The following is a 57671-nucleotide window of genomic DNA, read 5'->3' as shown; positions in this document are numbered from 1 at the left end:
TCCGCCGCGTCTCCGATTCGCTGCGCGCCCTCCCCGCCGCGCCGCGGCCTCCGGCCCTGGAGGCCCGCTCTTGAGCGGTTCGTGCCCGGCGTCTCGGGTGGGAGGTTCCTGTGAGGGGACGCCGGGGTTGCTAACGGGGCGCGGGTCGATATCGAATCCCATGCGACGCGTGGAGGTGCGGTGTGCTGCGGAATCAGGAACCCATGAGGGACGACCTGGGCGGTATCGGATACGGAGTGGTGCCGGAGACGCGGGGCCTGGTGGCGGCGGCGCGGCGTGCGCTGGCGGACCGGCCGCGGGTGCGGGCCCAGCTCGACGAGTGCGCGCGCCGGCTCGACGAGCCGCTGCGAGTGGCCTTGGCGGGCCAGCTCAAGGCCGGTAAATCGACACTCTTGAACGCCCTGGTCGGCCAGGACATCGCGCCGACGGATGCGACCGAGTGCACGCGCCTGGTGACCTGGTACCGCAATGGCGCCGCTCCGCGCGTGACGGCCCGCGCCGACGACGGCGCCCGCGCCGATGTGGTGGTGCGGCGCGGCCGCGGCACCGAGGGCCTGCCGGGCGCGCACGGGCTCACCTTCGATCTGTCGGCGTTGCGCTGGAATGCGCCGGAGCCGCGCGAAGTCGACCGGCTGGAGGTGGAGTGGCCGTCGGCGGAGCTCGCGCGCACCACGGTCATCGACACACCGGGTATCTCCTCGCTGTCGCGGGAGGTGTCGGCGCGGACCTCGAAACTGCTCACGCCGAGCACCTCCGGCACCGCGTTGCCGAGCGCCGATGCCGTCGTCTACCTGCTGCGCCGCCTGGACGCGGCGGATGTGGATTTCCTGGAGCACATCGGCGCGGGCGCGGGCGCCGGTGGCCCGCTGGGCGTGATCGGCGTGGTGTCGCGGGCCGATGAGATCGGGGCGGGCCGCATCGACGCCCTGCATTCGGCGCGGGATGTGGCCACGCGTTTCGCGGTGGAGCTGGAGCGAACGGGCTTGTGCCAGTCGGTGATTCCGGTGGCGGGCCTGCTGGCGTTCGCGGCGGCGACCTTGCGGCAGCGGGAGTTCGCGGCCTTCGAGGCACTGGCGGCGATACCGGTGGACGAGCTGGGCGCGGCATTGTTGTCGGCGGATCGTTTCGCCCGCCCGGAGTCGCCGCTGCCGGTCCCGCCGGAGTTGCGCGCGCATCTGGTGGCGCGCTTCGGATTGTTCGGAATTCGCTTGGCGGTCACGCTGATCCGGTTGGGTGTGCGTGACGCGCACACGCTGGCGGCCGAACTCACCGACCGCAGTGGCCTGGACGAACTGCGCACGGTCCTGGATGTGCAGTTCGCGCAGCGCGCGGAGGAATTGAAGGCGCATTCGGCGCTCACCGCCCTGGCCCGCATCCTGCGCGCGCATCCGGGAAGCGCGGCGGATGCGTTGTTCCCGCGGGTGCGGACGCTGCTCGCCGATGTGCACGGTTTCACCGAGCTACGGCTGCTGGGTCACCTGCGAGCCGACGAACTACCTTTGCCCGCAGATGATCTCGCCGAATTGCAGCGACTGATCGGTGGGGCGGGAGTGTCGCCGACCTTGCGCCTGGGCCTGCCGCCGCACACCGATCTGGCTACCCAGCGGGAGGCGGCTATGGCGGCGGTGCGCAAATGGCGTGCGCGGGCTCGTCATCCGCTGGCGGATCAAGCCATGACGAATGCGTGCCTGACGGCGGCGCGCAGTGCGGAGGGCCTGCTGGAGGTCCTGCACGAGCCGCCGACCACGCCCTTCCCGGCCTTGGATCCGGTGCGGCACAAATAATCTCGAGTCGCGGGCGAGACGTCGTAAGCGTGAGAAATGCGTCCTGGGACAGTGCTGTGTATCGCGTTCGAAACCGGCTGGTCGTTCGCACCGACCTGAGAGTGACTCACCAGCGCGCGCCCAGCGACCTCACAAGCAGCGCCAATAGCGTAGCCGTCATGACGAACTCAACCCCTGCCGAGCAGGAACCCGCACCGCGCCACTCCCGCCGGCGGCGCATCAATCTCGCCCTCGGAGCCGTGACCCTGGCGGTGGCCGGCGTCGTCGGATTGGCCGCGTGCAGCTCCAACAGCGGCACCAGCAGCGCCCCGGCCTCCTCCCAGTCGCAGTCCCAGACCCCGCAGCCGGGCAGTCCGGGCGGTCACCGTGGCCCGCGCGGCGGCGCCTTCGGCACCATCAAGACCGAGGGCAGCGGCAGCTGGCTGATCACCAAGCAGGACGGCAGTTCCGAGACCGTCACCATCAATGCCCAGACCCAGTTCGGCACCAAGGAGAAGCAGGAGACCGCGGCGCAGTTCGCCGTCGGCGACAAGATCCGCGTCGAAGGCCAGGAGGCCAACGGCACCATCACCGCCACCCGCATCGAGCACGCCCGGGAGCGCATGAACCCGTCGGGTAATCCGTCCGCGAACCCGTCCGGCGCGCCGGCCCCGAGCGCTACCCCCACGAACTGATTGCGCTATTCCCTGTCGCCGCAGCTTGCCTTGTCGCTCCCCCGGGGTGCCGTCCCCGGGGAGCCGTATTCGCCGGCGGTCAGCCGAGCGTGACGGCCGGACTCCGCGGATCGATCAGGACCTTCGCGTGATGTTCGGGTGAGCCGAGCGCCGTGAAGGCGGCGTCCACCCCGGCCAGGCCGATGGTGCCGGTGATGAGCGGGGACGGATCGACCTTGCCGTCCGCGATCATGTGCAGCGTGTCGCGGAATTCGCCCGGGTCGTAACCGAGCACGAACCGCAGGTCGATCTCCTTGTTGATGGCGGTGGCCGGATGAATGGTGTCGGGCTGCATGCACACGCCGACGACCACGACGCGCGACATCGGCGGCGCGGCGCTCAGGATCTGATCGAGAATGCCCGGGACGCCGACGCATTCGAAGACGACCGGCCCGGACGGCCCCTGATTCAGGGTGTGCGCGAGCCGGAAGATGTACCACCACGGCACATTCGGAATCCGGCGCAGCCGTTCCATGGCGTCGAAGCCCAGATTGAGAATGTCACTGGCGCCATTGATGCGCGACTTCTTCGGCGTTGCCTCCCACGGTGATTCGACCCCGGGATCGACGACCACATCGGCCCCGCACCGGGTGGCGAGTTCCCGTCGGCGCGGGGAGAAGTCGCTGGCCACCACGGTCCGCACCCCCGACGCCTTCAGCATGGAGATGACGGCGAGTCCGATGGGCCCGCAACCGATCACGAACGCCGTCTGATTCCGGCCGACCCGTCCCCGGCGCACCGCATGCCAGCCCACCGCCATGGGCTCGGTCAGCGCGGCGAGGTCCGGGGCCAGGCCGTTGGGCACCTCGAAGGTCATGGCCTCCTGCACCAATACCTGTTCGGCGTACCCGCCGGGCGCGGCCGCCGACAGCCCGGTGAGTTCGGGTACCCGCCCGTGCCGCAGGATCGGCAGCGCCACCACCGGGGTGCCCGGCTTCCAGCGGCGGCGCGTACCGGGCCCGTATTCGAGCGCCTCGCCGGTGAATTCGTGCCCGAGCACGATGTTCTGGTCGGAGCGCATGAAGTTGTCGTAGCCGGTGGCGGCGGCCAGGTCGGCGAGATCGTCGCCGTGCACCCGGGCGTGCAGGTCGGATCCGCAGATGCCGCAGCGGGTGACGTCCACCAGCAGCTGTCCCGGTCCGGGGGTGGGGATGGGCAGGTCCTCCACTCGGAATTCGCCCTTGGTGAGCACGACCGCGCGCATGATGACTCCTGTCGAAAGACGTTGACGAGGGCGATTCTTCTCGCAGTCAGACCTCCACGAGTTCGGTTTCCGACGTGTCGGTCTCGTGCTGCGCCGGCCGGACGTTCTTCGGCAGGGCCAGGAATCCGAGGCAGACCAGCGCCATCAGGCCGATGCCCCACTCCAGGGTGCGGTCGAAGGTGTGCGCGAAATTGACCGCGTTCGCGTCCTGGCCCGCGCGGGTCAGGGCGTGCGCGACGGCCTGGTTCGCGGGCGTGCTCGTCTTGCAGCTGGCGGGCACGGCGGACGGATCGATCTCCGCGGAACGGTCCCGCACGCAGGCGCGGAAGCTCGCGAGGATCTCGTCGGCGGCGGGTGCGGGCATCCCGGCGGCGGTCAGTTCGGTGCGGGTCTGCGCCGCGACGGCCTGCACGCCGCGCGCCGAATCATGGTCGAGCTGGGTGAAGAACAGGATGCCGACCAGGGCCACGCCCAGCGCCATCCCCAGCTGCTGGCCGGTATTGAGCAGTCCGGACGCCGCCCCGGCCTCGCGGTCCGGGATCTGGCCGAGCAGCATGTCGATGGTCGGCGCGACCACGATGCCGAAACCGATACCGGTCACGATCAACGGCAGCACCATCTGCCAAGAGGCGAAACCGGATTCGTAATGCGTGGCCATCCCGCCGTACACCGCGAACCCGAGCGCGGTGACGACACCACCCGCCAGCAGCACCCATTTGCCGAACCGCGGCGCCAGCACACTCACCGACGTGCCCGCCCCGATGCCCGCGCCGACCGCGAAGAACACCGAGGTCAGCCCGGCCCGCATGGGCGACCAGCCCAGCCCGGCCTGCATGAACAGCGTCCAGATGAGGAAGAACCCACCGAATCCGATCCAGAACAGCAGCCAGCTCGCCAGCCCGATCGTGAAGGGCCGCGACCGGAACAGATCCAGATCGATCAGCGGTGACCCGACGGTCCGCGCCCGCCACCGCTCATAGCCGACGAAGGCCGCGAACAGTCCCGCGGCGGCCGCCATCATCACGAAAGTCCATGCGGGCCAGCCCAATCGGCGGCCCTCGGTGAGCGGATACACCAGCAGCAGCACCGACGACACGGCCAGCGCCATGCCGGGGATGTCCAGTCGCGGGGCGTGCGGGGCGCGGGAATCCCGCATGACGAGCGCGGTCGCGATCAGCGCCAGCACCCCGACCGGCACGTTCACCAGGAAGATCGGCCGCCACTCCAGCCCGAACAGGTTCCCCTGCACCAGCAGCCCGCCCAGCGCGAGCCCGACCGCGGACGCGGAGCCGCCGACGCCGCTGTAGATGGCGATCGCCTTGGCGCGCTCCGACTTCGGGAAGGTGACGCGGATGATGGCGAGGATCTGCGGCACCATGAGCCCGGCCATCGCGCCCTGCGCGAAGCGGGAGCCGATCAGCACGGCGGGTGAGCCGGCCAGGCCGCAGACCAGTGAGGCGATGGTGAATCCGGTCATGCCGGTCAGGAACAGGCGTTTGCGGCCGAAGATGTCGCCGAGCCGGCCGCCGGTGATGAGGACCGCCGCGAAGGAGAGCACGTAGGCGGCGATGATCCATTCGATCTGGGAGTAGGCGGCGCCGAGGTCCTTCTGGATGCTCGGGACGGCCACATTGACGATGGTGACGTCGAGCAGGTCCATGAATCCGGCCGCGAGGACGACGGCGAAGGCTATCCAGCGGCGGGGGTCGAGGGGGATCGATTCGAGAGGTGCTGCGGTTTTCGTGTCCATGCTTCCAAACTATGCACCTGAAGTGATTATCACACAATAGGGCAATCACTTTGTGGGCGTTGATGCCGCCGGGGATGTACCCTGGGTGGGTGACCGACGCCGATTCCAACTACCCCCCGATGTTCGAGCGCGCCGCATTTCTCTTCGCGCAGTTGGGATCTCAGGCCGAATACCGATTCGTCGCGCTGCTCGCGCCCCTCGGCCTCAAACCCGGTCAGTACGGCGCCCTGCGCATCCTCGAAGCCAATGACGGCATGACACAGCAGCAGCTGTGCGACGCGCTCGGCATCCACCGCAACGTGATGGTCGGGCTCGTCGACGCGCTGGAACAACGCGGACTGGTGGAACGCCGCCGGCACCCGGTCGACCGGCGCGCGCACGCCGTGCACCTGCTGCCCGCCGCCCGTGACGTGATCGCCGAAGCGGACCGGCTCGCACTTGGACTCGACGGGGAAATGGTGGGCGCCCTCGACCCGGCCGAGCGGGCGACGCTCATCGGACTGCTGCAGCGGGTCGCCGTGCAGGCCGGGCTCACGCCCGGTATTCACCCCGGTCTGAAGTCCGAATCGGACTGCACCGCCTGATGTGACCCGGATCACCGAACCGGGATGTCACAGCCGCCCGCGGCGTGTGTCCAACCAGGTGTAGGCAACTCACCCGGAAGGACAATCCGATGGCCACCATCGATGTGCTCGACTCGTTCCTCAACTACACCGACACCGACACCGACACCGGCAGCGGCACGATCCCGGTCGTGTTCCTGCACGGCAACCCCACCTCCTCCTATATCTGGCGCAATGTGATCCCGCACGTGAGCGGCGAAACCCGCGCGCTGGCACCGGATCTCATCGGCATGGGCGCCTCCGGCAAGCCGGACAGCGACTACCGCTTCACCGACCACGCCCGCTACCTCGACGCCTGGTTCGACGCGCTGGGCCTGGACGAGGTCGTCCTGGTCGGGCACGACTGGGGTGGCGCGCTCGGAATGGACTGGGCCGCAAGGCATCCCGGCCGGGTGCGCGGCATCGCCGTGATGGAGACCTTCCTGCGGCCGATGCTCTGGTCGGAGATGCCGCCGCAGGGCGCGGAACTGTTCCGCCGCTTCCGGTCCCCCGAGGGCGAGGAGATGGTCCTCGAACGCAATATGTTCATCGAGTTCAACCTGCCCGCCTCCACCCGCAGCCTGTCCCTGTCGGCGCTCGAGGAGTACCGCAAGCCCTACCCCACCCCGGAATCCCGCAAGCCGATGCTGGTGTGGCCGCGCGAATTCCCCTTCGACGGCGAACCCGCCGACGTGGTCGCCGTCATCGAGAACTACGACCGCTGGATGGCGGAAACCCCCGAGGTGCCCAAGCTCGTCCTGGGCGTCGAGGCCGGCGTCGGCCTCGGCTCACCCGAGATGATCGAGTGGGCCGCGAAAACCTTCGCCGCCGCCGAAACCGTGAATATCGGCCCGGCCGGCCACCACTGCCCGGAAGACCAGCCCGACGCCATCGGCGCCGCCGTCGCCGACTGGATCCACCGCCACGCGCTGCTCTCCACCCCGGCGGTGGCCTGAAAACGCCGGGGCAGGCCCGATTGTGGGGCGCGGCGGGGGCACAGCCATTGGCCGCGCCCCCGCCGCCCGGGTGCGGCTCGTGCGCCTTCGCTCTGCGCGAATCGCGGCGCGGAGCTCGCCGGCACTGGTTGCGCCGCGCCGGATACGGACTCAAGCTGGCGGCATGGAGTACGAGCCGCATGAGCCCGAGGCGCACGGCAGCGACCTCGCCGCCGAGGAGGTATCCGCCGGGCGCGGCCCGGATGCCGCCGAGGTGGCGCTGGTCGCCCGCGCGGTCTCGGGGGATCGGGACGCGATCTCCGACGTGGTACGGGTGCTGCAGGATCCGATCTATCGGCTGGCGCTGCGCATGGTGTGGCGGCCCGCCGACGCCGAGGACGCCACGCAGGAGATCCTCCTGCGGGTGGCCGGCAATCTCGCGAGTTGGCGGGGTGAGGCGAAGCTGCTGACCTGGGCGTACCGGGTCGGGGTCAACTATCTGCTGAACCTGAAGCGGCAGTCGCCGCAGGAGGCGACGCAGGTCAGCCTCGACGAATTCGGGGAGAGCCTGAAAGACGGTCTGGCAGCGGAGGATTACCGGGGGCCGGAGGCGGAGCTGCTCACCCATGAGACGCGGCTGAACTGCACGCAGGCCATGTTGCAGTGTCTGGCGCGCGAGGAACGGGTGGCCTATGTGCTCTCCGAGGTCTTCGGATTGAGTTCCGCCGAGGCGGCGTGGATCGCGGACACCACGCCCGCGGCGCATCGGAAACGCTTGGAGCGGGCCAAGAAGCGGCTCGGGAACTTCCTCACGAAGGCCTGCGGGCTGGCGAATCCGCAGGCCTTCTGCCGTTGTTCGCGCCGGGTGGAGAAGGCGATCGACCTCGGCCGCGTGGACCCGCGCCGTCCGGCGTTCGCGTCGCATCCGGTGACGCCCGGTGGGCGTGATGTCGCCGAAGCGGAGCGGCAGATGATCCGGTTGCACGATGCGGCGGCGATCATCGGCGGACATCCGGATTACGCGGCGCCGCAGGCGAAGATCGATGCCATCGCGGGGATTCTGCATTCCGGCCGGTTCTCGCTGCTGGACTGAGCTACTCGCCCAATCGTTCTCGCGCGGCCGGGACCACCAGGCGGGCGAAGCGTTGCACCTGGTCCACGTCGAAACCGGGTGGCCAATAGATGAAGGTGTCGAAGCCGCGTTGCTGGGCCAGGTGGGCGATGATGTCCGCCCATTCGTCGGCGGAGCCGTGAATCGGGTTGGCGCCGCGGGGATCCGGTTGGAGGGGGCGGTCGCTGACCACGCCGGGGAGGGCGGCCAGGCGGGAGATGGCGCCGGGCTCGCGGCCGACGGCCCGGGCGGCGGTGTCGATGCGGGCATTGGCGGGTCCCCAGTGTTCCCAGGGCATCCAGTTGGGCAGGGGCGCGACCCAGCCGTCGGCGAAGGTGCCGATCAGGTCCATGGCGTGCGGTCCCATGCCGCCGACCCAGATGCCGATGGGGTGGGCGGGCGCGGGCCCGCCCTCGATGCCCTGCACGGTGTATTCGGTGCCGAGCACGGAAACCAGTCGCCCGGGCCGCCATTCGGCGCGGATGATCTCGATGCCCTCGGCCAGGGCGAGCAGTGCGGCGCGGCCCTTGCGGAGCGGGCCGCCCATGCCGATCACGCCGCTCTCGAAAGCGCCCGCGCCCAGGCCGAGTTCGAAGCGGCCGCCGCTGAGCAGATCGAGGGTGGCCGCGTGTTTGGCGATCATGGCCGGGGTGCGCAGTGGCAGATTGGCCACGCCGGGGTAGACGCTGACGCGAGTGGTGGCCGCCAGGCAGGCGCCGAGCACCGCGAAGGCGTCGCCGAATTCGGCGTTGTACGGATGGTCCTGGATGCCGACCAGGTCCAGTCCTTCGTCGTCGGCGGCCTTGGCCATGTCGAGGACGACCGGCAACGCCGACGCGACCGGCGGGATCGAGATGCCGAACCGGGCTGCCAACATCCCTCCTCAGCTGCGACGACGTTGGGATGATCTTCACGGCCCGAGCCCAGCAAGCCCGGCATTTCGGACTCGCCGGGCCATCCGGGGCGTGTCCGGAAAAATTTCCCCGCCGCGGGGAATAGGTGATCCACCTGGTCGGTTGGAGCTGATCAGACAATGTTGAGTGTCTTGGACTCAAGTTCGAGTTGCACGCCGACCGATTCGGGTGCAGGATTGAGCGGACCACACTCAGTGTTGCTGAGAAATGTGCACTCTCCCGGCTTCAAGGGTTCGGGGGCGTATGCCCCGAGAGTCTCCCGAGAGGTGGGTTGAGTGCGTAGGTACGTCAAACCAGGAGGAAACACCATGGCTCGTGCGGTCGGTATCGACCTCGGGACCACGAACTCGGTCATCGCTGTTCTCGAAGGCGGTGAGCCGGTCGTCGTCGCCAACTCGGAGGGATCGCGCACCACTCCGTCGATCGTCGCGTTCGCGAAGAACGGCGAGGTTCTCGTGGGTCAGCCCGCGAAGAACCAGGCAGTCACGAACGTCGATCGCACCATCCGGTCCGTCAAGCGCCACATGGGCGAGGACTGGACCGTGGAGATCGACGGCAAGAAGTACACCCCGCAGGAGATCTCCGCGCGCACGCTGATGAAGCTGAAGCGCGATGCCGAGGCCTACCTGGGTGAAGAGATCACCGACGCCGTGATCACCGTCCCCGCCTACTTCGAGGACGCGCAGCGCCAGGCCACCAAGGAGGCCGGCCAGATCGCGGGCCTGAACGTGCTCCGCATCGTCAACGAGCCCACCGCGGCCGCGCTGGCGTACGGCCTGGACAAGGGCGACAAGGAACAGACCATCCTGGTCTTCGACCTCGGTGGCGGTACCTTCGACGTCTCGCTGCTGGAGATCGGCGAGGGCGTCGTCGAGGTCCGTGCCACCTCCGGTGACAACCACCTCGGTGGCGACGACTGGGACGAGCGCGTCGTCGGCTGGCTGGTCGACAAGTTCAAGGGCACCTCGGGCATCGACCTGACCAAGGACAAGATGGCCATGCAGCGGCTGCGTGAGGCTGCCGAGAAGGCCAAGATCGAACTGTCGTCCTCGCAGTCGACCTCGATCAACCTGCCCTACATCACCGTCGACGCGGACAAGAACCCGCTGTTCCTCGACGAGCAGCTGACCCGCGCCGAGTTCCAGAAGATCACCTCGGATCTGCTGGACCGCACCCGCAAGCCGTTCCAGTCGGTCATCAAGGATGCCGGCATCTCGGTCGGCGACATCGATCACGTTGTGCTCGTTGGTGGTTCGACCCGTATGCCCGCCGTGTCCGACCTGGTCAAGGAACTGACCGGCGGCAAGGAGCCCAACAAGGGCGTGAACCCGGACGAGGTCGTCGCCATCGGCGCCGCCCTGCAGGCCGGTGTGCTCAAGGGTGAGGTCAAGGACGTCCTGCTGCTCGATGTCACCCCGCTGTCGCTGGGTATCGAGACCAAGGGCGGCGTGATGACCAAGCTCATCGAGCGCAACACCACCATCCCGACCAAGCGGTCCGAGACCTTCACCACGGCCGACGACAACCAGCCGTCCGTGCAGATCCAGGTCTTCCAGGGTGAGCGCGAAATCGCCTCGCACAACAAGCTGCTCGGTTCCTTCGAGCTGACCGGCATCCCGCCGGCCCCGCGCGGCGTGCCGCAGATCGAGGTCACCTTCGACATCGATGCCAACGGCATCGTGCACGTGACCGCGAAGGACAAGGGCACCGGCAAGGAGAACACGATCAAGATCCAGGACGGCTCCGGCCTGTCCAAGGACGAGATCGACCGCATGGTGAAGGACGCCGAGGCGCACGCCGCCGAGGACAAGGCGCGGCGCGAGGAAGCGGAGACCCGCAACCAGGCCGAGTCGCTGGTGCACCAGACCGAGAAGTTCATCAAGGACAACGAGGACAAGGTCCCCGCGGACGTCAAGACCAAGGTCGAGGCGGCCATCACCGAGGCGAACGAGGCGCTCGAGGGCACCGATATCGCGGTCATCAAGGCCGCGGTGGAGAAGCTCGCCACCGAGTCGCAGGCGCTGGGTCAGGCCATCTACGATGCCTCGGCCGCGGACCAGGCCGCTCAGGGCAACGGTTCCGGACCGGCGGGCGACCCGCAGTCCGATGACACCGTGGTCGACGCCGAGGTCGTCGAGGAGCCGGAGAAGAAGTGACGAATCCGAACCAGGAACAGGAACCGGTCACCATCGACGCGGTCACTGGCGAGGTTCGGGAGGGGGCCGCGGCGGAGGACTTCGCCGCGGCCTCGGCCGCGAACGGTGGTGAGGCGAGCGAGGATTCGCTCGCGGACGCCATCAGTGCCGAACTCGCCGAGCGCACCGCCGACCTGCAGCGCCTGACCGCCGAATACGCGAACTACCGTCGCCGCGTCGAACGCGACCGCAAGGCCGCCATCGACACCGCCAAGTCGGCGGTGGTGGGCGAATTGCTGGGTGTGCTGGACGATCTCGATCGGGCCCGCGCACACGGCGATCTGGAAGGACCGCTGAAGGCGGTCGCCGACAAGCTCGCCCTCGCCCTGCAGAAGCAGGGGCTGGAGGAATTCGGTTCGGAGGGTGAGTCTTTCGACCCGACCCTGCACGAGGCCGTGCAGCACGAAGGCTCCGGGCACAATCCGGTGCTGGGCATGGTCATGCGCAAGGGCTACCGCTTCGGCGACCGCGTCCTGCGCCACGCGCTGGTGGGGGTCACCGATGGGGTTGCGGATCCGGCGCAGCCGGGCACGAACGCTGGCGTCGATGCCGCCGGCACCGATTAATACGACCACCCCGCCGGCATCCCGGCCGGCGCGCACAGAGAAAGGAGGAGATGCCTGGTGAATCGGGAGTGGCTCGAGAAGGACTTCTACAAAGAGCTGGGTATTTCCTCCAGCGCCACCCAGGACGAGATCAAGAAGGCCTACCGCAAGCTGGCCCGTGACCTGCACCCGGACAAGAACCCCGGGGATGCCACGGCCGAGGAGCGGTTCAAGGCCGTCAGCGAGGCGCATGCCGTGCTGTCGGATCCGGAGAAGCGCAAGGAGTACGACGAGGCCCGGAAGCTGTTCGCGGGTGGCGGTTTCGGTGGTCGCGGCGGCTTCCCGCCCGGCGCCGGCTACGGCCAGGGCGGCGGGTTCTCCAACGATTTCAATATCGGCGACATCTTCGGCCAGGCCGGGGGCGCCGCCGACGGCGGGCTCGGCGATCTGCTGGGCGGGCTGTTCAATCGTGGTGGCACCCGCACCGCTTCGCGCCCGCGGCGCGGGTCGGATGTGGAGACCGAGACCACGCTGGGCTTCCGCGAGGCGGCGCAGGGTGTGACGGTGCCGCTGCGCATGACCAGCCCGGCCGCCTGCACCACCTGTCACGGCAGTGGCGCCAAGCCCGGCACCTCGCCGCGGGTCTGCCCGCACTGCAATGGAACCGGCGTCGTCAGCCGGAACCAGGGTGCGTTCGGATTCAGCGAACCGTGTGAGGACTGCCGGGGTACGGGTTCGATCATCGACGACCCGTGCGTCGACTGCCGCGGTACCGGTATCCAGAATCGGACCCGCACCATCACCGTGCGCATTCCCCCGGGAGTGCGGGACGGGCAGCGGATCCGGCTGGCGGGTCAGGGTGAGGCGGGCCTGCGTGGCGCGCCGCCCGGCGACCTGTATGTGACCGTGCATGTCAGCCAGGACAAGGTGTTCGGCCGCAATGGCGACGACCTGACCCTGGTGCTGCCGGTCAGCTATGCCGAATTGGTGCTCGGCACCACCGTTTCCGTGCCTACCCTGGATGGACGGGTGGGTGTCAAGGTGCCGCCGGGCACCGCCGACGGCCGCACCCTGCGGGTGCGCGGCCGGGGCGTCCCGAAGCGCGACGGCGCGGCCGGTGACCTGCTGGTCACCGTGAAGGTCGCGGTGCCGCAGAAGCTGGACGACGACGCCGGCGAGGCGCTGCGGCGCTACGCGGAGGCGGAGAAGGCCGGCGGCTTCGATCCACGTGCGGGATGGGCAGGTGCGTGATGAGTTCCGATCCGAGTCGCAATGAGGCGCAGTATTTCCTGATCTCGGTGGCGGCGCAGCTGGCGGGCATGCATGCCCAGACGCTGCGCACGTACGACCGCCTGGGTCTGGTGTCGCCGCAACGCACTTCGGGCGGCGGGCGGCGTTACTCGGACCGGGATGTCGAACTGCTCCGTGAGGTGCAGCGGCTGTCCCAGGACGAGGGCGTCAATCTCGCCGGTATCAAACGGATCATCGAACTCACCAATCAGGTCGAGGAGTTGCAGCAGCGAGTGGCGGAGCTGACGTCGGAGGTGGAAAGGCTCCGGGCGGGATACCGCCCGGATCTCACGCCGCCCGCGCGTAGTACGGCGCTCGTAGTGTGGCAGCCGAGAAATCGGCGCAAACCTCAGTAATGGTGTAAATCGAAAGGGGCTCGGAGACAAAGTCACCGGGCCCCTTTTGCAAAACTAAAAACAGACCGGTAGGTTGAGAAATAGCTGGCGAGGTTGCGGTGTGATCGCTGGAATGTCGAGGCTTGCAAAATGAATCCTCCGACTTCAATGGCTGAAACCCCGTGTCGCCCGGCGTGTTACAGGTGAACAGTCTGTTTTCGACGTCGAATTCCCGAAGTTGCCAGGTTTTCGAGGAATTACAGGCATGTTGTTGAAACGTCCCGTTCCGTTGCTGGCAAACCTGCCCTACACTTGCTTGGCAACGGCTGCTGTCGAGTGTCCCGCAGCACTGCACTCGCCGCCTCCGCTTGTGTTCGAGTGCGAAATGGGGTTGTGACACATATGGATTCGCGGACCGTCGCATTGATTAGAACGACGTTCAAGGCGGTTGCTGCGGAAGATGGCGGCTCCGAGAAACTCGCTCGTTCTTTCTACGCCATCCTCTTCACGCAATACCCGCAAGTCCGCGATTTCTTTCCCGCGGCCCTGGACGCCCAGCGGGATCGGCTGGTGAAGGCCATCGCCTACTGCGTCGACCGGCTGGAGGACCCGGATCGTTTGCTGCCCTTCCTCGCTCAGCTCGGCCGCGATCATCGCAAGTACGGCGTCGTCGCCGAACACTATGCGGCCGTGGGGCAATCGCTGAAGTCCGCACTCGAGGCCTACGCCGGCACCGAACTCTGGACCGACGAGATCAGCCGGGCCTGGGACGAGGGCATCACCGTCATCGCCGAGACCATGATCACGGCCGCCGACCAGGAGACCACCCCGCCGGTGTGGACCGGCACCGTCATCGAACACCGTGAGGTACTGCGCAATCTGGCCATCGTGCGCCTGGCGCTGGATCAGCCCCTCCAATACGCGGCCGGCCAGTACATGAGCGTGCAGATCCCCTCCCGCCCGCGCATGTGGCGATACCTCTCACCCGCCATCCCCGCCAATGCCGCCGGCGAACTGGAATTCCACATTCGCGGCGTGACCGGCGGCTGGGTCAGCCCGGCCATGGTCGGGCACACCCGCGTCGGCGAACAGTGGCTCATCGGATCCCCGCTCGGCGGACTCGGCGTGCCGCGCAATACCCGCCGCAAGATGTTGATGGTGGGCTGCGGCACCGGCATCGCGCCGCTGCGCGCCCAGCTCATGGCCATGACCGCGCGCCGCTCCAACCCGAAGGTGGACCTGTTCGTCGGCGGCCACTACCCGTGCGACCTCTACGATCTCGAAGTGCTCAGCCAGCTGGCCTGCGCCAACAAGTGGCTCACCGTCACCCCGGTCACCGAGAGCGACGAGAACCCGTGGTGGCATTTCGATTCCGCCGAGGAACCCATCGACCTGCCCGGCCTGCAGCCGCGGCAGGTCGGGCAGATCGGGAAGATCGTGGCGGCGCACGGCAATTGGGAAGACCGGGACGTACAGATCGTGGGCTCGCCCTCGATGGTGCAGACCACCAAGTTCCGTCTCATGGCCGTGGGGACACCCACCGGGAACATCCGCCACGATCCGCTTTTCTGAGCTGTATTTTCTGCCCCCTCCGCTTCGCTCCGGGGGCGGGTTCGCGGCCTGGAAGTCTCGATTCTTCCCTCCCTACGCTCCTCCGCTTCGCTCCCCCGCTCCAGTCAGTCCAGAATCGAGACGGCCGCGAACCATGAGGGTGCCGATATCAGGCAGGCGAGTCGGCCAGATCGTGCTGCGGCGGCAACTGCGGCAGGCCCGGTTTGCGCAACCAGTTCTCGAACAGCGGGCGCAGCGGCTCCTTGCTGAAATGTGCCGCCAGGATCACGAATTCGTCCGTGCTCACCGAGGAGTGCTTGTACCGCTCGGTCCAGGTGCGCAGCAGGTCGAAGAAGGCCTCGTCACCCAGTTCCAGGCGCAGCGCGTGCAGGGTGAGCGCGCCGCGCTTGTAGACGCGATCGTCGAACATGCGGGTGGGCCCGGGATTTCCGATCACGATGTCCTGCGGCTGCCGCGACAGCGTGTGCCGCGCGGCCCGCGCCAGCTGATCGGCGGTGGGCCCGCCGCCCGCCTCGGACCAGATCCATTCCGCGTAACAGGCGAATCCTTCGTGCAGCCAGATATCGCGCCACTGCCGGATGGTGAGGCTGTTGCCGAACCACTGATGCGCCAGCTCGTGCGCGACCAGGCGCTCGTAGCCGCGGCGGCCGTCGCAGTGATTCGCGCCGAACACCGAAATGCCCTGGGCCTCGATGGGAATCTCGAGTTCGTCATCGGTGACCACCACCGTGTAACCCGCGAACGGGTACGGCCCGAACTTCTCTGCGAAGACCCGCATCATCTGCGACTGCCGGCCGAAATCGTGCTCGAAGTTGGTGTGCAGATGCGGCGGCAGCACCGCCTGCATGGGCACCGCGCGCCGCGGCACCTGCAGGGTTTCCTTGCGGTAGTGGCCGATCTGGATGGTGGCGAGATAGCTCGCCATGGGTTCGGGCTGCTCGTACACCCAGGTGGTCTGGCTGGCCTTGGTCTGCTTGCGCACCAATGTGCCGTTGGCCACCGCGTAGTAGGGCGAGTCGGTGGTGATCGAAATCCGGTAACTGGCCTTGGAACTCGGGTGATCGTCACACGGGAACCAGGACGCCGCGCCGTTCGGCTGACTGGCCACCAGCGCGCCCTCGGTCAGCTCCTCCCAGCCCACCTCGCCCCACGGGCCGCGCACCGGTTTCGGGGAACCGGTGTAGTGCACGTTCACCACCAGCGCGCCGCCCGCCGGAATCCGTTGCCGCGGCTGGAATATCAGCTTGCCCTGCTGGTGCGAGTACTTCGCCGCCTTCGCGCCGTTGACCAGCACCTTGGAGACGGCCAGCGCGGGGGACAGGTCCAGGGCGAACCGCTCCCGCACCCCCGTGGTGGTGCCGGTGATCTCCGCCTGGCCGGCCAGCCGGTTCGCGGCGACCTTGTAGACCAGGGTCAGGTCGTACCGGGACACGCGGTAGCCGCGGTTCCCGTTCTGCGGCAGGTAATCGTCGATGGGCGCGTCGAGTGATTTATCGGTCATCAGACACCCGATTCTGCACCGGACCACGGCGCGATCGGATTACCCCACCAGCGGGTCGACGGCGGCACACTGTCGCCGCGCATCACCAGCGACGCCGGGCCGACGGTCGCGCCCGCCCCGATGCTCGCCGCGGGCAGCGCCACACAGTGCGGGCCCAATGTCGCACCCGCGCCGAGGGTCACGGTGTCCATGGCCATGATCCGGTCATGGAAGAGATGGGTCTGCACCACACACCCCCGTTCCACGGTCGCGCCGGCGCCGAGGGTCACCAGGTCCGCCTCGGGCAGCCAATAGGACTCGCACCATACCCCGCGGCCGATCCTCGCACCCAGTCCACGCAACCACAGGTTCAGCACGGGCGTACCGGTCGCGGCGCGCGCGAACCAGGGCGCCGCCACATGCTCCACGAAGGTGTCGGCCACCTCGTTGCGCCACACGAACGAACTCCACAGCGGATGCTCCTCGGCCCGGATGCGGCCCACCAGCAGCCATTTCGCGACCACCGAGGCCGCGCCCGCGATCGCGCCCGCGCACAACAGCACCAGACCGCTGAGCAGCGCCGCGGGCAGGTGACCGAGGTTGCGCGCCAGCCACGCCAGCGCGAACAGCACACCCAGGCCGATGGCGAAGGTCACGAAGACCGGAATCAACCGGCAGGTCTCCACCACCCCGCGCGCCACCCGCAGCCGCAGCGGCGGATCGAAAGTGCGCGCCGTATCACCGCTTTCCGCGGCCCGCCGCAGCCGCACCGGCGGACTGCCCAGCCACGACGACCCCGCCTTCGCCTTCGACGGCGCCGCGGACAGCACCGCCACCAGGCCGTTCTTCGGCACCCGGCGGCCCGGCGCGGTCATCCCGGAATTACCGAGGAAGGCGCGCTTGCCGACCTTGGCGTCACCGATGCGCAGCCAGCCGCCGCCCAGTTCGTAACTGGCGATCATGGTGTCGTCGGCCAGGAAGGCGCCGTCGGCGACCGTGGTGAACTTGGGCAGCAACAGCACGGTGGACGCCTCCACCCGCTTACCGACCTTCGCGCCCAGCAGCCGCAACCACATCGGCGTCAGCAGGCTCGCGTACAGCGGGAACAGGAAGGTACGGGCGGCATCCAGCAGCCGCTCGGTCGACCACACCTGCCAGCCCACCCGGCTGCGCACCGGATGATGCCCCTCGGTCAGGCCGATCGCGAACAGCCGCACCGCGATCACCGTCACCAGCGCGTACACACCCAGGCTGATCAGCATGGCCAGCGGCAGAATGGCGATGGCGCGCGCGAATCCGCTTGCCAGCGTGGTGGTGTCACGGATCCACCAGGCCAGGAACAGACCACCCGCACCCAAGCCGAGGATCGGCACGGCGGCCAGCACCATGGAGGTCACACCGAAGATCGCCACCCAGTGCGAGGCGCGCGCCGGGGTCTCCTCGGGCCAGCGATGCTGGGCCTTACCGACTTTCACCGCCGGGGAACCCGCCCACTCCTGCTCGGCCTTGACCTTGCCGGCCACCGCGGAGCCGGGCGCGATCTCGGCATTGCGGCCGATCTTGGTGCCGGGCAACAGCATCGACCGCGCACCCACCACCGCACCCGGGCCGATCGAGATCGGGCCGATGTGCACGACATCACCGTCGATCCAGAACCCGCCCAGATCCACTTCCGGTTCCACACTGCAGCCGTCGCCGAGCTCCAGCATGCCGGTCACCGGCGGCAGCGTGTGCAGGTCCACACCCTTACCGATGCGCGCGCCCAGCGCCCGCGCGAACGGCACCATCCACGGTGCGCCGGACAGGTTCTCGGCGCCGCTCGCCTCCGACAACCGCACCGCCGTCCACAACCGCAGATGCACCTGCCCGCCGCGCGGATAGGAGCCGGGCCGCACTCCGGACAACAGCAGCCGCGCGCCCACCACGCACAGCGTCATCCGGCCGGGCGGGGAAATGAACAGGGCGAAAGCCAGCAGCGCCCACCACCACGACAGATGCGGCAGCCACGGCAGCGAACCCGACCAGGCCGCAATATTGCCCACGATGCCCAGCCAGGTCAGCCACTGCAGACCGGTCAGTGTGGTGAGCGGAATCGTGGCCAGCACCTGGAACAACTGCGCGCGCAACGGCACCGGCCGCACCGTCCGCTCGACCACCACGGCCGCCGGGCCGCTCGAATCCAGCAGTGCGGCCAGCGCCCCGAGGCGCGGATGGTCGTAAAGATCGGCGACGGTGATCCGCGGATTCCGCTCCCGCAGTCCGGCCACCAATTGCGCCGCCGCCAGCGAACCGCCGCCCAGATCGAAGAAGTCGGCCTTCGGATCGGTCACCTCGGCGCCCAGGATCGAATCCCACAGCCCGGCAACCCATTTCTCGGTCTCGGTGAAACCGGCCTCGGCCTCGGCGGCCGCGGTCTTGGGCAGCGGCCAGGGCAGCGCGTCGCGGTCCACCTTGCCCGAGGTGCGGGTCGGCATATCCGCCACCACCGCGAGCCGCGGCACCAGCGGGGCCGGAAGTTGTTCGGCCAGAATCGCTCTGGCGGCGGCCAGGTCGTACCCGGGTTCGGGGCCGGTCAGATAGCCGATGAGGATCTTGTTGCCCGCCTTGGTGGTCCGGATGGCGGCGGCCGCCGCGGTCACACCGGGCAGATGCTGCAGCGCGTTGTCGATCTCACCGAGCTCGATGCGGCGGCCGCCGAGCTTGATCTGATCATCGGCGCGGCCCAGGAACACCAGGCCCGCACTCTCGTTGCGCACCAGATCGCCACTGCGGTAGGCGCGTTCCCAGCCCACCGACGGGAGCGACGCGTACTTCTCGGCATCCTTCGCCGGATCCAGATAGCGGGCCAGGCCCACGCCGCCGATGACCAGTTCCCCGGTCTCGCCCTCGCCCACCGGATTTCCGGCCGCGTCCACGACTGTCAGGTCCCAGCCGTCCAGGGGCAGCCCGATGCGGATCGGCATGCGGCCGTCCAGCAGGGCCGCGCACGCGACCACGGTGGCCTCGGTGGGGCCGTAGGTATTCCACACCTCGCGCTGCACCGGCCCTTCGGCGGTGCCGTTCTGCCGCACGAAGAGGCCGAGCCCGTCGTCCGAGTCCTCATCCGCCGCCGGACCCGGGCGGCCCGCCCGCAGCGGTGCGCTGCCGTCCATCCGCACGGCGTCACTGCCCGTGCGTACCGCGGTGCCGGCGACCGGCGTCGCGCTGCCGCCGATGCGTCCAGCGCGGTCGTCCGGTTCGTCGTCGGTGTCGTCCTCGGGCCGATCACCGCCGCCCGCAAGGCGTTCCGCGAGTTCCGGCGGGACCGCCTCGCCGCCGAAGATGAGCAGCCGCACCCCGTCCAGGGCCTCGGCGGGCCAGGTCGCGGCCAGCGTGGGCACCGTGGACACGATGCTGATCTCGCGCCGCACCAGCCACGGGCCCAGATCCGCGCCGGTCCGCACCAGCGCGCGCGGCGCCGGCACCAGGCAGGCCCCGTGCCGCCAGGCCAGCCACATCTCCTCGCAGGAGGCGTCGAAGGCCACCGACAAGCCGGCCAGCACCCGGTCCCCGGGGCCGATCGGATCACCCTGCAGGAACAGCCGGGCCTCGGCGTCGACGAAGGCGGCGGCGTTGCGATGGGTCACCGCAACACCTTTCGGCGTACCGGTGGAACCGGAGGTGAAGATGATCCACGCGTCGTCGTCCGGCGTGGGTGCGACCGGGGTGGTCGGGGCCGTGCCGACCGCCGTGCCGGAGCTCTCGATGCCCGCGCCGGTGGCCATGGCCGTCACCCGGGCCTCACCGAAGACCAGTCGGGCCCGCTCGTCCGGATCGTCCGCGTCCACGGGTACATAGGCCGCGCCCGCGTGCAGGACCGCGAGGATCATGACGTACAGCTCGTAGCTACCCGAGGGCATCCGGATCCCGACCCGGTCACCCGGGCGCACGCCCGCCGCGACCAGCCGCTGCACCCCGGCCTCGATCTCGATCTGCAACTCGGCGTAGCTCAGTACCGTCTCGCCGTCATCGACGGCGGGCGCGTCCGGGTGGATGGCCGTCGTGGCGGCCAGAATATCGACCAGCGTGCGCGCGGGCGGCGCCGAAGAGGCACGCAACAGCGGGGCAAACTCCACGGTGGACATTTGCCCACGGTACCCGGCAGTAGTCGCAGCTCCGCCCACGACGGTATGAACCCTGGCCGTCCGTCCAGTGAACCCCGTTCAGAAACCTTCGTGCCGGATCGCCTCGACCGGCGTTCCGGTCGCGACCAGGTGTTCCACCGTGGCCTGCACCGCCGCGATCCGGCCGCAGACCACCACGTGATGATGGGTCAGCGGACCGAAACGGGACGGGATATCGGCGATGGTGCCGGCGAACGTCTCCTCCGGATGGAAGCCGAGATCCACCCGGCAGCTCTCGTACCACTGGTCGGGCCAATCGGGGTCGTATTCGTCCTGCACCACGGGAACGACCGTGAGCCACGGCATTTCACCGGTCAGCAGGTACAGCATGTCCGCCGCGTACAGATCGCGCGGATAGCGCGCGCCCACGAAGAGATGGGTGCGCGGCGGCTCCGGCCGGCGCCCGATATCCAGCAGCAGCGACCGCATCGGCGCCAGCCCCACCGCATCGGCGATCATCACCACATCCGTGGCATCCGGATCCACCGCCAGCCAGCCCGCGGGCGCACTGATCCGCCACTCGTCACCCACCCGGGTATCCGAGACGATGGACCCGCTGCACCACCCGCCCGGCACCGTCCGCACATGGAACTCCAGCTTCCCGTCCAGCGACGGCGGCAGCGCCGAATACATGCGCCGCACCATGCTCGGATGCTGCGGCGTCCGCACCTCCACCGACTGCCCGGCCGCGAACGGCACGAACTCGCCGATCAGCCGCACCACCGTGGTGTCCTCCCGTAACCGGTGTGCGCCGACCACGGTCGCCGTCCACTCCGTCTGGGGGCCGAGCGCCAGCGCGCCGGTCTCGTCCGGGCCGAGAGTCACACACACTCCGATCGTCGAAAAAACTGGTACCGCACCATCTTCCGGGTCGGTCACCGCGGACCGGCCCGGAACATCCCTCGCTACACCGGATCCGCGCTGATGCTCGACTCCGGGGTGCCGACCGCGAGCAGGGCCCGCTTGGTGTCGGCGATCATGCGGGCGGAACCCGCGATCTGGATCTGGCGGTCCGCCCACGCGCCGAAGCTGGCGACCACCGCGCCCAGATTGCCGATCAGGCGGCGGTGCATGCCGAACGGGGGATCGGCCGGGGGATAGGGATGCCACCAGGGGTTGGTTTCGTTCTCGCACACCGGGATCACCGTGAGCCACGGATTGCTCTGCGAGAGCTGCCACATGTTCTCGACGTCGTACAGGTCGCAGGGGTAGCGGCCGCCCATGAAGAGGTGCACGCGCGGATTGATGCCGCGCCGGCCCATCTCGATCAACTGCGCGCGCAGCGGGGCGATACCGGTGCCCGAACTGATCATCAGCACATCCCGGCGGCTGCGCAGGTCCACGTGCAGCCCGCCCAGCGGCGCCGCGATCATCCAGCGGTCACCCACCTGGGCCTCGTTCACGATGGCCGGGCTCACCCAGCCCGAACGCACCTTGCGCACATGGAATTCGATCTCCCCGTACGGATTGGTGGGAATGGCCGGGGACAGATACCGCCACATCTTGGGCCGCTGCGGAATCGCGACCGGTACGTACTGGCCGGCCTGGTACGGGATCGGCGCATCCGTCTGCAGCCGCACGATGGCCAGATCGTCCACCACCCGCCGATGCCCGACCACCGTCGCCTCCCAATACGGCTGCGACTTATCGGAATTCGCGCCGATGGCCATGGACGCCGAGATCAGGATGGTGATGTCGCGCCAGCCCGCCTCCAGTTGACGCGTCCACTGTGACTGCCCGTTGTAGCTGCGGAACGCGGCCAGCAGTGCCCGCCCGGCCATGTCGTAGTGGGCGGCCTCCACCCCGTACTTGCGATGATCGCGCGCCAGCTGTTCCAGGAAGCGCTGGGCCCGATCCCAGTCCTCCAGGTTGTCCAGTACGAACTGGATGGCGGTCACGAGCCGCTTGGGCTGCATGTCCATGGCAGGGGGGAACAATTCCCGCAGGGCGGGGATCTCCGCGAAAAGATGACCGTAGAACGCGCTGATCAGTCGTTCGGGCCCCTGGGGGGCTTCGACGACTGTCCGGAAGTTTGCGCGGACCAGCGCTGCAGAACGCGCATCCACGACGTCGAGCTTTCCTTTCGTGTGCTGTCAAGCGGACACGCCTGGTTCCGGGCGGTCCATCTCGACAAGTATCCCTTAAAACCTGGTGGTCGCACGGATATAGCCGAGGCTGGGGGATTTAAGCCGCTGGGAGGGGTGAGGCGGAACTCGTCGTTCAGATTACGAGTACCGTCTTGCCCCGCGCACCGGACGCGCCTATGACATCCGGAGCAGCTTCCAGCGGGGGTGTCGCGTCGATCGGCACCACCAGGTCACCGTTGCCGACGTGCCGCAGCAGTTCTCGCAATTCGGCTGCGCCGCCGGATGATTGGAAGTTACCACCGGTGATGCCGCGGGCCGCCGTCGCCGCGTCGTCCGCCGAGCCCACCGTGGTGAAGGCCACTCCGCCGTCGCGCACCACGCTCAGATTGCCGGCGAACCCGGTGGGCGGGCTCACCAGATCGAAGAGCACATCGATGCCGCCCGGCACCGTGATGCGCACCGAATCGGCCACCGACAATTCACTCGCCTCCGCATGGGTCGGGGAGTCCGTGACCGTCATGCGCCCGTAGTTCACCACCTCGGCCGCGCCCAGCCGGATCATGCGATCGGTGTCGTCCGGCCGGGCCGTGGCGATCACGTGCCCGCCCGCCAGCGCGGCCAGCTGCACCAGATAGGAGCCGACGCCGCCCGCCGCACCCACCACCAGCACGGTCTGGTTCTTGCCGAGCTTCGCCGCGTGCACCAGGTCCAGCGCCGTGATGCCCGCGGTCGGCAGCGCCGCCGCCTGGATGGCGGTCACCTCGTCCGGCACCTTGGCAATGGCGGAATCGACCGGCACCACGATGAATTCGGCGAACGTCCCGTGCCCGACCGGTGGAATGAGGAACTTCCCCACCACCCGCTCACCCACCTGGAAATCGTGCACCCCGGCGCCGACCGCCGAGATGGATCCGGCCCCGTCCACACCGGGGATCATCGGAAAATCGTGCGGCATCCGATCTTTCAGGAACCCGTCGATGATGCGCTTGTCGAAGGGATTGACGCCCGCGGCCTCGAGCTCGATCTGCACCTGACCGGGCCCGGGCGCGGGCTTCGGCATATCGGCAGGCTCCGGGCGGGCGCCGAATTCGGGAACGACGATCGCGCGCATAGGGCTCCTTCGTTCGGGACAACTCGCGTGCCTGGGGTTTCAGGGGCTTGCCCACGGCGCTGGGTGGTGGAGCCGCGAGCCACGAGAGTTGTGTGAGCTGCAGGGTGATGCGTCAACGAATGGCCTCATGCTACGCGTAGCGTGATTGGTGGCCTTCGGCTCTGGCGTATGCGCCCGAAACTAGTCAGACTTGAGCGGAACAGACTCAACTCTCACCGCGTTGCAGAGATAAAACGACTAGTAGGAAGGTGACTGTGGACTCGTTCAATCCCACCACCAAGACCCAGGCGGCCCTGACCGCCGCCCTGCAAGCGGCCTCCGCCGCGGGCAATCCGGAGATCCGTCCGGCTCACTTGCTGGTGGCGTTGCTGGATCAGACCGACGGCATCGCCGCCCCCCTGCTCAAGGCCGTCGCCGTCGATTCCGCACCGGTGCGACGCGAGGCGCAGGACATCGTCGACCGGCTGCCCAGCGCGACCGGTGCGACCACCACCCCCAACCTCGGCCGCGAGGCACTCGCCGCGGTGACCGCCGCCCAGCGGCTCGCCACCGAAATGGGCGACGAGTACGTCTCCACCGAACACCTCATGGTGGGCCTGGCCGCGGGCGACTCGGATGTCTCGCAACTACTGCTGAAGTACGGCGCCACCGCCGACGCCCTGCGCGAGGCCTTCACCGCCGTGCGCGGCAACACCCGCGTCACCACCGCCGACCCGGAAGGCAGCTACCAGGCGCTGGAGAAGTACTCCACCGACCTCACCGCCGCCGCCCGCGACGGCAAACTCGACCCGGTCATCGGCCGCGACACCGAAATCCGGCGCGTGGTCCAGGTATTGAGCCGGCGCACCAAGAACAACCCGGTGCTCATCGGCGAACCCGGCGTCGGCAAGACCGCCATCGTGGAGGGCCTGGCCCAGCGCATCATCGCGGGCGACGTCCCGGAATCCTTGCGCGGCAAGAAACTCGTCTCGCTCGACCTGGGCGCGATGGTGGCCGGCGCCAAGTACCGCGGTGAATTCGAGGAACGGCTCAAGGCCGTCCTGGAGGAGATCAAAACCTCTGCGGGACAGATCATCACCTTCATCGACGAACTGCACACCATCGTGGGCGCCGGCGCCACCGGCGAATCCGCCATGGACGCCGGCAACATGATCAAGCCCATGCTGGCGCGCGGGGAACTGCGCCTGGTCGGCGCCACCACCCTCGACGAATACCGGCAGCACATCGAGAAGGACCCGGCCCTGGAACGCCGGTTCCAGCAGGTGCTGGTCGGCGAACCCTCGGTGGAGGACACCGTCGGCATCCTGCGCGGGCTCAAGGAACGCTACGAGAGCCACCACCACGTGCGGATCACCGACTCCGCGCTGGTCGCCGCGGCCACGCTGTCCGACCGCTACATCACCTCCCGGTTCCTGCCGGACAAGGCCATCGACCTGGTCGACGAGGCCGCCTCCCGGCTGCGCATGGAAATCGATTCCCGCCCCGTGGAAATCGACGAGGTGGAGCGGGCGGTGCGGCGCCTCGAGATCGAGGAGGTCGCGCTCGCCAAGGAAACCGACGAGGCCTCCGAACAGCGACTGGAGAAGCTGCGCCAGGAACTCGCCGACGACCGCGAGAAGCTCAACCAGCTGATGACCCGCTGGCAGAACGAGAAGCAGGCCATCGACTCCGTGAGCGGGCTCAAGGAGCAGCTGGAAGCGCTGCGCGGCGAATCCGAGCGCGCCGAACGCGACGGTGACCTGGGCAAGGCCGCCGAACTCCGGTACGGGCGAATCCCCAAGGCGGAGAAGGAACTCGCCGAGGCCGAAGCCAAGGCGAAGACCGCCGCCGACGGCGACGTCATGCTCAAGGAGGAGGTCGGGCCCGACGATATCGCCGAGGTGGTGTCGGCGTGGACCGGAATCCCGGTGGGCCGCATGCTCGAAGGCGAAACCCAGAAGCTGCTCCGCATGGAGGACGAACTGGGCCGCCGCGTGGTGGGTCAATCGGAACCGGTGCAGGCCGTGTCCGATGCGGTGCGCCGCGCGCGGGCCGGCGTCGCCGACCCGAACCGGCCGACCGGATCCTTCATGTTCGTCGGACCGACAGGTGTCGGTAAGACCGAGCTCGCGAAGGCCTTGGCGGACTTCCTGTTCGACGACGAACGCGCCATGATCCGCATCGACATGAGCGAGTACTCCGAGAAGCACTCGGTGGCCAGGCTCGTCGGCGCGCCGCCCGGCTATGTCGGCTACGACCAGGGCGGGCAGCTCACCGAGGCGGTGCGGCGGCGGCCGTACACCGTGGTCCTCTTCGACGAGATCGAGAAGGCCCACCCGGACGTCTTCGACATCCTGCTGCAGGTGCTCGACGAGGGCCGGCTCACCGACAGCCAGGGCCGCACGGTCGACTTCCGCAACGCCATCCTCATCCTGACCTCCAATCTGGGTGCGGGCGGCGACAAGGAATTCGTCATGAACCGGGTGCGCGCCGCCTTCAAGCCGGAATTCCTGAACCGGCTCGACGACGTCGTGATGTTCCACGCCCTGGACGAGGAGCAGCTGGAAGTGATCGTGGACATCCAGCTGAACCAGCTGCAGAAGCGCCTTTCCCAGCGCCGCCTGAAGCTGGACGTCTCCGACTCGGCCCGTTTCTGGCTGGCCGTGCGCGGTTACGACCCGGCCTACGGCGCCCGCCCCCTGCGCCGCCTCATCCAGCAGGCCATCGGCGACACCCTCGCCAAGGAACTGCTGGCCGGTGAGGTGCAGGACGGCGACACCGTGAAGGTCAATGTCAGCCCCGACGGCGACACCCTCATAGTCGGCCGCTGACCGGCAGCGAACGCCGCATCCATGCTGGATGCGGCGTTTCGCATATCCGGGGTTTCCACACCGCGCGGTCGAGTTCGCGGCTGGACCGAGCCCTTCCGCCTACCCTGGTGGGCATGACTAATCCGAGCGATCCGTGGTCGCGGCGGCCCGAGGGTGACCCGGGGGACGGGCCGACCGAGTATTTCGGGCAACCGCTGGGCCAGGACCCCACTCGGGTGATGCCGCCGGCCGACGCGCAATGGGGTGCGTACGAGCCGAGTGCCGGCGCCGGGCAGGGCGCGGGTGTGGAATACCCGCCCACGGCCACCTACGACAGCGGCGCGGGCTATGCCGGCGGCGCGGGGTACGCGCCGACCCAGAGCTTCCCCAGCGGCGGCGGTTATCCGCCGGGCGGATATCCGGCCGCACCCGGCGGGCCGGGCGGGCCCGGGATGCCGCCGGGCGGCGGCTACGTGCCCGCCGGATTCCCGCAGCAGCCCCCGCCGCCGCAGCCGCCGCGCAAGACCGGCCTGTGGATCGGGATCGGGCTCGGCGCACTGGTTCTCGTGGCCGTGGTGGGCGTGCTCGTGGGAGCGCTGCTGGCGCACAAGGATTCCTCGGACAGTGCCTCCTCGACCAGCACCTCGCGGACCAATCTGTATCCGGTGCCGGGGTATCCGGGCAATACCTCCGTGGTGCCGCTACCCAGCGGCGTGCCGACCATTCCGGGTCTGGGCGACCTGGACCAGCTCGGCGCCAATATGGGCACCATCGCGAGCAATGACGGCAAGAACATCGGCCTAACCACCATGGCGGGCAAGACGGTCACCGTGCACACCGACGACAACACGCAGGTGATCTCGCTGGCCAGCAGCAAGGTCGCGGACCTCAAGGTGGGCGACATGGTGATGGTGCAGGGCGACAAGAACCCCGACGGGTCGATCCAGGCGAAGGTCATCATCAGCACCGCGGTGCCGACCCGATGAACGGCAAAACCGCAGGCGTAGCGGGCAATCGATCGTCCGGCTGGATAGGGTAGGCGGCGATGACGGGAATATGGTTCGGGCTGGCCGCGATTGCGCTGGTGGGCGCTATCGTGCTGCTCTATTTCGATCGGCTGCAACGGCAGCGCACCGGGCATGTGCGGCAGGTCTGGGCGAAATCCCAGGGCTACACCTATGTTTCGGTGGAACCGGCGCTGGCCTCCACCTGGCGGCGCGGCGCGCTCGCCAAACTCGGCTACCTGTCCGCGGTGGACGTGGTCTCCGGTAACCGCAAGGGCGAGAAGTTCGTGCTGTTCGATCTGGAGGACGCCGCCACCCTGGTCGCGGTGCGCCGGCAGATCGGCTCGGACATCGATATCGACCTGCGGTTGAAAACGGCTGCGCCGCCGAAGGACCACGACCTCGAACTGCTCGGGGCCATCGGGGACCGGGTGGTGTTCGCCACCAATCCGGATATCGCGCGGCACGCCGTGGATCAGCGCATGGTGGCGTTCATCGAATCGCTGCCCGACACCGTGCAACAGCTGTGGTCCGAAGGCAACTGGACGCTCGGCATGCTGCCGGTGGGCGCGGTCGCCAAGGACTGGGAGATGGCCATCGACGCCGTGCTGCGGCTGTCCGGCCTGCTGCACGTGCTGCCGCCGGTCATCAGCTCCGAACGCGGTCGCGACGAACTCCCGGAACCCGGTCGCTCGCACCCGCTTCCGGAGGACGACGACTACGACGGCTACGACGAGGACGGCGACTACCGCGACGACGACCGGGTCCCGGCCGCGCGCGTCCGCGCCGCGCATCCGGACGATGCGGATGACTACGGCTCCCCGCTGGTCAGCGATATCGCCGGCGCCGGCGAACCGGACGAGGAACCCGAATCCTGGCGTCCCGCACTGAAAGTCGTGCCGGACCCGCGCAATCGTCCGCGCCGCAACTGGCCGCCCGCTCCCGAAGAGGACGACTGGGAGTCGGAGGACGCCGACCGCGCCGCGGACGACGACCGCGACCGCGTGCCCGCGAACGAGCGCACCCTCGCCCGCGAAGAGGACTGGCGCGACGACGATCCGGACGACTGGCCCGACGAGGAACCCGATCCCGATCGGGAACCGGAAGAGGGCTGGCGCAAGGACCAGGGCCGCAGCGCCCCGCCCGGCGGCCCCTTCCATCCGGGGTTCCGTCCCTACCAGGGACCGACCCCGAGGTGACCCGCACCCCGGATCCCAGTCCTGTACCGGTGATCCGGGGTTTTTTCTTTGCGCGTGTATTCCGCATGTCTGAGCCCGCGAGGGACCAGAATGGGGGCGCAGTCACGGTCATCGCCGACCGGTTCCCTGTCGTGCGAGTGATAGGCAGTCCGCGATGACCGAGCGTTCTCCCGGCGATCCCGCCGGCGCCGTGCGCCTGCCCGGCGCGCATCGGCCGGTGGCCCTGGTCACCGGGCCGACCTCCGGTATCGGCAAGGCCTACGCCACCCGGCTGGCCGCGCTCGGATACGACCTGGTGCTGGTGGCTCGCGATGCGGATCGGCTCGCCGCACTCGCGCACGAAGTGGAAGTGCACTACGGGGCGCGGGCCGAGCTGCTGCCCGCCGACCTGGCGCGACCGGACGACCGGGAGCGGGTCGGCGAACGACTCGGCCGGGGCGTCGAATTCCTGGTCAACAATGCGGGATTCGGGACCGCGGGCGAATTCTGGACCCTCGACCCCGGCGACCTGCAGTCCCAACTCGATGTGAACGTCACCGCCGTCATGCAGCTGACCCGCGCGGCCCTGCCGCCCATGCTGCACGCCGCCAACGGCACGGTCGTGAATGTGGCCAGTCTGGCCGGGCTGATTCCGGGACGGGGCTCGACCTATTCGGCCTCCAAGGCGTACGTCGTATCCTTCTCGCAAGGGCTGGCAGGCGGGCTGGCCGGGACCGGGGTCCGGGTGCAGGCTTTGTGCCCGGGACTTGTCCGCACCGAATTCCACGAGCGGGCCGGATTGGATCCGGCCGCCGCGCCACGACCCTTGTGGCTGAATGTGGACGAGGTGGTGGCCGGTTCGCTGCGTGATCTGGAGAGAGACCGGGTGATCAGCGTGCCCGGAATGCAGTACAAAGCGATCGCAGCGGTCGCCGGACTGCTCCCGCGGTCCGTGCAGACCCGCCTGAACAGAGGCATTTTCAACGCGCGCGGAAGGACATAGACACAGCAATGCAGGTAACGACGACCGACCGGGACAGACTGGCCGCACTGGTACGCGACCTCGCCGTCGTACACGGCAAGGTCACCCTGTCTTCGGGTAAGGAAGCCGACTACTACGTGGACCTGCGCCGGGCCACCCTGCACCACGAGGCGTCGCCGCTGATCGGCAAGCTGCTGCGCGAACTGGTCGCCGACTGGGACTTCGACGCGGTGGGCGGGCTCACCATGGGCGCCGACCCGGTCGCGGCGGCCGTCATGCACGCGCCCGGCCGGCCCATCGACGCCTTCGTGGTGCGCAAGGCCGCCAAGACGCACGGCATGCAGCGGCAGATCGAGGGCCCCGACATCGTGGGCAAGCGGGTGCTGGTGGTGGAGGACACCACCACGACCGGCAACTCGCCGCTGACCGCGGTGCGCGCACTCCGGGACGCGGGCGCGATCGTGGTGGGCGTGGCGACCGTGGTGGATCGGGAAACCGGCGCCGACGGCATCATCGCGGCCGAGGGCCTGGAGTACCGGTCGATTCTCGGCCTGAAGGATCTGGCGCTCGGGTAGCGCGCACCGCGCGTTTTCCGATAGTCGGGACAAATGTCCTTACTGTGCGGTTAGCAGGACTTTGCCCTGGGCTGAACCCTAGCTCTGGGTTAGCCTGGGTCCTGGTCTTACGTCCGACAATGATGTTGTGAAGGGTCGTGTGAGTCACCTGTGGTGAGCATTGCAATCAACAAGGGTCATCAGAATGTTGCGATGCTCGGCATCGGCGCCTACCGGCCCAAGCGCATAGTCAGCAATGCCGACGTATGCGAGGTCCTGGAATCCACGCCCGAATGGATCTGGGAACGCACCGGCATCCACAACCGGCGCTGGATCAGCGGCGACGAGACCCTGCGCAGCATGGCCGTCGCCGCGGCCGACCGGGCGCTGAACAACACCGGCATCGACCGATCCAAGGTCGACGCACTCATCCTGTGCACCTCCAGCTGGCTCAAGCTCACCCCGCACGGCGCGCCGACCATCGCCTCCGACCTGGGCATCAACGGCATCCCGGCCTTCGACCTCACCTCCGGCTGCGGCGGCTTCGGCTACGGCCTGGGCGTCGCCGCCGACATGATCCGATCCGGCTCGGCCGAATACATCGTGGTCATCGGCGCGGAAACGATGACCGTCGGTCTCGACCCGACCGACCGCGGCACCGCCATGATCTTCGGTGACGGCGCCGGCGCGGTCGTGGTCGGCCCGGCCGACGAGAACGGCATCTCACCGACCGTATGGGGCTCCGACGGCGAGAACGCCGAAGCCATCGCGCAGGACGTGGACTTCCTCGAATTCATGAACAAGGCGCAGCGGCTGCAGGGCACCGACCCGGCCGTCGAACCGGTCGGCCGCATGTCCCTGCACATGGAGGGCCCGAAGGTGTTCCGCTGGGCCGCGGTCACGCTGCCGCGCGCCCTGTCCAGCGCCATCGAGATGTCCGGCGTGCACAAGGAGGACATCGAGGTGTTCATCCCGCACCAGGCCAATGCCCGCATCAACGAGCTCATGAAGAAGAACCTCGGGCTCGCCGACGAGATCCCGATGGCCAATGACATCGAGAACACCGGTAACACCTCGGCCGCCTCGATTCCGCTGGCCATGGAGGAAATGCTGGTCACCGGCAAGGCCAAGGGCGGTCAGCTGGCGCTGCTGCTCGCCTTCGGCGCGGGCCTGTCCTACGCGGGCCAGGTCGCGGTGCTGCCGCCGGCCCCGGCCGAGCCCAGCTTCTGAGCCCGAGCATGGCGAGACCATTTCGCGCCGCCTTCGCCGGTGCGGCGGCGGTGACCGTGTTCGGCGCGGTCACCGGCCGCGAGAAATTGCAGTGGGCCGCAAAGCCTCTGCTCATGCCGCTGCTGGCGGCGGACGTGGTGGCAAACGGCCAGGAACTCGATGCCGCGCACCGGTCCGTACTACTCGGATCGCTCGCCGCGGCGACCGTCGGGGACATCCTGTTGATCGATCCGGACGATGATCGCCGATTGGTAGCGGGCGCTTCGTCTTTCGCGCTCATGCAGACCGGGTACTCGTGGCTGTGGTGGCGGCGCGGGGGTCGTCCGCGCGCGCGGATCGCCGGGCCGCGGCTTGCCGCGTGGCTCGGAGCGGCGACGCTGATGCGGCTCGAGGCTCCGGGTGTCGCGGTGCCGCTGACCGCGTACGGCGCGACCTTGGGGACGGCGGCCACGCTGGCGTCCGATCCCGGTCTGGCTCCGGACGCGAAAAATATTGCGGGCCTGAATATTCCGAATGCCGATCCGTGCAGCCGCCTCGGTCTGGGTGCGACCCTGTTCACGCTGTCGGACGGTTTGATCGTGCTGCGGCGCGTCTTCGCGCGCGGTCCGCGTTCGCGGCGCATCACCGAGGGCGTCATCCTCGGCACCTACGCCGCCGCACAGTACCTGCTGGCGGATCCGCGCGCGCATCGCTGAGTCGTTGCGGCTCAGCCGTTCTCGCCGGTCGGCGCTTCCGCCGGGAAGATGATCGGGCTGAGCAGGTAGCGGCCGCGTTCCGGCGTCGGCTGATTGGCCAGCCGGGGCAGGATCACCTGCCGTAGTTCGGCTTCCAGCTCCGCGAGTTCCTCGTGCGTGAGCCACATTCCGTGCTGGCGGTAGCCCACCAGATCCGCGACGGGGTCGGCGTGCTCGCGGTCGAGGTAGGCGTTGAACTCCGCGATCAGCACGGTCATGGCGGTGGCGAACACCTGGCGGTGATCGTCGGGCGACAATGATTCGAGCGCTTCGACGTTCGCGGCCACGGTGCGTGCCGGCTGTAGCCGGTAGTGCCTTTCCACCGCGCCCCGCACCCGCCGCTCCTCCGCGACCTCGAGGATGCCGGCGCTCGCGAGCGTGTCCACGTGCCGGTAGAGCATCGCCTTGGACACGTCCGGCAGGAGTGTGCCGAGTTCGGCCGTCGTCAAGGTGTCCCGGCCGCGGAAGGCGTGCAGGATGCGCATCCGCACCGGGTGTGACAGCAGTTCCAGTGGTCCCACTTCCCAACGTTCTCATACACTGCTACCGTTCTCAAAGTACGAGAAAGGTTGGAGCCGATGATGACATCGACCACCGATCCGGCAACCGTGGGGGCCACCGTGGCCGCCTACTGCCGCGACGAACAATTCGACGACCTGGAAAAACTCTTCGCCCCGAACCTCCGCGCCGCCGTGAGCGCCGAAACCGTCCGGGTGTCCTGGCGGAGCGAACTCGCCAAAATCGGCGCAGTCGCAGAACTGGGCGAACCACGCACCGAGCCGATCGCGGGCGGCCTGACCCGTGTCGGCATCCCGGTCCATTGCGAGCACGGCGGCATGACCCTTGTCGTCGCGGTCGACGACACCGGTGCGCTGCAGGGCTTCCGCCTCGCACCCCCGCCCGCCACCTGGACGCCCCCGCGCTACGCGAGCGAACGCAAGCTGACCGAACACGAAATCACCCTCGGCCCAGCCGAATCCGAGGTCCCCGCCACCCTCACCCTGCCCCGCGGGCACGGGCCCTGCCCGGCCGTCGTGCTCGTGTCTTCGGGGCCGGTCGACGCGGATCTGACCGTCGGCCCGAACAAGCCGTTCAAGGACCTGGCCTGGGGTCTGGCCACCCGCGGTGTCGCGGTCCTGCGCTACGACAAATCGACCCGCGTGCACCCCGAATCGGCGACCCGCCCCGGCTTCACCATGGTCGACGAGTATCTGCCGAACGCCATTGCCGCGGTGTGCTTCCTGCGGCAGCATGAGCGGATCGATCCCGAGCGGGTCTTCCTCGCGGGCCACAGCGGCGGCGGCAAGGCCGTACCGCGGGTGGCGGCGGCCGAACCGGCCGTGGCCGGACTGGTGATCATGGCGGGCGACACGGTGTCCATGCCCTACTCGGCCATCCGCGCCGCCCGGTACCTGGCCGGCCCCGACCCGGATCCCACGACCCGCGCCGCCGCGGACGCGTTCATCCGTCAGGCCGAGGCGACCGACAGCCCCGGCCTGACGCCCGACACCCCGGCTACCGAGCTGCTCTTCGGCTGGCCCGCCTCCTACTGGCTGGACCTGCGCGCCTACGACCAGGCGAAAACCACTGCGTCACTGGATATACCGATCTTGGTCCTGCAAGGCGCCCGCGACTATCAGGTGACCGTCGCCGAAGATCTGCCCGGCTGGCAGGCAGCGCTGGCGGATCGGCCGAATGCCGCCTTCCGTACCTACGCCGCGGATGACCACATGTTCTTCCCGGGCACGGGACCTTCCACGCCCGCGCAGTACGAAGAGCCCAATCACGTCGACCCGGCCGTCATCGCCGATATCGCGGACTGGGTGGGCGCAGGTCGCCGCGGTCCGCTCGCCGCCGTGCGAAAAGCCTTCGGCCGCTGACCGTCTCCCTGTCGATTGCAGAAACTTGAAAGGCAAACCCATGATCGACAATCAGTTGGACTGGCTGCTCCGCGCCTCGGAGCGAACCACCCTCCCGGACAGTGAGATCCAGGAACACCTGAACCCCGAGCTACTGGAGGCCACCGGCGGTCCCGCGGGCTTCCGGGCCCGGCTCGCGGCCGTCGGCGCCTTGACGCTGCGGGAAGTCATTACTTCGCAAGGCGATTCCGTCCGGGCGCTCGTCCGCGGCGGCGGCAGTGACTTCCGGTTGACGGTGGGCATCGACGACTCGGGCCGGATCCGGGAAACCGGGCTGGCCGCCGCGCTCGCACCGCCCACGTCCTGGGCGGAACTCGACGAGCAGTTGCGCGCGCTCGGCGTCCGGATCGGCCTCGCCGCCGCGGAGATCGACCAGTCCGGTCATTGCCGCCTCGTGCACGGCCTCGAGGCCGATACGGTCCGGCCCATCGGATCGAACTTCAAGTTGTATGTCCTCGGCGCGCTCGGCCGAACCGTCGCGGAGGGCCGGGCGGCCTGGGATGAGCCGCTGGCCATCCGCGAGGAGCTGAAGCGCCCGCCCTCCGGCAGCATGCAGAATCTCGCTGCCGGAACGGAACTTCCGCTCACCGAATACGCCGACAAGATGATCGGGATCAGCGACAACACCGCCACCGATCATCTGATGGACCGGCTCGGCCGGGACGCGGTCGAGCGTGAGCTGACGCTGCTCGGCCATTCGAATCCCCGGTTGAACATCCCGTTCATGACCACCGGCGAGTTCTTCGCGGTGAAGCAGGACATGCCCGGCGACTGGACCGCACCGCGGCGCATCGACGAGGTCGAATGGTTCGCCACGCCGCTGGACCTCTGCCACGCCCATGCCGGGCTCGGGCAGCTCGGACAGCCGGAAATCGAACACGCGCTGACGCGTGCCGATGGCGGTCTGGATCTGGATTCCGCTGTGTTCCCGGTGGTTCGGTACAAGGCCGGCAGCGAGCCCGGCGTGTGCGCGTTCACCTATTCGGCGCGGGCGGTCGACGGTCGTGAGTTCGCCGTCGTGCTGCTCATGTCCGATCCGGCGTCGGCGCTGGACATGATGGCCGTGACCCTGGACGGCCAGGCCGTGATTCGGGGTGCGTTCGGGCTACTGGCTGCCGAGCAGCCGTAGCAGCGGGCGGGCCTCGGGGGAGGTCGTCCACCAGGCGGTGTGGCCGAGAAAGTAATCGGTGTAGGCGATTTCGGCGTTCTTCTCATTGCCGCCGGGGATCACCGAGAGGAAGTAGTCGATCTCGGAGAGCTCGTATTCGGCCTGCACGAGGGGGAGGAGTTCGGGGAGTGCGCGGCGCTCGGCGGCCGTCAGCGGGCGTAGTGATTCGTACGCCGCGAGTAGTGTGCGTACCTGCTCCAGCTGTACCCGCGCCGCGCCGCCGTCGCGCAGCGAAATCCAGTCCACGGCACAGCGTTCGATCGCCGTCGCCACATCGTGGACGGCGGTGGTGCGGTCGCAGAGGCCGAAGTCGATGACGGCGGAGACGTCCGCGCCGTGCCACAGCAGGTTGGTGCCGTGCCAATCATTGTGGGTCCACAGCGGTTCCAGGTCGGGGAGCAGCGGATACAGGCGTTCGTGGACGGGGAGCTGTACCCGCTCGATGTCGGAACGCCACTCGCGTCGCGCCAGGAACTCGCCCAGGGCGGGGCGTTCGGCCGCCCGTTGTGCCACGGCGGCAAGGGGATTCGCGGAGGAGAAGAGGGTGAAGCTCGCCAGCAGCGGATGCAGGGCGCGGCGGGGCGCGTCGTAGCCCGCGGCGGCCAGGTGCAGCCGGGCCAGCATGCGCCCGGCGGCCGCGGCATCCGCGAGGGTGAGGTACGGGGACCAGGAGAAGACGCCCTCGTACCGGTCGGTGCCGGTGCCGAATTCCTGCACCTCGTAGGTGAATTCGCCGAGGTCGAGGGTGCGGACCACGCCGGGAATCGGGATGCCGCCCGCGCGCAGGTGATCCATGAAGCGGTGTTCCTCGCCGAGCGCGGCGGTATCGCGCAAGCCGTGCGGCAGCCGCTTCACGATGACCGGTCGTCCGCCCGGCAGCAGGACGCGGGCCGTGGCGGACAGTGGGCGCGGGCTGCGCCATTCGATGACCGCGTCCGCACCTGCGACCGCCGCGATCTCGGCGGAAGTCAGTGCCGGCCAGTCGGGTTCGACCAGCGGGTCGTGTCCCATTCCGTAGACGCGGCCATCGGTCATCCGGTCAGCCCTTGCGCAGATCGACTGGTTGGGGACCCGCGACCGGTTGGCGGCCGAACCGCACCAGCAATCCGGTGAGGGCGGCGGCGATCAGGAAGGCGAACAGTGACGCGGAGGACCACCAGCCCGGGTGGATGTGCACGGTGTCCTGCACCTTGGTCCAGAAGTTCGCCCACCAGCTGATGGAACCGGGATTGAACAGCTGGTAGGTGACGAACCCGGCGGCCCAGGGCAGCAGCATGATCAGTCGCGTGGGCGCGGTTTCGGTGAGGTCCCACCCGCGTCGCCCCCGCCCGAAGTAGTAGTCGACGATCAGCACCGCGCACAACGGCACGAAGACAGAGCCGATCAGCACCAGGAAGTTGGCGTAACTGGAGAAGTCGCGCACCGGCAGCGCCAGCAGCGTCACCGCCAGCCCGACCAGTCCGGCGAGCAGCCGCCGGTCCACCCGGGGCAGCAGGTTCTGGATGGACATGGCCGTCGAGTAGATATTGGCGAAGGACTGATCGGATTCGCGCAGCACCAGGACCGCGAAGAACAGCCAGCCCGCGGCCACGCCGAGGAAGGTGTCGAAGATCTTGGTGCTGTCGCCGCCGGCCTGCAGGATGGCGATGATGCCGAGCAGGTAGCACCAGATCTGCGCGACCGAGTAGCCGAGTACGGTGGCGCCGGCCGCGGTGCGCGGCGATCGCGAGTGCCGGGTGTAGTCGGCGGCCAGCGGCACGAAGGAGATGGAGACGGCGAGGGTGCTGTCGACGGCGGGCCAGAACTGGCTCCAGCTGGTGTCGGTCGGCGCCGGAACCGGTTGCCGCAGTAGCTGAACCGTGAAGTAGATCATGGCGATGGCGACCGCGACCGACACGTATTTGCGCAGGGCGCGCACCGAGTTCAGCGGCCAGATGGCCATGGCGGTGGAGAGCACGCCGGCGGCGATGATGACGATCCAGTGCGGTACCCGGTCGTGGGTGAGGGCGGAGACGCCGAGCGCGATGACGGTGAGCTCGTACACGCCCCAGCCGATGCACTGCACGATATTGGCGACGGTCGGCAGATACGAGAGTTTCGTACCGAACAGTCCGCGGAGTACCGCCATGGCGGGCGCGCCGGTGCGGGCGCCGATGGCGCCGGGTCCGGCGACCATGGCCGCGCCGATCACGGTGCCCAGCACGGTCGCCAGAATCGCGCCCGCGATCGGCAGATGCGATTTCCCGTCGGGGGAGAGCACGACGGCGGCACCGCTGAAGCCGATGAGGCTGATGCCGATGTTCAGCCAGAATGCGCCCTGGTCGACGAAGCCCAGGGTGCGTGGTGGCTCGGTGTCGAGCACCAGCGGCGCTTCCCGGCGATCTTGTGAAGCAGCGGTGGTCATGACCAGTGATGCTACGGCCAGGATCGGGCGAATCGGTCGGCCAGCCGAGTTGCTACGTCATATATTTCAGCCGGTGAGCGCCATTTTCACAGGCAGAGCATGATGCGGTCGCGATTGCGCGGGTCCACGCGGATCGAGATGGTTTCGCCGACAATGATTCTCGGGCGGACGACCGGTTCCATATCGAAGACGATGCTGCCGCGATAGGACTCCGATCCGGGCACCACCAGTTCGAGGTCCAGTTCGGTGATCTCGGTGCAGTGATCGGTGTGGGTCAGGGGGTGCACGGCCTCGATATTGGCCCAGCCCTCGAGCCCGTGCCGGAGCAGCCGGCGATCGGAGCGGGTGGGCCGCTGCGCGAACAGCATGCCGATGCCGAGGAAGGTGCCGAACAGGCCGACCAGGGTGATCACTTGGATGGGCAAGGTTCCCGGCGGGGTGAGGGGCATGATCCAGCCCAGCCACACGCCGAGGGCTATGACGTAGACGACGGTCACGCCGAGCACGGTACGAAATATGCGCGCGTGGTCCATGACACCCTCCAACCACGGCTTCCTGGAATTCCAGGATAGTCCCGATCTTCGTACCGGGTGGGGAATCGGTCGAGGTCAGACGGTTGTGCGCAGAATCGTGAGCGCGTCGAGATCGAGGGGAAGCGTAATGCCGTCGAGGTCCATCTCCGGCGTCCCCGAATACTCACCGGTCGGTACATAACTGTCCCCGGCCAGCTCGTACGCCAGCAGCCGCACCGCATCCTCCGGCTCCAGCAGCCAGTAATGCCGGATCCCCGCCGCCGCGTACTCCCACAGCTTCGTGACCCGATCCGTCCGCCGCGAACCCGGCGCCACGATCTCGATGGCGGCCAGCACATCCCCAGGCCGCACCCGCGTCGCATGCGCGGCCCCCGCCGCCCCGCCCACCACCAGCACATCCGGTACCCGCACCGTCGCCGGATGCACCTCGTCGATCATCAGCTCGATCCGCGCCAGCGCGGCGATCCCCCGCGGCAGCGCCCGCTCCAATTGCGCCGCCAGCCGCCACACCGCCAGCTGATGCCGGGGCGGCTGCGGCGCCACCACCAGCACACCGTCCACCAATTCCCGGCAATGCCGATTGTTCTCCGGCAAGTCCGACCACTCGCCCAGCGTCACTAGGTGATCAGGCCAGGACGCAAACGTGTGCAGCGCTTCCGTGGAACTAGACCGACGCATGCGCCCAGTCTTCCACGCCCCGCAACCACACAGCGATGTTTCAACCCTTCAACCGCAGAACCGCCAATACTCGGCGATGGTGCATATCCGATGGCGGCAGTTCGAGTTTGGTGAAGATGTTGCCGATGTGTTTTTCGACGGCGCGCTCGGTGACGGTGAGGGCCTTGGCGATGGCGGCGTTGGAGAGGCCCTGGGCCATGGATTCGAGGACTTCGCGTTCACGAGGGGTGACGCGGGCGAGTGAATTCTGCTGGCGGGCAGCGCCCATGAGCTGGCTGACCACCTCCGGATCGAGGGCGGTGCCGCCGGTGGCCACGCGCTGGAGGGCGTCCACGAAATCGCTGACGTCGGCTACGCGGTCCTTGAGCAGGTAGCCGACGCCGCCGGCGCCGGCGGCGAGAAGTTCGGTGGCGTAGCGGGTCTCGATCCATTGGGAGAAGACGAGCACGCCCACGCTCGGATGGCTGCGGCGCAGGGCGAGGGCGGCGAGGAGGCCCTCGTCGGTGAAGCTCGGGGGCATGCGGACATCGATCAAGGCGACGTCGGGCAGATGTCCGGCAACCATTTCGGACAGACCGGTCGCTTCGCCGACGGTGGCGACCACCTCGTGACCCCGCTCCACCAGGAGCGAGGTGAGGCCGTCGCGCAGAATCGCATTGTCCTCGGCGATGATCACCCGTAGTCGCTTGTCGTCGGTACGCATGCCGTCGATCATTGCGGGCCCGCGATCGGCAGGTACATGGTGACCACCGTCGGGCCGCCCACCGGACTGTCCACCACCAGCGTGCCGTCCACGGCCCGGGCCCGCGCGGCCAGGCCCGAAAGACCGCCCGCCACTACCGCTTCGCCCCGGATCTCGGCCGGTTGCAGGGCGCCGCCCTGCCCGTTGTCGCGCACGCTCACCGCGAGCGCCGACTGGCCGGCGGGTAGTACCGCGACCCAGATATGTGTCGCCGCAGCATGTTTCACCACATTGGTGAGCAGTTCGGCCACCGAGAAATAGGCGATGGTCTCGATGGCGGGTGTGGGCCGGACCGGGAGCAGCACCCGCAACTCCACGGGGATGGCGCAGCGCGCGGCCAAGGTCTCCAGCGCCGGGCCCAAGCCCAATTCCAGTGCGGGCGGATGGATGCCGCGCACCAGCTCCCGCAGTTCGGTCAGTGCCTCCTTGGTCCCGGAGCGGGCCTGGGCGATGAGCTCGCCCGCCTCGCCGCCGGCGGCGGTCCGCTCCTCGGCGCGGCCCAGCATCATGGCGATGCTCACCAGCCGCGCCTGGGTGCCGTCGTGCAGATCGCGTTCCAGCCGGCGCAGGGTCGCGGCGGAATCGTTCACGGCGGCGCGCCGGCTCTCCTGCAATTCCACCAGTTGCTGATCGTGGACGGTCGGCGTGAGCAGCCAGTACGACGTGAGCCGATGTATCTGACAGACACCGCGAATCAGCCACGGCAGCACGAAACACCCGAGCAGTCCGATGAATCCGACACCCAGCACCCGGGGCCAGGTCTCCACGTAATAGTCGCCGAACTGGATGAGCGAATGATGCTGCACACCTTGCGTATCCACATTCGTCGGATTGCCGTAGAACCACAGCAGCGGCGACAACGCCAGCATGCCGACCAGGAAGATCAGCATCAGTACCCCGGTGCCCACCCCGAACCCGAGCACGCACTGGATCACCAGGAACGCCACCGCCCGCCACGCGGTGCGATCCGTGAACGCCGCCCGCAACCAGCCCCACGGACTGCGCTGGAACGTGAACGGCGGCGGATCCGGCAACTCGGCGTCCAGCAGGATCAGCCCGAGCACCCGATACACCTTCCCCCACACCCGCGCCCCGAGAAGTACGCAGGCCAGCAGCGGAATTCCGATCACGAACAGCGAAAGGTACAGCGTCCCACCGAACCCCAGCAGCCCGTACATGCCCGCCAGCACACCGAGTCCCGCGGTCATGATCAGGTAGATCAGTTCCTTCCAGGTCCGTGCCTGGAACGGCGCCAGCAGGACCGCGAGCAGCATCGACCGCGCGTCCGGCGCGGGCGTGCCGGACGGCTGCGGAGGTCGGTCGGTCATGAGGGTGAACTGCTCCGCCGGATCGGTCATACCTCACATACTGGCGGGAATGTGGGGGACGAAGCGATCGAGCAGACTCGCAAATGCGGGGTGTGGCAGGCACTACCACCTAGCATCTGGGGCATGACCGATGACGCGTCGAACGTCTCGAAACCGGATTCCGCACCAGGGGACGCCGATCCGGGACCGGTCGATTTCGCCAAGCGCGCGGAGTCCCTCTCCACGCCACCGGAATCCACCGAGCCTCCCACGGACGCACCACCCGTGGAGTACGGCCAGTGGTCCGCGGGCGCCACGCCCCCGGTCACACCGCCGTCCGATGCGCCGCCGCAAGCGTCAGCGCCTTACGGCCAGCCCTATGGGCAGCAGCAGTACGGCCAGCAGCCCTATGGCCAGGCACAGCAATACGGTCAGCCCTACGGCACGCCACCCGGATACGGTCAGCCGTACGGCGGCGCGCCGGGCTACAACCAGCCCGGATATCCGCCCGGCGGTCAGCCTGGTTATCCGCCCGCCGGGTATTTCGGTGCGCCGCCGCCGGATCACCCGCAGGCCACGACCATCCTCATCGTCGGCATCCTGAGCGTGGTGCTGTGCCAGATCCTGGGCCCGGTGGCCTGGGTGATGGGCCGGCGCGCCCGCGACGAGATCGACGCCTCGAACGGCGGTATCGGCGGTCGCACCCTGGTGACGGTCGGGTATGTGTGCGGCATCGTCGCCACCTGCTTGCTGCTGCTCTACGTGACCATCTTCGTGGTCGCGATCCTGGCGGCCGCGCTCGGCAGTTCCTCGTAGCGTTCGAGGGGTTTCGCGTAGCCGGGCGGGCGGTGGTGCGGCCGAATACTATGCAGCCGTGAGTTATCCGCCTTACGACTATCCGCCCGGTGGTTATCCCGGCTATCCGCAGTACGGGCGGCCGCCGGACCATCCGCAGACCACCACCATCATGGTGCTCGGGATCCTGAGTCTGGTGTGCTGCCAGTTGCTGGGGCCGATCGCGTGGTTCATGGGACACAAGGCGCGTCGGGAGATCGACCACGCGGGCGGCATGCTGGGTGGTCGCGGCAATGTGACGGTCGGTTATGTGTGCGGGATAGTAGCCACCTGCTTACTAATCGCTGGCGTGTTGTTTTACGGCGCGGCGATCCTGTTCGCGGTGCTCGACAGCAAGCACACCAATTCCTACTGAGACCCGGTCACTACGATGAGCGGGTGAATTCCGCCCCGGCCTCCGACGATCCGCTCGCCCCCGGTCCCACCGAATGGGGCGAGCATCCGCACGGCGTCGGGCCGTGGCGCGAGGAGTTCGGCACCGAACCACCGGACGATCCGCGCCTGGACCCGGAACTGCTCGAGCACGGTGACCGCCGCAATGTGGTCGATCCGTATCGCTATTGGACGCGGGCGGCGATCGTCGCCGATATCGATCGGCGGCGGCATCCGTTCCATGTGGCCATAGAAAACTTCGGGCACGACGCGAATATCGGCACCGTGGTGCGCACGGCGAATGCCTTCGCGGCGGCGGCCGTGCACATTGTGGGACGTAAGCGCTGGAATCGGCGTGGGGCCATGGTGACCGACCGGTATCAGCACATCGTGCATCACTCCGATACCGCCGAGCTATTGCGTTTCGCGGCCGAGAACGGGCTGACCGTGGTGGCGGTGGACAATGTCCCCGGTTCGGTACCGCTGGAAACCGCTCGGCTGCCGCGCAATTGCCTGTTGCTGTTCGGGCAGGAGGGTCCCGGGGTCACCGAGGCCGCGCGGGACGGCGCGCTGCTGACGGTCTCGATCGCGCAATTCGGGTCGACCCGGAGCATCAATGCGGGTGTGGCGGCCGGGATCGCCATGCATGCCTGGATTCGGCAACACGCCGATCCGACGACAGCCTGGTGACATAACAAATCAGCCACGAACTGCCCCGTCCGACTGGCACGATATGTCCTATGACTTCGCGGACCGGGCGCAATATCGAGCCGACCGCTGCGCTCTGGGCGGAGCGTGCCGATCTGGCCGAGTCAGCGATCGTGACCAGGCATCTGCGCCTGTTGTGGGGGATCCCGCGCACCCAGTTGGGGGTGGTGGGCTGGCCGCCGACCAAACGGGATCGGGCGTTCGCGTCCTGGCATTACTGGTGGCAGGCGCATCTCGTGGACTGTTGTGTGGACGCGGCCAATCGGGCGCCCACGCCGGTGCGCCGGCGGCGGATCGCGGCGATCGCCCGCACCATGCGAATTCGCAATCTCCGCGGCTGGACCAATCAGTACTACGACGATATGGCGTGGCTGGCAATCGCTTTGGAGCGGGCCGAGCGCACGCAGGGGATCGCGGAGGTGCGGGGCGGGCTGCTCGCGCTGGACAAAGATCTGTGCGCGGGTTTCGAGCCGGAGTTCGGGGCGGTGCCGTGGCGTAAGGGTTCGGATTTCTTCAATGCCCCAGCAAACGGTCCGGTCGGTATTGCAATGGCCCGGCTCGGCCGATATCCCCGCGCCGTGGAAATCGCCGATTGGCTCGACAACACCTTGCGCGACAAGGAAACCGGACTCATCTTCGACGGCATCCACCTACCCTCCGGCGAAGTCGAACGCCCCACCTACAGCTACTGCCAGGGCGTCGTCCTCGGGCTGGAAACCGAACTCGCCGTGCACACCGGCGAACCCCGGCACGCCGAGCGCGCGGCCCGGCTGGTGTTCGCCGTCGAGGAGCACATGACCGAGGGCGGCATCGTCAGCGGTGGCGGCGGCGGGGACGGCGGCCTGTTCAACGGCATCCTCGTGCGCTACCTGGCCCTGCTGGCCGTCATGCTGCCCGGCGACGACGGCGACTTCGCCACCGCCCGCCGCACCGCGGCCGGTATCGTCCGCCGCTCCGCCACGGCCGCCTGGGAGAACCGCCTGGAAGTCGAGGGCGACCCGCTCTTCGGACCGGACTGGCGCAAGCCCGCGCGACTACCCGGGATCGCCGGGGCCGGCCGCGCCACGGGCAGCGGTTCGGTGCGGGCCTCCCGCAGTCCCGAACGCGATCTGTCCGTTCAGCTTTCGGGCTGGAAACTCATGGAAGCCGCGCACACGGTCACGGCCGCCGGGCTCTGAAACACTGCGTGAATTCTCGGCGTCGATCGGCGCCGGCCGGATTCAGCGCTGCACGTGCGGAATCGGCTGGGTCTCCGCGTCCATGGCCGCCAGGTCGAAATCCTCGGTGGGCCGCCGCATTTCCGCCCGGTACTGGCGAATCCCGATGACAGTGCCCACGATCAGGCCCACCACCAGCGTGCCGATCACCACGGGCATGAGCCAGGAGATGTCCTCCAGGAAACTGCCCGCGTAATAGCTGGTCAGCAGAATCACCGGCGCCCAGATGATCGCGCCGATCGTCGACGCGATGGTGTACCGGCGGTGATCCATCTCCGCCGCGCCCGCCACCAGCGGGCACAGCGTGCGCACCCAGGGAATCCAGCGGGCCACCAGCACGGCCAGGAAACCGTGCCGGTGCAACAGTTCCGCCACGCGAGCCAGATTCCGCGTGTTGATGTATTTGCCGTTCTTGCGCGCCACCAGGTGATGCCCGGTGCGCTGCCCGACGACATAGCCGACCTGATTACCGGCGATGGCCGAGATCATGGTCGCGATCGACAGCGCCCACACCTGCCCCTGCCCGCCGGCCTGCGAGGCCAGCACCACACCGGCGGTGATCAGCATGGAATCACCCGGCAGGAACAGCCCGATGATGAACGCGCACTCCAGGAACACGAACGTCAGAACGATGGCCCAGACGAGAAGCGGCCCGGCTGTCTCGAGCGGTCCGAAACCGCCCATGGAAAGGTTTAGCGGGGTGGTCGACACCGACGGCTCAGTGGGTCGGCTCGTTCGTCGTGGTGGCCAGCTCCGGGCTCTCGGCCGGGCGGGTACCGCGGTGCAGCAGATTCTTGGCGACGCTGATGATGCCCGGCAGGATCGAGACCACCACGATGAGCAGGAAGATGGCTTCCACGTTCTTGCGGATGAATTCGATATTGCCGAGGAAGTAGCCGAGCACGGTCACGCCGCCACCCCACAGGATGGCGCCGATGATGTCGACCAGCGCGAACTTCCGGTAATCCATTTTCGAGACACCCGCCAGCACCGGCATGAACGTGCGCACGATGGGCACGAAGCGGGCCAGCACGATGGTCTTCGGACCGTGCTTCTCGAAGAAGGCGTGGGTTTCGGTGATGTAGTGCTGTTTGAAGAAGCGTGTGTCTTCCTTCTTGAACAGCGCCGGGCCTATGGCTCGCCCGATCCAATACCCGGATTGATCACCCAGCCAGGCGACGAACGCGACCGCCGGCAGCAGCGTCCACAGGGAGACGGGGTGGCTCGGGTGGGCCGCCAGCAGACCGCCGGTGAACAACAGCGAGTCGCCCGGCAGGATCGGGAACAGCAGACCGGTCTCGATGAAGACGATCACCAAGATCGCCGGGAGCACCGCATCCTTCATCCAGGTATCCGTCAGCAGGTGCATCGGGTCCAGGATCGCGGGCAAAGCAGCGTTGGTCGTCACGGCATCTGACACGGCCAGCAAGGTCACGGCCACCACACTACCGGCAGTACGGACATCACACCGAACCTCGAAGCAACCTCACAAAGTTGTCGGGTGTGCGAGGCCGTCAAGTGCGGAAAATACGATTCGCCTATCGTGTGGCCTGACAGAATTTGTTGTACACAGCACACACACAACGGAGGTCACTGTGCCCATCGCGACTCCGGAGATCTACGCCGAGATGATTGCTCGGGCCAAGGAGAACTCCTTCGCGTTTCCCGCCATCAACTGCACGTCCTCGGAGACCATCAACGCGGCCATCAAGGGCTTCGCGGATGCCGGTTCCGACGGCATCATCCAGTTCTCCACCGGCGGTGCGGAATTCGGCTCCGGGCTGGGTGTGAAGGACATGGTGACGGGTTCGGTCGCGCTCGCGGAGTTCGCGAATGTGGTGGCCGCCAAGTACGACGTCACCATCGCGCTGCACACCGACCACTGCCCGAAGGACAAGCTGGACGGCTTCGTGCGCCCGCTGCTGGCCATCTCGGCCGAGCGCGTGAAGAACGGCCTCAACCCGCTGTTCCAGTCGCACATGTGGGACGGTTCCGCGATCCCGATCGACGAGAACCTGGAGATCGCCAAGGAACTGCTGAAGCAGGCGCACGCGGCGAACATCATCCTCGAGGTCGAGATCGGCGTCGTCGGTGGTGAAGAGGACGGTGTCGAGGCCGAGATCAACGAGAAGCTCTACACCTCGTCGGAGGACTTCGAGAAGACCATCGACGCGCTCGGCTCCGGCGAGAACGGCAAGTACCTGCTCGCCGCCACCTTCGGCAATGTGCACGGCGTGTACAAGCCGGGCAATGTGGTGCTCAAGCCCGAGGTGCTGGCCGAGGGCCAGCGGGTGGCCGCCGCCAAGCTGGGCCTGGCCGCCGGTTCGCAGCCGTTCGACTTCGTCTTCCACGGCGGTTCCGGCTCGCTGAAGTCGGAGATCGAGGACTCGCTGCGGTACGGCGTGGTGAAGATGAACGTCGACACCGACACCCAGTACGCGTTCACCCGCCCGATCGCGGGACACATGTTCGCCAACTACGACGGCGTGCTCAAGATCGACGGTGAGGTCGGCAACAAGAAGGTCTACGACCCGCGCAGCTACCTCAAGAAGGCGGAGGCCAATATGACCGCCCGCGTCGTCGAGGCCTGCAACGACCTGAAGTCGGCGGGACGTTCGATCAGCGCCAAGTAAGCTCAACACCCGGGATTCCGCCCGAAACGGCGGAATCCCGGGCAATTTTCGAGCGGCGGGCGCGCCGCGGTCTCTATCGAGGCAGGTGGCATGACTGTCGATGTGCGGGTGCTGGGCCCCGTGCAGCTGTTCGTCGCCGGCCGGCCGGTGCCGGTCGGCGGGCCGAAGCCGCGCGCACTGCTGGCGGCACTCACGGTCAACCGGCGGCGCGCGGTGTCCTCGCAGGCCCTCGCGGACATCGTCTGGAACGATGATCCGCCCGATTCGTATCAGGCCAGTCTGCAGGTGTTCGTCTCGAACATCCGCAAGACGCTGCGCACGGCCGGCGTGGACGCCGCGGCACTGCTGCGCACCGAGGCCGCCGGGTACCGGCTGGAGGTGCCCGATACCGATTGCGATCTGGGCCGCTTCGAGAGCCTGCGACGGTCCGGCGCGGAGGCCGCCGCGGTCGGCGACCACGAGAACGCGTCCCGGCTCTACGGTGACGCGCTGGACCAGTGGAGCGGCCGGGCCCTCGACGATCTGATCGGGCTGGGTTTCGCCGACAGTTTCGCCACCGCCATGGAGGAAGAGCGGCTGCTGGTGCTGTCCGCGCGCATCGACACCGAGATCGCCTGCGGCCGAGCCGCATCCATGGTGAGCCAGCTCTGGCAGCTGACCACCGAATATCCACTGCGGGAACCGCTGTGGGTGCAGTACATCACCGCCCTCTACATGTCCGGGCGGCAGGCCGACGCGCTGGACGCGTGCCGGCGGGTGCGGGAACTGCTCGCCGACGAACTCGGCATCGATCCGGGGCCGCCGCTGATCGCGCTGGAACAGAAGGTGCTGCGGCAGGAACCCCTCGCCACCGGGCAGATCGCCGAGGTCGAACGCATGGCCAAGGCCATGACCGAGACCGTCACCGAGATGCCGCGGGCCGTGCGGGCGGGCCAATTGCGGACGGCGGACGGCAAGGTCATCCCGATCGCCGCGGGCGGTATGAAGATCGGCCGCATGACCGACAACGATCTGGTCCTCGACGATCCCAAGGCCAGCCGCTACCACGCGCAGATCACGCCCAGCCGGGCCGGACTGCTCATCAAGGATCTGCACTCGGCCAACGGCATCTACATCAACGAGGACCCCATCGAGAGCGCCGCGGTGCTGGCCGACGGCGACGCCATCCGGATCGGCGGCACCGTGCTGATCTTCCAGGCCCTGCGCTGACGGTTCCTGTATTACGCTGCTGCACTATCGGTTTCGTTTCGCGAAGGGCGGACCGGCGCGGCGCGCATATCGATTCGGTCGATCTTGGGCGAGTGCCGCCGCATCACCGGCCGCCGGGGGTAGGGTTCTGCGCCGGATGTGTCCGGTGAGCCCGATGTCGAGAGGTTGAATGGATGGCCATGCGGCTGCTGGCAGCTGCGGGAGCGCTGGTATTCGGAGCGGGTGTACTCGCCGGAGTGGACGGACCGGTCGCCTCGGCGACACCGGATTCCGCTGCACCGGCAGGCCTTCCGGGTATCGGGCCCTGTAAGACCGATCCGGCACCGGTGCACGAATCACTGGTACCCAAAACCCTCGAGGTGCCGTTCTCCTACCCGGTCGTGACCGTGGACCCCGGCCCGGCGGTGGAACCCACCAAACGCGTGAAGGTGGACCTGCCGTCGGATCCGTGCGTCAACCCGTGCCCGGACCTCACCGACGGGCCACCACCCGCACCCGACGTCCTCGAACAGCTCGGCCTGCCGAAGCTCGTGATCCGGCCGCAGCCGTTCAATTTCGCGTTCCCCAACCCGAATCCGCCCGCCGTCCCGCCGGGCCCGGAGCCGGTACACCCGGCCGTCGACCCGGCGCCCCAGGCTCCGGCGCGGCCCACGCCCCGCATCGACGATGTCACCGAGGTCGCCAAGGTGACCGGCGCCGACTCGGTCAACCGCACCGACAAGCGCTGGCAGGTGCAGGGCACCGACCTCGGCATCATGTGGGAGAGCAAACCCGGTGAGATCGCCATGGCCTTCGGCGACACCATCGGACGCGACTTCCACCCGCCGGGCGGCATGGGCGAGGACTGGCGCAGCAACCTGCTCGCCTTCAGCAGCAACAAGGACCTGTCCCGCGGCGTCGTCTTCGACCGCATGGTCACCGACGACCGTTGCCACGCCTCGGAACTGCTCAGCAGCGAGAAGCTGGACAATATCGAGATCACCACCATCCCGACCTCCGGCTTCGCCATCGGCGACCGGCAGTACATGAGCTACATGTCCATCCGCACCTGGAACAGCATTCCGGGCACCTGGTACACCAACTACGGCGGCATCGCCTACTCCGACGACCACGGCGAGCACTGGACCAAGGATCCACATGCGCGCTGGGACAATATCTTCGGCGTCTCCAACTTCCAGGTGACGGCCATGGTGCCGCAGGGCGACTACGTGTACATGTTCGGCATCCCCAATTCGCGGCTCGGCGCCGTGGGGCTGGCGCGGGTGCCCAAGGACCAGGTGCTGAACGTGACCGCGTACCAGTACTGGAAGGGCGGATCGTGGACGCCCGCAGACGGATTCGTGTCGGCCGATCCGATCGTGGACGCGCCCGCCGGGGAACTGTCGGTCCGGTACGACGCCGACCGCAAGGTGTGGCAGATGAGCTACCTGGATACCGCCAAGGCGGCTCTCGTTGTGCGGGAATCCGATTCGCCGCAGGGGGTCTGGTCGGACAGCGCCACCACGGTTTCCGCGTTGCAATTCCCGGAGCTGTACGGCGGATTCATTCACCCGTGGTCGACGGGTAAGGATCTCTACTTCACGATGTCGACCTGGAGCGACTACAACGTCTATCTGATGCACGCCACCATGAATTGAGTTGTCGTACCACGTAAAAGAGCGGGCCGCACTTCAAGTGCGGCCCGCTCTCGTCCTACCCGCTTCGGGGTTTCAGGGGCGTAAGCCCCTGAAAGCTACGAGAGTTGTCTCAATCAGGAAAGCCGGATCTCGGCCACTGCGCGGCCGAACAGCTTCTTACCCTCGGAAGTACCGCCGAGAATGATGGTGGCGGTGCTGTTTTCGGTGTCGACCGACTTCACCTTGCCGGTGAGTTCGACGATGGTCGGCGCGGTCGGCTCGACCGGGACGAAGCCCGAGAAGCGGACGCTGAACTTGCTCAGCGCCGAAGGATCGCCGAGCCAGTCGACGAGGAAGCCGGCGGTGAGACCCATGGTCAGCATGCCGTGCGCCACCACAGTCGGCAGGCCGACCAGTTTGGCGGCGGCATCGCTGAAGTGGATCGGGTTCGGGTCACCGGAGACGCCCGCGTAATTGACCAGGTCACCACGGGTGACGGGCACCTTGGCGGCGGGTAGCTCGGTCCCGGCGGTGAGGGTCGCGGCCTTCGGGATGGTGTGCACCGGCAGTGCCGCGGCGGGTGCGTCGAGCGCGATAACCTCTTCCGGGGCCAGCAGGATCAGGCCGGTCGGATCGGTGGTGCCGTCCGCATCGGCCACATGCCCGTGCATCACGACGCCGGCCACGGTCTGCACCGACTCCGGATCGATCTCCACGCCCTTGCGGGCCACGATCGTGGTGGTCGCGATGAGCGCCGGCCGGTTCTCGACATCGGACAGCGTCACCTTCACGGTGATGAAGTCGTTGTCGCCGTAGCTGCGGATGTTCTCGATCACCACATCCACGGCCAGATGGTCACCGGCCATGATCGGGCGGACGAACTCGAAGATCTGATCCGTCTGCAGAATCTGCGAGACGTCGTACTCCGTGAGCACGGTGCCGATCAGCGCGCGAGTGGTGGCCGCGCCGATCACCGACGCGAAGGTCGGCGAGGCCAGCAGCGCGCCGTAGCCGACCTCGGCCGCACCGGCCTCGTGGTGATGGGCGGGGTGGTCGTTGCGCACTGCGCGCGCGAACTCACGGACCTTCTCGCGGCCGACGTCATAGTGATCACGGACACGGAAGTGCCGGCCGACCAATTCAGTTGCGGTGGCGGTGGCCGCCTCTGCCGTCTCCGGCATGGTGTTCAGCTCCCTGCAAATTCGAATCCCGGTGGGCCCGCGGCACTTCGGTGTGCGCACGGCCGCGGCGACGAAGAGCCGCGCGGCGTCGGATGCCCTCATGGCTGGCCCAGACAATCCGGCACATGCTACCGGCGCGTAGGTCTGATGACCAGGTGTATGTGACGTTCATCGCGAGACAGGCGGAAAGTGCGACAGGATGCCGGCTCGTGCGCCAATCGGATTCGCTACGGGCTTTCAACAGCAGGCCGCGGCCCCGGCGGAATCGTGATCCGCCGGGGCCGCGAAACGAATGAAAACGACCGGTCTGCTCAGTGCTGCGCGGGCGGATCGCACACCTTCCAGCCATCCGCCGAATGCTCCAGATCGAACGTCCGAGCCGACGTCTTCGCCGGATCCGACGTGTACACCGTGGCCTGCGCGATCGCCTTGTCCCCGGTCACCTGCACGGCATCCACACTCTTGATCACCGGAATACTCTTCTGCTCCTTCGACGTCTTGTACACGCCCGCAAACTGATCAGCAGAAATATTCTGATAGAAGTCGTGCTGCGACCCGCAAGTAATCCCGCGCAACTTATCCAGATCCCCGGTCGACAACGCACTCGTATAAGTCGTAATCGCCGTCTTGACCTGCGCCGCGGGCGAATTGTCCGAAGAATTCATCGCCACCGCCACAATCACCCCCACAACCACCACCAGCACAGCCACCGCCGCCCCGGCAATGATCAACACCTTCTTCCGAGGCTTCCCCCCACCGGCGACAGCCGCCCCCGGCTGCACCTGCTGCGGCGGAGCCACCGAATTCCCCTGCCCCTGCCCATCTTTCACCCCACCGGCAGGAATCCGCTGCGGCGCCGCCAACGGCCGCCCCGCCCCGTCCTGCATCCCACCCTGCGCCCCAACAACTCCCGCCCCTTGGGGAGCTCCTTGCCCGGGCCCCTGCGGCCCATTCTGCGGCGCCCCCTGCCCAGCCCCTTGCTGCCCAGCCCCCTGCTGAGTGCCGGGCCCCTGCACTCCGCCAACCCGATTCGGCCCAGTGACGCGCGGCCCCCCAATAGGCTGCGCAGGCATAGTCGGCTGCATATCAGCAGGCGAAGGCGCAGTAGCCGGCCGCCGAGGCCCCATAGGCGGCCGAGGCGGCGCCGGCCGAGTCTCCTCAACAGGCGCATCCTGCCGAGGCGCCCCACCCCGAGGCCCCACATTCCGCGGCCCCGCATTATCCCGAGGCGTCTGCGGCAACTTACTGACCGCCCGCCCCTGCGGCCCACTAACCCGAATCTTCTCCGTAGCCTGATCCCCGGTAACAACCGGCATCATCGTCGTAGGCGCATCATCCACCCCCGAAACCTGCTGAATAGCAACAGTCTCCGCGTCCCCACCCCCAACATTCCCCTGCCCCGAACCATCCTGCCCCGACGGCCCCGCCGCACCCCCCTGCTGCTCGCCCCCGGCACCCGCCGCGGCCCCTCCCCGCCCACCCTTCACGTCGTCGCCACCCACAGCGGCAGCTCCGGCCACAGCAGCCCCAGCCACAGCGGCAGCGCTTGTCGCTGCCGCGGCGCCGCGCGAGTCCTGCCCTGAACCACCTTCTCCGCCGGCAACTTCCGGTTTACCCTGCTCGCGAGCACCGTCCGTGGCCTGACCCCGGCCGCCGGTCGCAGCCGCCGAACCACCGTTGCCAGGCCGGTTAACGCCGCCAGCCTGTCCGGCCCCCGGCGCCCCGACCGGCCCACTCGAGCTGCCTTGTCCGCCAGCCGTTCCCGGCCGCCCCTCCACCGCGGATCGATCTCCCGCACCGCCCTGTCGCGCGTCGCCAGGCATAGCGTCGCCAGGTCGGTTCTGCCCATCTCCAGATGCCGCCGGGACATCCTGGTCGGCCTGTTTCGCGCGGCCCGACTGCCCGGCCGCCGGTCCGTTCGCCGATCCACCTGAGCTGCCTTGTCCGCCAGCCGATCCCGATCCATCGGCCGTCCCGCGTCCCGCGCTTCCGCCCGCAGAGCTCGCGTTGCCACTCGGCACAGCGTCGTTCGGCCGACCCTGTCCGCCGCCGGCCGCAGCTCCCGAACCACCCTGACCGGCCTGACTGCCGGACCCACTCGATCCGCCTTGTCCGCCAGCGGATCCGGGGCGATCAGCCCCGGCGATCGCCCCGCCTGCGGCCTGACCACCTTGTACCGAGCCGCCGGCTGCGCGTTGCCCCGCGCCGCCCGGCCGCCCTTGACCCGCGCTTGCGCTCGCGGTGTCTCCACTGCCGCCCAGCAGTCCACCTGAGCTGCCTTGTCCGCCAGCGGATCCTGTTCCACCAGGCGCGGCGGTTGTCCCGCCTGCGGCCTGACCGCTTTGAGGTGCGCCGCCAGTTGTGGCCGCCGCATCGCCTTGGCCAGGCCGGCTTGCGGATTCTGGCCCGCCGGTTGTCGCGCCTGCGGCCTGACCACCTTGCGGTGAGCCGCTGGCTGCGCGTTGCCTTGCGTTACCCGACTGCCCGGCGCTTCCGCCCGCGACTCCACTGCTGCCTTGCGCGTTGCCCTGGCTCTGACCGCCGCCGACTGGTGCTGCCGGACCGCCTCGGCTTGGCTGGTTTCCGGCGCTCTTCTGTGCGTCGCCGGGTGCGTTCGATCCGCTTTGTCCGGCTGTGGATCCCGGACCACCCGCGCCACCGGCTGGGCCCTGCTGTCCTGCTGCACCGGGTTGGTTGGATCCGCTCTGGCGGGCGAATATGGGGCCGCGTTTTCCGGCGTTGCCGGGGGCGTTCGGGTTGCCGACGATTCCTGGCCTGTACTGCGGGGCAGCGCCACCGGCTGCGGGGGCAGGGCGGCCGGGCTGGGACGCTGCCGGCGTGTTGGGGGTGCGGTTCGAATCGGGTTGCCCGCCAGGGGTTCCGGGGATGTTCGGCTGTCGGGTTGCACCTGCGGGGCCGCCCTGACCGGGGCCGCTCGGGCCGATGCCGGCTTGGCGCATGTCGATGCGGGTGGTGGCGTCGGAGGCGGGTGGGGTTGGGGGTTTGGGCTGGACTGCGAAGATTTGGGTGGGGGCGTCGGCGGATTGGGGGGTGGTTGGGCGGTTGGGGTTGGCGTTTTGGATGCGGGCGGTGGGGCCGCCGGGGGTGGTGGGTTGGGCTGCGTCGTAGTTGATGGTGGCGAAGCCTGGGCCCGATCCGCTGGTGCTGCCTGGGACGGTCGGGCTGGAGGATCCGCTGTCGCCGGTGGGTTCGGCGGGGGTGCGGATCACTTCGGTGGGGGAGGTGGCGTTGGCGGGGGTGGTGGTGTCCTGGGCAGCGTCGGCGGGCTCGGCGGGTCGGCCGGCCGGGTTGTGCCGTTGCTGGTCGTCTTTCGAGTCGGACACGCGCATACCCCTCACTTCGGCGGAACTGGTGATTCAGACGGTCAGCCTACTGAGCATTCCGGGCGGCGGTGCAGAATGATCGGCATGACCTCCTTCGGTGATCTGCTCGGACCGCAGCCCGTCTTGCTTCCCGAAAACACTGACGCGGAGGACGCGCTGCTCGAGAACCGGGACCCGGTGCAGGTCGCGGCGGCGCATCCTTCGGCCTCCATCGCCTGGGCGTATCTCGCCGAGGCCGCCCTCGAACGCGGGGGTGACGAGATCAATCACGACATCGTCGCCGCGTACGCGTTCGCCCGCACCGGCTACCACCGCGGCCTGGACCTGTTGCGCCGCAATGGCTGGAAGGGTTTCGGCCCGGTCCCGTGGAGCCACGAACCCAACCGCGGCTTCCTGCGCAGTGTCGGCGCGCTGGCCCGTGCGGCCCGCATCGTCGGCGAGACCGAGGAGTACGCCCGCTGCCTCGACCTGCTCGAGGATTGCGATCCGCGCGCTGCCGCCGAGCTCGGCCTGGACTGAGACCCGCGATTTGAGCAGTGGTCTAGGCGAAACCTTCGACGCCGCCAAGGACAGCAGTATCGCCCGCATGCGCAATGCCGGCCGGCGGGTGCGTTCCTCGCTGCTGCCGATCGTGCAGTGCGCGGTCGGCGCCGGGCTGGCCTGGTCCATCGCGCACGAGATCATCGGCCATCCGCGACCGTTCTTCGCGCCGACCGCGGCCATGATCTCCATCGGCGTGTCGTTCGGTACCCGATTGCGGCGCTCGGTGGAGTTGATCGTCGGCGTGGCGCTCGGCATCGGTGTCGGTGACCTGTTCGTCTCGCAGGTCGGCACCGGCACCTGGCAGATCTGCCTGCTGGTCGTGATCGCCATGAGCACGGCCGTGTTCCTGGACGGCGGCCCGGTGATCACCATGCAGGCGGCCAGTTCCGCGGTCCTGGTGGCGACGCTGATCCCGCCCAGCACCGGCGGTTCCGGTTTGCGCATGATCGACGCGCTGGTCGGTGGTCTGGTCGGCATCGTGGTGGTCGCGGCGATCCCGCTGCATCCGGTGCGCCGCGCGCGTCAGCAGGCGGCCGACATTCTCGATGTGATGGCGAAGGCGCTGCAGCAGGGCGCGGACGGCCTGCTCGAACACGACTCGGAGAAGATCAAGGCGGGGTTGGATGCGGCCCGAAAGACCCAGGCGCCCATCGATTCTCTGCGCAACACTCTCGAAGGCAGTAAGGAGATCATTCGAATCTCCCCGCTGTACTGGAACTCTCGCGCCCGCCTGGAACGCTTGCGTGCCACCGCGGATCCGCTCGACAATGCGGTCCGCAATACCCGTGTCCTGTTGCGCCGTGCCTTGAGTTCGGTCCAGGACGACGAGGTCCTGGACCCGCGCCTCATCCAGCAGGTGGAAAAGCTGAGCCAGGCGATCGAAGTGGTGCGCAAGATGATGCTGGCCGACCCGGGCGAGCAACCCGACGCCGCCGAGGCGACCCGTGTCCTGCGTTCGGTCGGCAAGGCCGCCACCAAGGATCTGGTCGACGGCGCGGGCATTTCCGCGCATGTCGTCTTCGCTCAGTTGCGTTCGATCGTCGTGGATCTCATGCAGGTGTGCGGTGTGCGCCGGCTGTCCGCCATGGCCTTGTTGCCGCCCACGGTCCCGCACCCGTATGTGACGCCGATCGACTGATGCGAGTAGCGCCGCCCGATCTTCGCGTAGTCCGCTACTCGCGTCGATTCGCCTGCCCGGCTCTAACGTTCGAGTAAGGGCCGGGCTCGCGAGGGGGGAGTCCGGCCCTATCTCATGTCCAGAAGCGCGTCAGCACATCACCGTTCACCCGCCACGCCGTCGGCACACCCGACAGCTGGAACAGGGCGTTGACGATGCCGTAGAAGGCGTCCCGCACCGGCGGCACCGCGATCAGCAGGGCGAACAGGAGCAACATGCCGTACGGCTTGACCTGATCCAGCGACCGGCGTGTCTCGTAGCTCAGGGAGGGCTCCAGAATCCCGTACCCGTCGGTGCCCGGCACCGGCAGCAGATTCAGGATGGTCGCGATGATCTGCAGGAACGCCAGATAACTCAGCCCGGACCAGAACGTCAGATGCGAAGTCCAGCTGCCGAACAGGCTCACCACCACGAGCAGCACGATCGCGCACACCGCGTTCACGGCCGGTCCGGCCCCGCTCAGCAGCCGCTGGGTACGCGGCGGCATCCCGTGCGAGTGCACGTACACGGCGCCACCCGGCAGCGCGAAGCCGCCGATGGCGATGAACAGGATGGGCAGCGCGATCGACAGCAGCGGGTGACTGTATTTCAGCGGGTTCAAAGTCAGATACCCGCGCAGTTCCACTTCCCGGTCCCCGGCCCGGTACGCGACGTACGCGTGCGCGAACTCGTGCAGGCAGATCGAGACGATCCACCCCGCCACCACCATCAGGAACACCGCGAATTTGGCCTGCTGCGAATGGATGTCGCTGTTCCAGGCGAGCACGCCGCCGCCCACGGCGACGAGCACGACCAGCAGGAAGATCGGGCTGGGGCGCACGGCGCCCGAGGTACGGCCTACCGCACGGGGGTAGTTCAAGGCAGCGGCTCCCATGGCTGAGGGGTGCAACCTCGCACCCGACCGGTCGGCCGGATTGCGGCCGCACCACCATTCTGCTGCCGGATCACCGCACCAGCAGCCAAGGCTCGTGGTGTCGATAGAACGTGGAGCGCTTCACGATCCGATCGGCGGTGATGCCGTCCCGCGTGACAATCGCACCGCTGGTACCCAATTGCAGCGCACGGCCCTCGATCCACCGGCGTTTCCGCAGTCCGCGCTGCACGGTCGCCTGCAGGCCCGGCAGCTCCAGCATGGGTGAAATGTGCAGGGCCGCGACCTTTCCGGTGAACAGTCGCGTGTCGTCGACGTAGGCCTCGCCCTCGAGCTTCTGCCCGCGCTCGCCCACGATGGTGGCGCGGCCGATGAGCACGCTGCCGGTATCGTCCCGGACGAGCGGCGTCTCCTGCGCCTTCCCTTCCAGCGCGCGCTTGGCGGCGGCCGATCCGGTGCCGGTCTCGTAGGCGCGGGACCCGTAGGTGCGGTCGACCGGCACATACCCGAGTTCGACGCCGAGTCGTTCGGTGCGCAGCAGATGGGTGAGCACGGCGGCCAGTCCGGCATCCTCACCGAGCACGATGAGCCGCGGCAGGCTGTCGGCGGCCATCACCGGCAGGAGTTCGTCGAGTGTCGAGGATTCCGGGATGGCCGAGGTCTGAGTGGTGGGTAGTGAGGCCAGCGCGATGGGTACCGGCGCGCCGTCGCAGCGGAGAACATGGGTACTCAACTGCCGAACACCCTCCTCTGACCTGACAACAACACCAATAGCCTCGCTGTAGTTCCGGTGGACCCCCGCCGGTCCGTCTCCCCGTGCCACCATAGCCCCGTCTCATTAGCCACGCTGGTCTCGCCGCCTATCCGTTACGTCGGGTTGCTCGGGGGCCGGACCGCACACCAGGGGGTATGCGGGCATCCACTAGACTGTG

51 protein-coding genes (1 of these 51 only partly in view) are annotated in these 57671 nt (G+C 68.3%); 30 read left to right on the top strand and 21 right to left on the bottom strand.

Translation table 11 applies throughout. The annotated features are described in order from the left end of the window. The 3 genes from ACH438_RS20480 to ACH438_RS20470 all read left to right on the top strand — a co-directional run. On the top strand, positions 1-74 hold the end of the coding sequence (locus ACH438_RS20480; RefSeq protein ID WP_397007442.1) for a dynamin family protein. 1774 nt of this gene lie to the left of the window's left edge; only the last 74 of its 1848 coding nucleotides appear in the window; the start codon falls outside the window, past its left edge; the stop codon is at positions 72-74. Positions 75-203: 129 nt separating this feature from the next. After that, positions 204-1784: a dynamin family protein gene (locus ACH438_RS20475; protein WP_397007440.1), complete on the top strand. Its 1581-nt coding sequence runs from the start codon at positions 204-206 to the stop codon at positions 1782-1784. 158 nt (positions 1785-1942) lie between these two features. Beyond that, on the top strand, positions 1943-2458 hold the full coding sequence (locus ACH438_RS20470; RefSeq protein ID WP_397007438.1) for a DUF5666 domain-containing protein: 516 nt from the start codon (positions 1943-1945) through the stop codon (positions 2456-2458). A gap of 79 nt (positions 2459-2537) precedes the next feature. Here the strand turns inward: ACH438_RS20470 and ACH438_RS20465 are convergent, their stop codons facing one another. Continuing rightward, positions 2538-3701 (bottom strand): zinc-binding dehydrogenase, encoded by a 1164-nt coding sequence (locus ACH438_RS20465; protein WP_397007436.1) that lies wholly within the window; start codon positions 3699-3701, stop codon positions 2538-2540. 46 nt (positions 3702-3747) lie between these two features. Next, positions 3748-5451: an MFS transporter gene (locus ACH438_RS20460; RefSeq protein WP_397007434.1), complete on the bottom strand. Its 1704-nt coding sequence runs from the start codon at positions 5449-5451 to the stop codon at positions 3748-3750. 89 nt (positions 5452-5540) lie between these two features. Here ACH438_RS20460 and ACH438_RS20455 point away from each other — a divergent pair, with 89 nt between their 5' ends. The 3 genes from ACH438_RS20455 (at position 5541) to ACH438_RS20445 (ending at position 8081) form a co-directional block, all read left to right on the top strand. Further along, the gene (locus ACH438_RS20455) at positions 5541-6035 is read left to right on the top strand and encodes a MarR family winged helix-turn-helix transcriptional regulator (RefSeq protein WP_397007432.1); all 495 of its coding nucleotides are present in this window, start codon (positions 5541-5543) and stop codon (positions 6033-6035) included. A gap of 89 nt (positions 6036-6124) precedes the next feature. Next, positions 6125-7009, top strand: a complete 885-nt coding sequence (locus ACH438_RS20450; protein WP_397007430.1) for a haloalkane dehalogenase — start codon at positions 6125-6127, stop codon at positions 7007-7009. Positions 7010-7172: 163 nt separating this feature from the next. Continuing rightward, entirely contained in the window at positions 7173-8081 is a 909-nt protein-coding gene (locus ACH438_RS20445) for an RNA polymerase sigma factor (protein ID WP_397007428.1), read from the top strand. A gap of 1 nt (position 8082) precedes the next feature. Here the strand turns inward: ACH438_RS20445 and ACH438_RS20440 are convergent, their stop codons facing one another. Then, positions 8083-8976: an LLM class flavin-dependent oxidoreductase gene (locus ACH438_RS20440; protein ID WP_397007426.1), complete on the bottom strand. Its 894-nt coding sequence runs from the start codon at positions 8974-8976 to the stop codon at positions 8083-8085. A 345-nt stretch (positions 8977-9321) separates the two neighbouring features. Between ACH438_RS20440 and dnaK the strand changes: the two genes are divergently transcribed. From dnaK to ACH438_RS20415, 5 genes are all read left to right on the top strand, one after another. Then, positions 9322-11169 carry a molecular chaperone DnaK gene (gene dnaK / locus ACH438_RS20435; protein WP_397007424.1) on the top strand — a complete coding sequence of 616 codons (1848 nt, stop codon included), beginning with the start codon at positions 9322-9324 and terminating at the stop codon, positions 11167-11169. Then, the gene (gene grpE, locus ACH438_RS20430; protein ID WP_397007422.1) at positions 11166-11774 is read left to right on the top strand and encodes a nucleotide exchange factor GrpE; all 609 of its coding nucleotides are present in this window, start codon (positions 11166-11168) and stop codon (positions 11772-11774) included. The genes dnaK and grpE overlap by 4 nt, the downstream gene beginning before the upstream one ends. A 54-nt stretch (positions 11775-11828) precedes the next feature. Continuing rightward, complete coding sequence (dnaJ, locus tag ACH438_RS20425) at positions 11829-13004, top strand: molecular chaperone DnaJ (RefSeq protein WP_397008190.1); 1176 nt, start codon at positions 11829-11831, stop codon at positions 13002-13004. Continuing rightward, positions 13004-13399: a heat shock protein transcriptional repressor HspR gene (locus tag ACH438_RS20420; RefSeq protein WP_397007420.1), complete on the top strand. Its 396-nt coding sequence runs from the start codon at positions 13004-13006 to the stop codon at positions 13397-13399. Before dnaJ ends, ACH438_RS20420 begins: the two co-directional genes overlap by 1 nt. Positions 13400-13780: 381 nt before the next feature. Further along, on the top strand, positions 13781-14950 hold the full coding sequence (locus ACH438_RS20415) for a globin domain-containing protein (RefSeq protein WP_397007418.1): 1170 nt from the start codon (positions 13781-13783) through the stop codon (positions 14948-14950). Between the two features lie 148 nt (positions 14951-15098). Here ACH438_RS20415 and ACH438_RS20410 read toward each other — a convergent pair whose 3' ends face one another. From ACH438_RS20410 to ACH438_RS20390, 5 genes are all read right to left on the bottom strand, one after another. Beyond that, on the bottom strand, positions 15099-16451 hold the full coding sequence (locus ACH438_RS20410) for a M1 family metallopeptidase (protein ID WP_397007416.1): 1353 nt from the start codon (positions 16449-16451) through the stop codon (positions 15099-15101). Then, positions 16451-20554 carry a Pls/PosA family non-ribosomal peptide synthetase gene (locus ACH438_RS20405; RefSeq protein ID WP_397007414.1) on the bottom strand — a complete coding sequence of 1368 codons (4104 nt, stop codon included), beginning with the start codon at positions 20552-20554 and terminating at the stop codon, positions 16451-16453. The genes ACH438_RS20410 and ACH438_RS20405 overlap by 1 nt, the downstream gene beginning before the upstream one ends. Positions 20555-20632: 78 nt before the next feature. Beyond that, positions 20633-21418 carry an FAD-binding oxidoreductase gene (locus ACH438_RS20400; protein ID WP_397007412.1) on the bottom strand — a complete coding sequence of 262 codons (786 nt, stop codon included), beginning with the start codon at positions 21416-21418 and terminating at the stop codon, positions 20633-20635. Positions 21419-21498: 80 nt separating this feature from the next. Then, positions 21499-22659 (bottom strand): FAD-binding oxidoreductase, encoded by a 1161-nt coding sequence (locus ACH438_RS20395; RefSeq protein WP_397007410.1) that lies wholly within the window; start codon positions 22657-22659, stop codon positions 21499-21501. Between the two features lie 154 nt (positions 22660-22813). Next, the gene (locus ACH438_RS20390; RefSeq protein WP_397007408.1) at positions 22814-23791 is read right to left on the bottom strand and encodes an NADP-dependent oxidoreductase; all 978 of its coding nucleotides are present in this window, start codon (positions 23789-23791) and stop codon (positions 22814-22816) included. Positions 23792-24045: 254 nt separating this feature from the next. Here ACH438_RS20390 and clpB point away from each other — a divergent pair, with 254 nt between their 5' ends. The 7 genes from clpB to ACH438_RS20355 all read left to right on the top strand — a co-directional run bounded on the left by clpB (position 24046) and on the right by ACH438_RS20355 (position 32223). After that, positions 24046-26601 (top strand): ATP-dependent chaperone ClpB, encoded by a 2556-nt coding sequence (gene clpB / locus ACH438_RS20385; RefSeq protein WP_397007406.1) that lies wholly within the window; start codon positions 24046-24048, stop codon positions 26599-26601. Between the two features lie 113 nt (positions 26602-26714). Next, a complete protein-coding gene (locus ACH438_RS20380) occupies positions 26715-27566 on the top strand; it encodes a DUF5666 domain-containing protein (protein WP_397007404.1) in 852 nt (283 codons plus the stop codon). A 59-nt stretch (positions 27567-27625) separates the two neighbouring features. Further along, positions 27626-28783 carry a hypothetical protein gene (locus ACH438_RS20375; RefSeq protein ID WP_397007402.1) on the top strand — a complete coding sequence of 386 codons (1158 nt, stop codon included), beginning with the start codon at positions 27626-27628 and terminating at the stop codon, positions 28781-28783. A gap of 154 nt (positions 28784-28937) precedes the next feature. Continuing rightward, on the top strand, positions 28938-29765 hold the full coding sequence (locus ACH438_RS20370) for an SDR family NAD(P)-dependent oxidoreductase (RefSeq protein ID WP_397007400.1): 828 nt from the start codon (positions 28938-28940) through the stop codon (positions 29763-29765). 8 nt (positions 29766-29773) lie between these two features. Next, positions 29774-30319: an orotate phosphoribosyltransferase gene (gene pyrE, locus ACH438_RS20365; RefSeq protein ID WP_397007398.1), complete on the top strand. Its 546-nt coding sequence runs from the start codon at positions 29774-29776 to the stop codon at positions 30317-30319. A 150-nt stretch (positions 30320-30469) separates the two neighbouring features. Continuing rightward, positions 30470-31528, top strand: coding sequence for a beta-ketoacyl-ACP synthase 3 (locus tag ACH438_RS20360; RefSeq protein WP_397007396.1), 1059 nt, complete (start codon positions 30470-30472; stop codon positions 31526-31528). Between the two features lie 8 nt (positions 31529-31536). Continuing rightward, the gene (locus ACH438_RS20355; protein ID WP_397007394.1) at positions 31537-32223 is read left to right on the top strand and encodes a lysoplasmalogenase; all 687 of its coding nucleotides are present in this window, start codon (positions 31537-31539) and stop codon (positions 32221-32223) included. Between the two features lie 11 nt (positions 32224-32234). Here the strand turns inward: ACH438_RS20355 and ACH438_RS20350 are convergent, their stop codons facing one another. Next, entirely contained in the window at positions 32235-32783 is a 549-nt protein-coding gene (locus ACH438_RS20350) for a helix-turn-helix domain-containing protein (RefSeq protein WP_397007392.1), read from the bottom strand. Positions 32784-32840: 57 nt separating this feature from the next. On the opposite strand from ACH438_RS20350, the gene ACH438_RS20345 reads away from it, so the two are divergent. Both ACH438_RS20345 and ACH438_RS20340 read left to right on the top strand, forming a co-directional pair. Then, entirely contained in the window at positions 32841-34142 is a 1302-nt protein-coding gene (locus tag ACH438_RS20345) for a hypothetical protein (RefSeq protein WP_397007390.1), read from the top strand. 40 nt (positions 34143-34182) lie between these two features. Beyond that, complete coding sequence (locus ACH438_RS20340; RefSeq protein WP_397007388.1) at positions 34183-35310, top strand: serine hydrolase; 1128 nt, start codon at positions 34183-34185, stop codon at positions 35308-35310. On the opposite strand, the gene ACH438_RS20335 is transcribed toward ACH438_RS20340, so the two are convergent. From ACH438_RS20335 to ACH438_RS20310, 6 genes are all read right to left on the bottom strand, one after another. Then, positions 35287-36384: a phosphotransferase enzyme family protein gene (locus tag ACH438_RS20335; RefSeq protein ID WP_397007386.1), complete on the bottom strand. Its 1098-nt coding sequence runs from the start codon at positions 36382-36384 to the stop codon at positions 35287-35289. The genes ACH438_RS20340 and ACH438_RS20335 overlap by 24 nt on opposite strands. A gap of 4 nt (positions 36385-36388) precedes the next feature. Beyond that, complete coding sequence (locus ACH438_RS20330) at positions 36389-37753, bottom strand: purine-cytosine permease family protein (RefSeq protein WP_397007384.1); 1365 nt, start codon at positions 37751-37753, stop codon at positions 36389-36391. Positions 37754-37839: 86 nt separating this feature from the next. Next, the gene (locus ACH438_RS20325) at positions 37840-38286 is read right to left on the bottom strand and encodes a hypothetical protein (protein WP_397007382.1); all 447 of its coding nucleotides are present in this window, start codon (positions 38284-38286) and stop codon (positions 37840-37842) included. Positions 38287-38361: 75 nt separating this feature from the next. Further along, positions 38362-38904, bottom strand: coding sequence for a Uma2 family endonuclease (locus ACH438_RS20320; RefSeq protein WP_397007380.1), 543 nt, complete (start codon positions 38902-38904; stop codon positions 38362-38364). A gap of 100 nt (positions 38905-39004) precedes the next feature. After that, the gene (locus ACH438_RS20315; protein ID WP_397007378.1) at positions 39005-39667 is read right to left on the bottom strand and encodes a LuxR C-terminal-related transcriptional regulator; all 663 of its coding nucleotides are present in this window, start codon (positions 39665-39667) and stop codon (positions 39005-39007) included. 8 nt (positions 39668-39675) lie between these two features. After that, positions 39676-41064 (bottom strand): sensor histidine kinase, encoded by a 1389-nt coding sequence (locus ACH438_RS20310; RefSeq protein WP_397007376.1) that lies wholly within the window; start codon positions 41062-41064, stop codon positions 39676-39678. A 93-nt stretch (positions 41065-41157) separates the two neighbouring features. Between ACH438_RS20310 and ACH438_RS20305 the strand changes: the two genes are divergently transcribed. From ACH438_RS20305 to ACH438_RS20290, 4 genes are read left to right on the top strand one after another with little or no spacing between them, the layout of a single operon-like run. After that, the gene (locus ACH438_RS20305; RefSeq protein ID WP_397007374.1) at positions 41158-41829 is read left to right on the top strand and encodes a hypothetical protein; all 672 of its coding nucleotides are present in this window, start codon (positions 41158-41160) and stop codon (positions 41827-41829) included. 58 nt (positions 41830-41887) lie between these two features. Further along, complete coding sequence (locus tag ACH438_RS20300; protein WP_397007372.1) at positions 41888-42223, top strand: DUF4190 domain-containing protein; 336 nt, start codon at positions 41888-41890, stop codon at positions 42221-42223. A 23-nt stretch (positions 42224-42246) separates the two neighbouring features. Continuing rightward, positions 42247-42930: a TrmH family RNA methyltransferase gene (locus ACH438_RS20295; RefSeq protein WP_397007370.1), complete on the top strand. Its 684-nt coding sequence runs from the start codon at positions 42247-42249 to the stop codon at positions 42928-42930. A gap of 50 nt (positions 42931-42980) precedes the next feature. Continuing rightward, the gene (locus tag ACH438_RS20290; protein ID WP_397007368.1) at positions 42981-44126 is read left to right on the top strand and encodes a glycoside hydrolase family 76 protein; all 1146 of its coding nucleotides are present in this window, start codon (positions 42981-42983) and stop codon (positions 44124-44126) included. A 42-nt stretch (positions 44127-44168) separates the two neighbouring features. Here the strand turns inward: ACH438_RS20290 and ACH438_RS20285 are convergent, their stop codons facing one another. Both ACH438_RS20285 and ACH438_RS20280 read right to left on the bottom strand, forming a co-directional pair. Beyond that, complete coding sequence (locus ACH438_RS20285; protein WP_397007366.1) at positions 44169-44849, bottom strand: DedA family protein; 681 nt, start codon at positions 44847-44849, stop codon at positions 44169-44171. Between the two features lie 34 nt (positions 44850-44883). After that, positions 44884-45585: a DedA family protein gene (locus tag ACH438_RS20280; RefSeq protein ID WP_397008188.1), complete on the bottom strand. Its 702-nt coding sequence runs from the start codon at positions 45583-45585 to the stop codon at positions 44884-44886. 175 nt (positions 45586-45760) lie between these two features. Here ACH438_RS20280 and fbaA point away from each other — a divergent pair, with 175 nt between their 5' ends. The 3 genes from fbaA to ACH438_RS20265 all read left to right on the top strand — a co-directional run bounded on the left by fbaA (position 45761) and on the right by ACH438_RS20265 (position 49644). Then, positions 45761-46798 (top strand): class II fructose-bisphosphate aldolase, encoded by a 1038-nt coding sequence (gene fbaA / locus ACH438_RS20275; RefSeq protein WP_397007364.1) that lies wholly within the window; start codon positions 45761-45763, stop codon positions 46796-46798. Between the two features lie 90 nt (positions 46799-46888). Further along, positions 46889-48007, top strand: a complete 1119-nt coding sequence (locus tag ACH438_RS20270) for a BTAD domain-containing putative transcriptional regulator (RefSeq protein WP_397007362.1) — start codon at positions 46889-46891, stop codon at positions 48005-48007. 173 nt (positions 48008-48180) lie between these two features. Next, positions 48181-49644, top strand: a complete 1464-nt coding sequence (locus tag ACH438_RS20265; RefSeq protein ID WP_397007360.1) for a DUF4185 domain-containing protein — start codon at positions 48181-48183, stop codon at positions 49642-49644. Positions 49645-49757: 113 nt separating this feature from the next. Here ACH438_RS20265 and ACH438_RS20260 read toward each other — a convergent pair whose 3' ends face one another. Together ACH438_RS20260 and ACH438_RS20255 are read right to left on the bottom strand one after the other, a co-directional pair. After that, positions 49758-50804, bottom strand: coding sequence for a fused (3R)-hydroxyacyl-ACP dehydratase subunits HadA/HadB (locus tag ACH438_RS20260; protein ID WP_397007358.1), 1047 nt, complete (start codon positions 50802-50804; stop codon positions 49758-49760). A 311-nt stretch (positions 50805-51115) separates the two neighbouring features. Further along, positions 51116-51691, bottom strand: coding sequence for a hypothetical protein (locus ACH438_RS20255; RefSeq protein WP_397007356.1), 576 nt, complete (start codon positions 51689-51691; stop codon positions 51116-51118). A 2245-nt stretch (positions 51692-53936) separates the two neighbouring features. Between ACH438_RS20255 and ACH438_RS20250 the strand changes: the two genes are divergently transcribed. From ACH438_RS20250 to ACH438_RS20240, 3 genes are all read left to right on the top strand, one after another. Then, on the top strand, positions 53937-54227 hold the full coding sequence (locus tag ACH438_RS20250) for a hypothetical protein (protein WP_397007354.1): 291 nt from the start codon (positions 53937-53939) through the stop codon (positions 54225-54227). A gap of 5 nt (positions 54228-54232) precedes the next feature. Then, positions 54233-54667 (top strand): DUF3151 domain-containing protein, encoded by a 435-nt coding sequence (locus ACH438_RS20245; protein ID WP_397007352.1) that lies wholly within the window; start codon positions 54233-54235, stop codon positions 54665-54667. Between the two features lie 67 nt (positions 54668-54734). Further along, complete coding sequence (locus ACH438_RS20240) at positions 54735-55829, top strand: aromatic acid exporter family protein (RefSeq protein ID WP_397008186.1); 1095 nt, start codon at positions 54735-54737, stop codon at positions 55827-55829. A 112-nt stretch (positions 55830-55941) separates the two neighbouring features. Here ACH438_RS20240 and ACH438_RS20235 read toward each other — a convergent pair whose 3' ends face one another. Continuing rightward, positions 55942-56727, bottom strand: a complete 786-nt coding sequence (locus tag ACH438_RS20235) for a site-2 protease family protein (protein ID WP_397007350.1) — start codon at positions 56725-56727, stop codon at positions 55942-55944. An 85-nt stretch (positions 56728-56812) separates the two neighbouring features. Further along, positions 56813-57472 carry a hypothetical protein gene (locus ACH438_RS20230; RefSeq protein WP_397007348.1) on the bottom strand — a complete coding sequence of 220 codons (660 nt, stop codon included), beginning with the start codon at positions 57470-57472 and terminating at the stop codon, positions 56813-56815. Positions 57473-57671 lie beyond the last annotated feature (199 nt).

Origin of the sequence: Nocardia sp. NPDC020380 (assembly GCF_044386975.1) — a bacterium.
Taxonomy (GTDB): Bacteria; Actinomycetota; Actinomycetes; order Mycobacteriales; family Mycobacteriaceae; genus Nocardia.
This window is presented reverse-complemented; position numbering and strand designations above follow the sequence as displayed.

Excerpts from the sequence above, each read along its gene's own strand:
- ACH438_RS20335 (WP_397007386.1), bottom strand. The coding sequence starts at position 36,384 with ATGACCGATGGCCGCGTCTACGGAATGGGACACGACCCGCTGGTCGAA.
- ACH438_RS20355 (WP_397007394.1), top strand. The coding sequence starts at position 31,537 with ATGGCGAGACCATTTCGCGCCGCCTTCGCCGGTGCGGCGGCGGTGACC.
- ACH438_RS20315 (WP_397007378.1), bottom strand. The coding sequence starts at position 39,667 with ATGCGTACCGACGACAAGCGACTACGGGTGATCATCGCCGAGGACAAT.
- ACH438_RS20285 (WP_397007366.1), bottom strand. The coding sequence starts at position 44,849 with ATGGGCGGTTTCGGACCGCTCGAGACAGCCGGGCCGCTTCTCGTCTGG.
- ACH438_RS20375 (WP_397007402.1), top strand. The coding sequence starts at position 27,626 with ATGACGGGAATATGGTTCGGGCTGGCCGCGATTGCGCTGGTGGGCGCT.
- ACH438_RS20405 (WP_397007414.1), bottom strand. The coding sequence starts at position 20,554 with ATGTCCACCGTGGAGTTTGCCCCGCTGTTGCGTGCCTCTTCGGCGCCG.
- ACH438_RS20240 (WP_397008186.1), top strand. The coding sequence starts at position 54,735 with ATGCGCAATGCCGGCCGGCGGGTGCGTTCCTCGCTGCTGCCGATCGTG.
- ACH438_RS20290 (WP_397007368.1), top strand. The coding sequence starts at position 42,981 with ATGACTTCGCGGACCGGGCGCAATATCGAGCCGACCGCTGCGCTCTGG.
- dnaK (WP_397007424.1), top strand. The coding sequence starts at position 9,322 with ATGGCTCGTGCGGTCGGTATCGACCTCGGGACCACGAACTCGGTCATC.
- ACH438_RS20415 (WP_397007418.1), top strand. The coding sequence starts at position 13,781 with ATGGATTCGCGGACCGTCGCATTGATTAGAACGACGTTCAAGGCGGTT.
- ACH438_RS20440 (WP_397007426.1), bottom strand. The coding sequence starts at position 8,976 with ATGTTGGCAGCCCGGTTCGGCATCTCGATCCCGCCGGTCGCGTCGGCG.
- ACH438_RS20410 (WP_397007416.1), bottom strand. The coding sequence starts at position 16,451 with ATGACCGATAAATCACTCGACGCGCCCATCGACGATTACCTGCCGCAG.
- ACH438_RS20245 (WP_397007352.1), top strand. The coding sequence starts at position 54,233 with ATGACCTCCTTCGGTGATCTGCTCGGACCGCAGCCCGTCTTGCTTCCC.
- ACH438_RS20325 (WP_397007382.1), bottom strand. The coding sequence starts at position 38,286 with ATGGACCACGCGCGCATATTTCGTACCGTGCTCGGCGTGACCGTCGTC.
- ACH438_RS20255 (WP_397007356.1), bottom strand. The coding sequence starts at position 51,691 with ATGCAGGACGGGGCGGGGCGGCCGTTGGCGGCGCCGCAGCGGATTCCT.
- ACH438_RS20345 (WP_397007390.1), top strand. The coding sequence starts at position 32,841 with ATGATGACATCGACCACCGATCCGGCAACCGTGGGGGCCACCGTGGCC.
- ACH438_RS20340 (WP_397007388.1), top strand. The coding sequence starts at position 34,183 with ATGATCGACAATCAGTTGGACTGGCTGCTCCGCGCCTCGGAGCGAACC.
- ACH438_RS20450 (WP_397007430.1), top strand. The coding sequence starts at position 6,125 with ATGGCCACCATCGATGTGCTCGACTCGTTCCTCAACTACACCGACACC.
- ACH438_RS20380 (WP_397007404.1), top strand. The coding sequence starts at position 26,715 with ATGACTAATCCGAGCGATCCGTGGTCGCGGCGGCCCGAGGGTGACCCG.
- ACH438_RS20250 (WP_397007354.1), top strand. The coding sequence starts at position 53,937 with ATGGTGGCGAAGCCTGGGCCCGATCCGCTGGTGCTGCCTGGGACGGTC.
- ACH438_RS20460 (WP_397007434.1), bottom strand. The coding sequence starts at position 5,451 with ATGGACACGAAAACCGCAGCACCTCTCGAATCGATCCCCCTCGACCCC.
- ACH438_RS20270 (WP_397007362.1), top strand. The coding sequence starts at position 46,889 with ATGACTGTCGATGTGCGGGTGCTGGGCCCCGTGCAGCTGTTCGTCGCC.
- ACH438_RS20475 (WP_397007440.1), top strand. The coding sequence starts at position 204 with ATGAGGGACGACCTGGGCGGTATCGGATACGGAGTGGTGCCGGAGACG.
- ACH438_RS20420 (WP_397007420.1), top strand. The coding sequence starts at position 13,004 with ATGAGTTCCGATCCGAGTCGCAATGAGGCGCAGTATTTCCTGATCTCG.
- ACH438_RS20465 (WP_397007436.1), bottom strand. The coding sequence starts at position 3,701 with ATGCGCGCGGTCGTGCTCACCAAGGGCGAATTCCGAGTGGAGGACCTG.
- pyrE (WP_397007398.1), top strand. The coding sequence starts at position 29,774 with ATGCAGGTAACGACGACCGACCGGGACAGACTGGCCGCACTGGTACGC.
- ACH438_RS20390 (WP_397007408.1), bottom strand. The coding sequence starts at position 23,791 with ATGCGCGCGATCGTCGTTCCCGAATTCGGCGCCCGCCCGGAGCCTGCC.
- ACH438_RS20265 (WP_397007360.1), top strand. The coding sequence starts at position 48,181 with ATGGCCATGCGGCTGCTGGCAGCTGCGGGAGCGCTGGTATTCGGAGCG.
- ACH438_RS20330 (WP_397007384.1), bottom strand. The coding sequence starts at position 37,753 with ATGACCACCGCTGCTTCACAAGATCGCCGGGAAGCGCCGCTGGTGCTC.
- ACH438_RS20310 (WP_397007376.1), bottom strand. The coding sequence starts at position 41,064 with ATGACCGATCCGGCGGAGCAGTTCACCCTCATGACCGACCGACCTCCG.
- ACH438_RS20470 (WP_397007438.1), top strand. The coding sequence starts at position 1,943 with ATGACGAACTCAACCCCTGCCGAGCAGGAACCCGCACCGCGCCACTCC.
- ACH438_RS20445 (WP_397007428.1), top strand. The coding sequence starts at position 7,173 with ATGGAGTACGAGCCGCATGAGCCCGAGGCGCACGGCAGCGACCTCGCC.
- ACH438_RS20305 (WP_397007374.1), top strand. The coding sequence starts at position 41,158 with ATGACCGATGACGCGTCGAACGTCTCGAAACCGGATTCCGCACCAGGG.
- ACH438_RS20370 (WP_397007400.1), top strand. The coding sequence starts at position 28,938 with ATGACCGAGCGTTCTCCCGGCGATCCCGCCGGCGCCGTGCGCCTGCCC.
- ACH438_RS20260 (WP_397007358.1), bottom strand. The coding sequence starts at position 50,804 with ATGCCGGAGACGGCAGAGGCGGCCACCGCCACCGCAACTGAATTGGTC.